The 56,121-nt window shown below is 61.9% G+C and carries 51 protein-coding genes and 1 pseudogene; 28 read left to right on the top strand and 24 right to left on the bottom strand.

Annotated features, from left to right (window positions below):
* Positions 1-206 precede the first annotated feature (206 nt).
* The 10 genes from J2X53_RS20755 (at position 207) to J2X53_RS20710 (ending at position 10,712) form a co-directional block, all read left to right on the top strand.
* Complete coding sequence (locus J2X53_RS20755) at positions 207-1,157, top strand: LysR family transcriptional regulator (RefSeq protein WP_349039410.1); 951 nt, start codon at positions 207-209, stop codon at positions 1,155-1,157.
* Between the two features lie 145 nt (positions 1,158-1,302).
* Positions 1,303-2,439 carry a thiolase family protein gene (locus tag J2X53_RS20750; RefSeq protein ID WP_349039409.1) on the top strand — a complete coding sequence of 379 codons (1,137 nt, stop codon included), beginning with the start codon at positions 1,303-1,305 and terminating at the stop codon, positions 2,437-2,439.
* On the top strand, positions 2,436-3,680 hold the full coding sequence (locus J2X53_RS20745; RefSeq protein WP_349039408.1) for an SDR family NAD(P)-dependent oxidoreductase: 1,245 nt from the start codon (positions 2,436-2,438) through the stop codon (positions 3,678-3,680). The genes J2X53_RS20750 and J2X53_RS20745 overlap by 4 nt, the downstream gene beginning before the upstream one ends.
* A 2-nt stretch (positions 3,681-3,682) precedes the next feature.
* Positions 3,683-4,468, top strand: coding sequence for a cyclase family protein (locus J2X53_RS20740; protein WP_349039407.1), 786 nt, complete (start codon positions 3,683-3,685; stop codon positions 4,466-4,468).
* A gap of 185 nt (positions 4,469-4,653) precedes the next feature.
* Entirely contained in the window at positions 4,654-5,622 is a 969-nt protein-coding gene (locus J2X53_RS20735) for an MBL fold metallo-hydrolase (RefSeq protein WP_349039406.1), read from the top strand.
* A 363-nt stretch (positions 5,623-5,985) separates the two neighbouring features.
* Positions 5,986-7,464 carry an APC family permease gene (locus J2X53_RS20730; RefSeq protein WP_349039405.1) on the top strand — a complete coding sequence of 493 codons (1,479 nt, stop codon included), beginning with the start codon at positions 5,986-5,988 and terminating at the stop codon, positions 7,462-7,464.
* Positions 7,465-7,668: 204 nt separating this feature from the next.
* Positions 7,669-8,358 carry an EthD family reductase gene (locus J2X53_RS20725; RefSeq protein ID WP_349039404.1) on the top strand — a complete coding sequence of 230 codons (690 nt, stop codon included), beginning with the start codon at positions 7,669-7,671 and terminating at the stop codon, positions 8,356-8,358.
* A gap of 13 nt (positions 8,359-8,371) precedes the next feature.
* On the top strand, positions 8,372-8,797 hold the full coding sequence (locus tag J2X53_RS20720) for an organic hydroperoxide resistance protein (protein ID WP_349039403.1): 426 nt from the start codon (positions 8,372-8,374) through the stop codon (positions 8,795-8,797).
* A 42-nt stretch (positions 8,798-8,839) separates the two neighbouring features.
* On the top strand, positions 8,840-9,091 hold the full coding sequence (locus J2X53_RS20715) for a hypothetical protein (protein ID WP_349039402.1): 252 nt from the start codon (positions 8,840-8,842) through the stop codon (positions 9,089-9,091).
* Between the two features lie 16 nt (positions 9,092-9,107).
* Entirely contained in the window at positions 9,108-10,712 is a 1,605-nt protein-coding gene (locus tag J2X53_RS20710) for an ATP-dependent acyl-CoA ligase (protein ID WP_349039401.1), read from the top strand.
* 380 nt (positions 10,713-11,092) lie between these two features.
* On the opposite strand, the gene J2X53_RS20705 is transcribed toward J2X53_RS20710, so the two are convergent.
* Positions 11,093-11,656: a TetR/AcrR family transcriptional regulator gene (locus tag J2X53_RS20705; protein ID WP_349039400.1), complete on the bottom strand. Its 564-nt coding sequence runs from the start codon at positions 11,654-11,656 to the stop codon at positions 11,093-11,095.
* A 50-nt stretch (positions 11,657-11,706) separates the two neighbouring features.
* Here J2X53_RS20705 and J2X53_RS20700 point away from each other — a divergent pair, with 50 nt between their 5' ends.
* From J2X53_RS20700 to J2X53_RS20685, 4 genes are all read left to right on the top strand, one after another.
* The gene (locus J2X53_RS20700) at positions 11,707-13,206 is read left to right on the top strand and encodes an MFS transporter (RefSeq protein WP_349039399.1); all 1,500 of its coding nucleotides are present in this window, start codon (positions 11,707-11,709) and stop codon (positions 13,204-13,206) included.
* 212 nt (positions 13,207-13,418) lie between these two features.
* On the top strand, positions 13,419-14,258 hold the full coding sequence (locus J2X53_RS20695; RefSeq protein WP_349039398.1) for a tryptophan 2,3-dioxygenase family protein: 840 nt from the start codon (positions 13,419-13,421) through the stop codon (positions 14,256-14,258).
* A 395-nt stretch (positions 14,259-14,653) separates the two neighbouring features.
* Complete coding sequence (locus J2X53_RS20690) at positions 14,654-15,391, top strand: hypothetical protein (RefSeq protein WP_349039397.1); 738 nt, start codon at positions 14,654-14,656, stop codon at positions 15,389-15,391.
* Positions 15,388-16,452: a hypothetical protein gene (locus tag J2X53_RS20685; RefSeq protein ID WP_349039396.1), complete on the top strand. Its 1,065-nt coding sequence runs from the start codon at positions 15,388-15,390 to the stop codon at positions 16,450-16,452. The genes J2X53_RS20690 and J2X53_RS20685 overlap by 4 nt, the downstream gene beginning before the upstream one ends.
* Here the strand turns inward: J2X53_RS20685 and J2X53_RS20680 are convergent.
* The 3 genes from J2X53_RS20680 to J2X53_RS20670 are packed head-to-tail and all read right to left on the bottom strand — an operon-like array spanning position 16,404 to position 18,891.
* Complete coding sequence (locus J2X53_RS20680; RefSeq protein WP_349039395.1) at positions 16,404-17,306, bottom strand: sulfotransferase; 903 nt, start codon at positions 17,304-17,306, stop codon at positions 16,404-16,406. The two genes, J2X53_RS20685 and J2X53_RS20680, sit on opposite strands and share 49 nt — an antisense overlap.
* 5 nt (positions 17,307-17,311) lie before the next feature.
* On the bottom strand, positions 17,312-18,199 hold the full coding sequence (locus J2X53_RS20675; protein ID WP_349039394.1) for a glycosyltransferase family A protein: 888 nt from the start codon (positions 18,197-18,199) through the stop codon (positions 17,312-17,314).
* Entirely contained in the window at positions 18,196-18,891 is a 696-nt protein-coding gene (locus J2X53_RS20670; protein WP_349039393.1) for a sulfotransferase, read from the bottom strand. The genes J2X53_RS20675 and J2X53_RS20670 overlap by 4 nt, the downstream gene beginning before the upstream one ends.
* Before the next feature lie 269 nt (positions 18,892-19,160).
* Between J2X53_RS20670 and J2X53_RS20665 the strand changes: the two genes are divergently transcribed.
* The 3 genes from J2X53_RS20665 to J2X53_RS20655 all read left to right on the top strand — a co-directional run bounded on the left by J2X53_RS20665 (position 19,161) and on the right by J2X53_RS20655 (position 21,159).
* Positions 19,161-19,781: a tail fiber protein gene (locus J2X53_RS20665; protein ID WP_349039392.1), complete on the top strand. Its 621-nt coding sequence runs from the start codon at positions 19,161-19,163 to the stop codon at positions 19,779-19,781.
* A gap of 85 nt (positions 19,782-19,866) precedes the next feature.
* Entirely contained in the window at positions 19,867-20,487 is a 621-nt protein-coding gene (locus J2X53_RS20660; protein WP_349039391.1) for a tail fiber protein, read from the top strand.
* Positions 20,488-20,547: 60 nt separating this feature from the next.
* On the top strand, positions 20,548-21,159 hold the full coding sequence (locus J2X53_RS20655; protein WP_349039390.1) for a tail fiber protein: 612 nt from the start codon (positions 20,548-20,550) through the stop codon (positions 21,157-21,159).
* A gap of 71 nt (positions 21,160-21,230) precedes the next feature.
* Here the strand turns inward: J2X53_RS20655 and J2X53_RS20650 are convergent, their stop codons facing one another.
* The 4 genes from J2X53_RS20650 to J2X53_RS20635 form a co-directional block, all read right to left on the bottom strand.
* Positions 21,231-21,551 (bottom strand): hypothetical protein, encoded by a 321-nt coding sequence (locus tag J2X53_RS20650; protein WP_349039389.1) that lies wholly within the window; start codon positions 21,549-21,551, stop codon positions 21,231-21,233.
* Positions 21,538-23,379, bottom strand: coding sequence for a carbamoyltransferase N-terminal domain-containing protein (locus J2X53_RS20645; RefSeq protein WP_349039388.1), 1,842 nt, complete (start codon positions 23,377-23,379; stop codon positions 21,538-21,540). Before J2X53_RS20645 ends, J2X53_RS20650 begins: the two co-directional genes overlap by 14 nt.
* Complete coding sequence (locus tag J2X53_RS20640) at positions 23,376-24,248, bottom strand: SGNH/GDSL hydrolase family protein (RefSeq protein ID WP_349039387.1); 873 nt, start codon at positions 24,246-24,248, stop codon at positions 23,376-23,378. Before J2X53_RS20640 ends, J2X53_RS20645 begins: the two co-directional genes overlap by 4 nt.
* Before the next feature lie 213 nt (positions 24,249-24,461).
* Positions 24,462-25,976 (bottom strand): hypothetical protein, encoded by a 1,515-nt coding sequence (locus J2X53_RS20635; RefSeq protein WP_349039386.1) that lies wholly within the window; start codon positions 25,974-25,976, stop codon positions 24,462-24,464.
* A 528-nt stretch (positions 25,977-26,504) separates the two neighbouring features.
* Between J2X53_RS20635 and J2X53_RS20630 the strand changes: the two genes are divergently transcribed.
* Complete coding sequence (locus tag J2X53_RS20630; RefSeq protein ID WP_349039385.1) at positions 26,505-27,392, top strand: sucrase ferredoxin; 888 nt, start codon at positions 26,505-26,507, stop codon at positions 27,390-27,392.
* Here the strand turns inward: J2X53_RS20630 and J2X53_RS20625 are convergent.
* Genes J2X53_RS20625 through J2X53_RS20610 form a run of 4 tightly spaced genes read right to left on the bottom strand, consistent with a single transcriptional unit; the run spans position 27,380 to position 31,068 of the window.
* On the bottom strand, positions 27,380-28,315 hold the full coding sequence (locus tag J2X53_RS20625) for an ABC transporter substrate-binding protein (protein WP_349039384.1): 936 nt from the start codon (positions 28,313-28,315) through the stop codon (positions 27,380-27,382). The genes J2X53_RS20630 and J2X53_RS20625 overlap by 13 nt on opposite strands.
* Positions 28,312-29,310 carry an iron ABC transporter permease gene (locus tag J2X53_RS20620; protein WP_349039383.1) on the bottom strand — a complete coding sequence of 333 codons (999 nt, stop codon included), beginning with the start codon at positions 29,308-29,310 and terminating at the stop codon, positions 28,312-28,314. Before J2X53_RS20620 ends, J2X53_RS20625 begins: the two co-directional genes overlap by 4 nt.
* Positions 29,307-30,290, bottom strand: coding sequence for an iron ABC transporter permease (locus tag J2X53_RS20615; RefSeq protein ID WP_349039382.1), 984 nt, complete (start codon positions 30,288-30,290; stop codon positions 29,307-29,309). Before J2X53_RS20615 ends, J2X53_RS20620 begins: the two co-directional genes overlap by 4 nt.
* Positions 30,283-31,068, bottom strand: a complete 786-nt coding sequence (locus tag J2X53_RS20610) for an ABC transporter ATP-binding protein (RefSeq protein WP_349039381.1) — start codon at positions 31,066-31,068, stop codon at positions 30,283-30,285. Before J2X53_RS20610 ends, J2X53_RS20615 begins: the two co-directional genes overlap by 8 nt.
* A gap of 224 nt (positions 31,069-31,292) precedes the next feature.
* On the opposite strand from J2X53_RS20610, the gene J2X53_RS20605 reads away from it, so the two are divergent.
* A complete protein-coding gene (locus J2X53_RS20605; RefSeq protein ID WP_349039380.1) occupies positions 31,293-33,467 on the top strand; it encodes a TonB-dependent siderophore receptor in 2,175 nt (724 codons plus the stop codon).
* Here the strand turns inward: J2X53_RS20605 and J2X53_RS20600 are convergent.
* The 6 genes from J2X53_RS20600 to J2X53_RS20575 all read right to left on the bottom strand — a co-directional run bounded on the left by J2X53_RS20600 (position 33,439) and on the right by J2X53_RS20575 (position 40,513).
* Positions 33,439-34,818 carry a PLP-dependent aminotransferase family protein gene (locus J2X53_RS20600; RefSeq protein ID WP_349039379.1) on the bottom strand — a complete coding sequence of 460 codons (1,380 nt, stop codon included), beginning with the start codon at positions 34,816-34,818 and terminating at the stop codon, positions 33,439-33,441. The two genes, J2X53_RS20605 and J2X53_RS20600, sit on opposite strands and share 29 nt — an antisense overlap.
* Positions 34,819-35,202: 384 nt before the next feature.
* The gene (locus tag J2X53_RS20595; protein WP_349039378.1) at positions 35,203-36,612 is read right to left on the bottom strand and encodes an amidase; all 1,410 of its coding nucleotides are present in this window, start codon (positions 36,610-36,612) and stop codon (positions 35,203-35,205) included.
* Positions 36,613-36,711: 99 nt separating this feature from the next.
* On the bottom strand, positions 36,712-37,740 hold the full coding sequence (locus J2X53_RS20590; protein ID WP_349039377.1) for an extracellular solute-binding protein: 1,029 nt from the start codon (positions 37,738-37,740) through the stop codon (positions 36,712-36,714).
* Positions 37,741-37,760: 20 nt separating this feature from the next.
* Positions 37,761-38,564 (bottom strand): ABC transporter permease, encoded by an 804-nt coding sequence (locus J2X53_RS20585; RefSeq protein ID WP_349039376.1) that lies wholly within the window; start codon positions 38,562-38,564, stop codon positions 37,761-37,763.
* On the bottom strand, positions 38,557-39,465 hold the full coding sequence (locus tag J2X53_RS20580) for an ABC transporter permease (protein ID WP_349039375.1): 909 nt from the start codon (positions 39,463-39,465) through the stop codon (positions 38,557-38,559). Before J2X53_RS20580 ends, J2X53_RS20585 begins: the two co-directional genes overlap by 8 nt.
* Position 39,466: 1 nt before the next feature.
* On the bottom strand, positions 39,467-40,513 hold the full coding sequence (locus tag J2X53_RS20575) for an ABC transporter ATP-binding protein (RefSeq protein WP_349039374.1): 1,047 nt from the start codon (positions 40,511-40,513) through the stop codon (positions 39,467-39,469).
* Between the two features lie 95 nt (positions 40,514-40,608).
* Between J2X53_RS20575 and J2X53_RS20570 the strand changes: the two genes are divergently transcribed.
* From J2X53_RS20570 to J2X53_RS20550, 5 genes are read left to right on the top strand one after another with little or no spacing between them, the layout of a single operon-like run.
* Positions 40,609-41,289 carry a helix-turn-helix domain-containing protein gene (locus J2X53_RS20570; protein ID WP_349039373.1) on the top strand — a complete coding sequence of 227 codons (681 nt, stop codon included), beginning with the start codon at positions 40,609-40,611 and terminating at the stop codon, positions 41,287-41,289.
* Positions 41,286-41,621 (top strand): hypothetical protein, encoded by a 336-nt coding sequence (locus tag J2X53_RS20565; RefSeq protein WP_349039372.1) that lies wholly within the window; start codon positions 41,286-41,288, stop codon positions 41,619-41,621. Before J2X53_RS20570 ends, J2X53_RS20565 begins: the two co-directional genes overlap by 4 nt.
* Positions 41,611-42,090, top strand: a complete 480-nt coding sequence (locus tag J2X53_RS20560; RefSeq protein ID WP_349039371.1) for a DUF3237 family protein — start codon at positions 41,611-41,613, stop codon at positions 42,088-42,090. Before J2X53_RS20565 ends, J2X53_RS20560 begins: the two co-directional genes overlap by 11 nt.
* 17 nt (positions 42,091-42,107) lie before the next feature.
* Positions 42,108-43,361, top strand: coding sequence for a flavin-dependent oxidoreductase (locus tag J2X53_RS20555; RefSeq protein WP_349039370.1), 1,254 nt, complete (start codon positions 42,108-42,110; stop codon positions 43,359-43,361).
* A complete protein-coding gene (locus J2X53_RS20550; protein ID WP_349039369.1) occupies positions 43,358-43,798 on the top strand; it encodes a DUF3237 domain-containing protein in 441 nt (146 codons plus the stop codon). Before J2X53_RS20555 ends, J2X53_RS20550 begins: the two co-directional genes overlap by 4 nt.
* A gap of 78 nt (positions 43,799-43,876) precedes the next feature.
* Here the strand turns inward: J2X53_RS20550 and speB are convergent, their stop codons facing one another.
* Both speB and J2X53_RS20540 read right to left on the bottom strand, forming a co-directional pair.
* Positions 43,877-44,827, bottom strand: a complete 951-nt coding sequence (speB, locus tag J2X53_RS20545; RefSeq protein WP_349039368.1) for an agmatinase — start codon at positions 44,825-44,827, stop codon at positions 43,877-43,879.
* 118 nt (positions 44,828-44,945) lie between these two features.
* Positions 44,946-46,142, bottom strand: a complete 1,197-nt coding sequence (locus J2X53_RS20540) for a LysR family transcriptional regulator (RefSeq protein ID WP_349039367.1) — start codon at positions 46,140-46,142, stop codon at positions 44,946-44,948.
* Positions 46,143-46,368: 226 nt separating this feature from the next.
* On the opposite strand from J2X53_RS20540, the gene J2X53_RS20535 reads away from it, so the two are divergent.
* On the top strand, positions 46,369-48,777 hold the full coding sequence (locus tag J2X53_RS20535) for an aminotransferase class III-fold pyridoxal phosphate-dependent enzyme (RefSeq protein WP_349039366.1): 2,409 nt from the start codon (positions 46,369-46,371) through the stop codon (positions 48,775-48,777).
* Positions 48,778-48,909: 132 nt separating this feature from the next.
* Here J2X53_RS20535 and J2X53_RS20530 read toward each other — a convergent pair whose 3' ends face one another.
* Genes J2X53_RS20530 through J2X53_RS20520 form a run of 3 tightly spaced genes read right to left on the bottom strand, consistent with a single transcriptional unit; the run spans position 48,910 to position 52,885 of the window.
* Positions 48,910-49,932, bottom strand: a complete 1,023-nt coding sequence (locus tag J2X53_RS20530) for a histone deacetylase family protein (RefSeq protein ID WP_349039365.1) — start codon at positions 49,930-49,932, stop codon at positions 48,910-48,912.
* Positions 49,929-51,941, bottom strand: coding sequence for an ABC transporter permease subunit (locus J2X53_RS20525; RefSeq protein WP_349039364.1), 2,013 nt, complete (start codon positions 51,939-51,941; stop codon positions 49,929-49,931). Before J2X53_RS20525 ends, J2X53_RS20530 begins: the two co-directional genes overlap by 4 nt.
* A complete protein-coding gene (locus J2X53_RS20520; RefSeq protein WP_349039363.1) occupies positions 51,929-52,885 on the bottom strand; it encodes an ABC transporter substrate-binding protein in 957 nt (318 codons plus the stop codon). Before J2X53_RS20520 ends, J2X53_RS20525 begins: the two co-directional genes overlap by 13 nt.
* Before the next feature lie 159 nt (positions 52,886-53,044).
* On the opposite strand from J2X53_RS20520, the gene J2X53_RS20515 reads away from it, so the two are divergent.
* Genes J2X53_RS20515 through J2X53_RS20505 form a run of 3 tightly spaced genes read left to right on the top strand, consistent with a single transcriptional unit; the run spans position 53,045 to position 55,612 of the window.
* On the top strand, positions 53,045-53,821 hold the full coding sequence (locus J2X53_RS20515) for an SDR family NAD(P)-dependent oxidoreductase (RefSeq protein WP_349039362.1): 777 nt from the start codon (positions 53,045-53,047) through the stop codon (positions 53,819-53,821).
* A 9-nt stretch (positions 53,822-53,830) separates the two neighbouring features.
* Positions 53,831-54,850 carry an ATP-binding cassette domain-containing protein gene (locus tag J2X53_RS20510; RefSeq protein WP_349039361.1) on the top strand — a complete coding sequence of 340 codons (1,020 nt, stop codon included), beginning with the start codon at positions 53,831-53,833 and terminating at the stop codon, positions 54,848-54,850.
* 3 nt (positions 54,851-54,853) lie between these two features.
* A complete protein-coding gene (locus J2X53_RS20505) occupies positions 54,854-55,612 on the top strand; it encodes a GntR family transcriptional regulator (RefSeq protein ID WP_349039360.1) in 759 nt (252 codons plus the stop codon).
* 229 nt (positions 55,613-55,841) lie between these two features.
* Here J2X53_RS20505 and J2X53_RS20500 read toward each other — a convergent pair.
* Positions 55,842-56,014: pseudogene (locus J2X53_RS20500) on the bottom strand (transposase); the annotation flags it as partial.
* Positions 56,015-56,121 lie beyond the last annotated feature (107 nt).

Genomic DNA, 56,121 nt, shown 5'->3' with positions numbered 1-56,121 from the left:
GGATGGTCTTGCCAGAGCTGGCCTTGACCCACGCACCATTCACATAAAGGTCGGTCCGGGGCAGTCGAAGGCCCTTGTCTGTCGCGTTCATTGTCTTTCCCTCCGGTCGGTCGTCTGATGCGCTGATCCCATAGCCAGTCATCAAACTGACAAGGATTTCTGTTACCCTTAAGGAGTCACCAGTTTCGGTTTGACTTCCAATACAATTGGAATCCGGTTATGATGCCGTAAGGGCATCGGAAATCATGGATTTACGCCAAATCAGGTATTTCGTGGCGGTCGCACAGGCCGAGAACTTCCGTCGCGCATCGGAGGTGCTCCATGTTGCGCAACCGGCCATCAGCCGACAGATTGCTGCGCTTGAAGAAGAACTCGGGGTCGAGCTTTTCATCCGCCTTCCGCGCGGGGTGCGGCTTTCCAATGCCGGTCAGGTCATGCTTCAGCGGTGCAAGTCCCTGCTGGGCAGTCTGGATGAGATTATAGAAGAAGTGCGGGGCGTCGGGCGGGGGTTGGCGGGCCATCTGAAGCTGGGCTTCATCGAGGTTGCCGCGCTGTCGGAGATCATGCCGACCTCGATGCGCACGTTCCGCGAAAAGGTGCCGGATGTGCAGCTGGAACTGCTCTCCATGGCCAGCATGACGCAGATCGAAGAGATCCGCAGGCGCCGCCTGGATGGTGGCTTTCTGTACAATCCTCCGATCGGGGACCCGGACGTCGAGGCCATTCTGCTGGAGCGGCACCCGGTCTTTCTTGCTGTTCCCAGCAGCTCCCCGCTTGCGTTGCTGCCGTCGGTCAAGCTGCATGGGCTTGAGCAGGAACGGTTCATCTGGTTCCACCGTGCGGCCAGTCCGCAGTATCATGACCAGTTGGCAGCAGCGATCCAGACGGCGGGCGTGCAGTACAACGTCATCCACCATTCGGAAAGCGAGGCTGTCATGCTGGCGCTGGTGCGCATGGGGCTGGGCATTGCCTTTGTTAACGCACGACAGGCGCGACGGCGGCCCGATGGCGTCACCTTGCTGCCGGTGGACGATCTGCCGGTGCTTATTGATCTGCATTTTGCCTGGCGTGCGGACGAAATTTCGCCCGCCTTGGGCCGCCTTATCACCCTTCTCAGCGAGCTGTCGGGGCTCGCGCCCGCCAAACAGGATGCTTAGCCTCGAACGGCAAAGTCATGACTGCACTGACGAGCTAGCCAGCATGCGTTGCACCATGATTTGGTTCACCTCTGAGTTTTGATCGTGGTGAAGTATGCATTCGACGCGGAGCGGAAACCGGCGGCCATACGCGGACATATACGCCGTGGCCCCGGTCAGCCTGACCTACCAGCGCTATTCGACCAAGCCTGCCCAATGGTGGATCGGCGCGGCCTTGCGTGGTCTGGTCGATGCATCAGGCATCCCTCATTCCGGGTTTGACGGGCTAAGCCTGGCAAGCTTTACGCTGGGACCGGACCCGGCCATCGCCATGACCCAGCATTTTGGTATGACCACACGCTGGGTCGACAGTCTGGCCATGGGCGGAGCGTCCGGTATCGCCGCCATACGCCGCGCCGCGCGGGCGCTTGAGGCGGGGGATGTCGATATCGTGGCCTGCATTGCTGCCGACACCAATTATACCGACACGTTCCGCCAGCTCCTTGCCGGGTTCACGCGCTTTTCGCAGGACGCGGTCTATCCGCATGGTGCGGGCGGTGCCAACGCCAGTTTCGCCCATCTGACCAATGCCTACATGGACCGCTACGGGGTCACCCGTGCGGACTTCGGTCGCGTCTGCGTGGCACAGCGTCAGAATGCGCTGCACAATCCCCGTGCGATCATGAAAAAACCGCTGGCGCTGGAGGAATATCTGTCCGCCCGCCCGATCGTTGATCCGCTCGGTCTGTTTGACTGTGTGATGCCGGTTGCAGGGGCCGAAGCGTTCCTGCTGATGCGGGGCGACACCATGAGAAAGCACGGCCTGAAGGGCGCACGGCTTTTGGCCAGCATCGAGCGGCACAATGCCTTTCCCGAGGACCCGGTGCAGTATCGTGGCGGCTGGGCGCTGGACGTGGACGAGCTGTACGGGATGGCCGGGGTCGCGCCGGGCGATATTGACGTGGTCCAAACCTATGATGACTATCCGGTGATCGTCATGATGCAGTTCGAAGACCTTGGCTTTTGTGCCAAGGGGGAGAGCGCGGCCTTTGTCGCCGACAACGACCTGACCATCGGCGGCAGCTTTCCGCACAACACCACTGGCGGCCAGCTTTCGGCCGGGCAGGCGGGCGCGGCTGGCGGGCATCTGGGCATTGTCGAAACGATCCGTCAGGTGACCGGAACGGCGGCATCGACGCAGGTCGAAGGGGCGCGCCTTGGTCTCGCCTCCGGCTTTGGAATGATCAATTATGACCGGGGTCTTGCCTCGGGCGCGGTCATCTTTGCGGGAGAAGACCTATGAGCATACAGCGTCCGCGCCCGCCCCGGAAAAACCCGCTTTCGCGCACGACGGCCCCGCTGCTGCCACCGCCCGGCCGCAGCCGTGCGGCCCATGGGCTGACCCAGGCGGCAGCGCTTGGCCAGTTCGCCCTGCACCAATGCCCGGAATGCCAGACGGTCAGCTATCCTGCGCGCGATGCCTGCCCGAAATGCCTGTGCGGCAATCTTGTCGTGACGCCCGTTCCCAACGGCGGCACGGTGCTATCGGTCACCACCATCCAGATCAGCGGCGAGCCGTATTTCCGGCGGCTGGCCCCCGCACGCCAGGCGTTGATCGCGCTGGATTGCGGACCCACAATTGTCGCCGAAGCGCGTCCTGACTGCCAGACCGGCATGCGGGCCAGCGCCTCGCTGCAACTGGACAAGGCAGGTCAGCCCGTGATTTATGCCCGACCCGAAAATGGCTCCCCCGACAGCGACAGCGATCCGCATTGGCGCGAACTGGTTGCCGATCCGCTGCACCGGCGTTGCCTGATCACCGATGGCCGCAATCCCATCACGCTGCCGCTGGCCAAGGCCCTGCTTGGGTCTGGGGCGGCAAAGGTGTTGATCGGTATTTCCGAACGCTGGAAGCCCTTTGCCGACGCAGCAAAGCTTGAGGCTTTGGGCGCGGTCGAGCTGGTTGACCTTGATCTGGCGGATGACCAATCCGTGTCGGCCGTTGCGGCCGATTATGGTGCCAGGACGGACATTCTGATCCATAACGCGTTGCACCTGCGGCCCGGCAGCATCCTTGCAGGGGGCGAGCTGCTGAAGGCGCGCGATGCGATGGATGTCAGCTATTTCGGCGCGCTCAGGCTGGCCCATCACTTTGGCCCGATCATGCGCGCGCGGGGGGCGGATCGTGACAACAGTGCCGCCGCCTGGGTCAACGTCCTGTCGATCTTTGCACATCTCAGCTGGCCGGGTTTTGCCGCCTATTCGGCGACGCAGGCCGCGTCCCTGTCGTTCTCGCAGGCCCTGCGTGCCGAAATGCGTGGCAGCGGGGTGCGGGTGCTGGATGTTTTCACCGGCCCGATGGAAATCGACTGGCTTGAACATTTGCCGCCGCCAAAGGTGCAGCCCTCTGCTGTGGCCCATGAGATCGTCGCGGCGCTCAAATCCGGCGAGGAAGAACGCTGGGTTGGCGATGTGGCCAAGGATTTCCGCGAGCGGTTCCGCGCCAATCCCAAGGAAATCGAACGCGACCTGTGGCGGCAATGATCATGACAGACCAGAATTCCCTGCTTGCACAAATGACGCTGGCCCTTGCGGGCGGCAAAATCCGCGTCATCGACCTGACCCAGACGCTGGAACCGGGCACGCCGACAATCGTGATGCCGCCGGAACTGGGCCAGTCGTGGCCGGTGCGGATCGAGACAATCTCGCGCTATGACGGCGGTGGTCCGGGCTGGTACTGGAACAATATCAGTTTCGGGGAACATACCGGCACGCACCTTGATGCGCCGATCCACTGGATCACCGGCCGCTATCTGCCGCATAACAGCGTGGACACCATGCCACCTGACCTGATGCTGGCACCGGCCTGCGTGATCGACTGCGTGGCCGAAAGCGCGCGTGACGCCGATTTTCTGGTGACGGTTGATTTCGTTCAGGCGTGGGAAGCCCGCCATGGCCGCATCCCCGCGCGAAGCTGGGTGTTGCTGCGCACCGACTGGTCGCTGAAGCGCGGCGCAGCCTATGCCAATCTGGACGAAACCGGCGCCCATACGCCCGGACCTGACGCCGAACTGATGCACTGGCTGGTAGAGGAGCGTGACGTGCTCGGTTTTGGCACCGAAACCATCGGCACCGATGCGGGGCAGGGTGGCCACCTTGATCCGCCCTATCCGGCCCACCATTATCTGCACGGCGCCGGCAAGTATGGCCTGCAATGCCTTGCCCGGCTGAACGAATTGCCGCCGACCGGCGCAATCCTGATTGCGGCACCGCTCAAGATCCGCGACGGCTCGGGCAGCCCCCTGCGCATCCTTGCGCTGGTCGAAGGTTGAGCGCGGCGAATGTGTTTGTGCCACCCGCGATGGCGGTGCCGATCCACGTGTTCCGGGGCTGAGCCCCCGGCTCTGGTGAACCCGTGCCTGTTTCAACCGCCCTTGAGCAGCAGGCCGCGCCAGCTTGGCGAGGTCTGGGGCTGGCCCGCAAGTCACGCCAGGGCGAGGGTGGGGCAAGCCACCTTATGCCGCTGACCATAGATCAACGTCTGGACGCGGCCCGGGTGCGCCGGATCGTCCTGCCGATGCGGTCGGACATGCCGGCTTTGCAGCATGTCAACGCCTGGAGGGTGGCCGGCACTGCGGTATTTGATACCGGCAAAGATGATGCGGAAACGCGGGCGGTGTGGGACGATCAACCTGACCTTGGCCGGATCACCGATGTGTTTTGCACCCATGGTCACCCGGACCACATGGGACTGGTCCACCATTTCGAAACAGCATTTGCCGCGCGCGTGCATCTTGCACCAGAGGAGATGGCCAGCGTGGTGGACGCCGCGCGGCAAGAGCAAGACCAGGCCACGCGGTGGCGCCAGACCTTTCTTCGCGACATGGGCGCTTTGCAGATCGGAGCGTCTGTGCCCATTCCTTTTTCTGGTGGCAGCACCATTCCCCCATTCGCGTATCGCCCGCTTGCCGAAGATCAGGTGCTGAGCCTTGACGGCTCGACCTGGCGGGTTGCGCTTGGCCGTGGGCACTCGCAGCGTCCGGCGCTTTTTCTTGAAGATCGTCTGGGCATTCTGATCACTGGCGACCAGATCCTGCCGGAAATGACGCCCTATGTCGGTGTGGCGTTCGACACCCCTGACGCGGACCCGCTTGGAGAGATGATGGCATTTCTTCTGAGCTGGGCTGACCTCGATCATACCATTGTCGCGCTTCCGGGTCACGGCGCGCCTTTCACCGATGTCGGGCGGCGTGTCCGGGCGCATCTGAATTCCTATCAACGCCGCCTTGCCCGCACCATCTGCGCAGTGGCAGCCCCCGTCACCTGTGCCGACCTGCTGCCATCGCTCTTTCACGTGTCGGCGGGCCAACCCGTTCTTGATTTCCACTACACGATGGCTGCTGCCCTGCTGAACCACCTTGTTGCGACCGGTGCGGCGCAGCGTTGGCGCGGCACGGATGGTGCGTTCCGCTATCAGGCCGGCTGAAGCTGTCGCAGACCGAAGGGGCCGCCGGCCTGTCGCGTCGATTGACAGCGGGTCGGTGCACGGTCCTGTTTAGATGCCGCCCCGGGCTCCCTTGGGTTATTTACCCCCGGTCGACGCAGCACCGAACGCGCGCTCGTGCGGACCAATAGACCCAAAATGCACTCGACCTTGCCGCTGCGGGATAGCCGAAGTCGCTTCTGATCCAGATGGTAAGGCATGGGCAGAGCGGGAACCTGAAATCGGTTGCCGCATCTGCGCTACGTCGTCGAAGTCGGGCTAACCGACAGAGTTCGGTATGCGTCGTGGCAAGGCCGCCGGGTGCGCGCTTTCCGTACATATCATAACAACGGAACGGGGATAAATATGTCGATAGCCATAAATGCAAAGGCGGGCAGCGTTTCCGCAGTCACCGATGCGAGTGACGAGCAGCTTGATCGGGGCGTGCTGAACACGTCATCTATTGTTTTCATGGTGCTGGCTGTCAGTGCGCCACTCGCTGTCGTGGTGGCGCTGATGCCGATCGCCCTCGCATTTGGCAATGGTGCCGGTGTGCCGGGTGCCTGGTTGCTTTGCGCCGTCGCGATGTTGCTATTCGCCGTAGGTTATGTACGCCAAATTCCTTATGTGAAGAATGCCGGGGCATTCTACGCTTACATTTCGGCAAGTATCGGACGCGTCATCGGCCTGCCGGCCGCCTATGTGGCGGCAGTTTCCTATATGGCGCTGTGCATCTCTACTCTGGCGGCCTTGGCCTTCTTCTGCGGTGACATGTTCGCCATGGCCACCGGAATTGACACGCCCTGGCAATTGTGGGCTTTCATCAACATCATCCTGGTTGTGTGGCTTGCCTACCATCGGATTACCATGGTGGCGACAGTCCTTGCATTTGCTTTGCTTGCTGAAATCGCCGCAATCATGGCGCTGAATGTCGCCATAATCATGCGCAGCGGGTTTCCGGCGTTCAACCTGGGCGATTTCGCCCCGTCCTCCGTTTTTGCGCCCGGCCTCGGCATCGCGCTTATCTATGCTTTCAACAGCATGATCGGTTTTGAAGGCACCGCCATCTATCAGGAAGAAGCACGCAACCGCAAAACCACCGTGCCGCGTGCGACGTTCATCGCAGTGATCATCGCGGGCCTGCTGTATGCCATAACCGCATGGTGTCTCTCGACGGCGGTGGGTAGTCTGAATGTGTCCAGTATCGCTGCCGCTGATCCTGGGCATTTCGTGACGGCCCGCGCAAATGATTTCCTCGGAAGTTGGAGCGTCACCCTGTTCGGCCTGCTGGTCGTGACCAGCGCCTTTGCCGCCGTGTTGGGCCTGTTCAACAATTCGGCCCGCTATATCTATGCACTGGCTCGTGACGGCGTGCTTCCTGCCCGCCTTGCAAAGACCCATCCGGTCTATAAGTCGCCCCATGTATCTGCGATTTTTCTCGGTGCTGTTCTGGTGGTCAGTACGGCCATCGCCGCCTCGGCGGGGCTGGACCCACTGCTGAATATATCACCGATGTTTGTGGGCGTCGGCTCGATCGGGCTTATGGTGCTCCTGATGCTCACGGCTCTGGGGATTCCTGTATTCTTCGCCAAACGGGGCGTCTTCGGCTGGACCACCACGGTAGCGCCGGGCATTGGCGGCCTGGCAATTGCAGGTGCCACCTACCTGGCAGCCACCAACTATTCCGCCCTCACAGGCGTGGATTCCCCTCTGGTCAACGGCCTTCCACTGATCCTTGTCGCCGCTTCGGTTATCGGTTTCGCGCAGGCACTCTGGCTCAGGTCCAATCGCAAAGAGGCCTACGAAATGATTGGCGCATCTCGCATCGAAGACACGACCAACTGATTGTAGCTGAAACAACAGGCACTGCGGATGCATGCGTCGCAGTGCCTGCTCTCGGGGGAGAACCAGGGTGATCATTGCAGAAATTGGCGACGCGCGGGCCAACGCCGCCGGTGGTCGCATCGCGAAAAAGCCACGAGCCAGACGGGTGATATTTCGCCCGAAAATGGTGCGGTGTGCGCTGCTTTTGCCGACGTTGGTTTAGCCATGAACATCTCGCTTCAAATCTTCTGGACCCGCGCCGAGCGGGTTGAAACCGGGCCAGAGTGCGACCTGTCGTCACTTTACCGCCTGCTGCAGCGCTTGCCCGGCCTGACGCGCGCGCTGGTTCACCAGCCGCTGCCCGAAACCGCAGGCATCCCGCAGGATGGCAACACGCCAGTCTTTGGGATGCAGATTGATTTCGACACGATCGAAGCCTTGGAGGCCGCAAGCGCCAAGGATGGGGCGCTGCAAGGTCTCAGGGCAGCCCTTCCCGCCGGTGTTGCGGATGCCCGCGCCACACAGCAGGCGTTTTTACTCCGGTCATATCTGCCGCCCTTCCGGGGGGCAGAGGGGTGTTCCTATGTCGTGCATTATCCCGGTCCCGCCCAGGATACCGGTGCCTGGCTCGCGCATTACCGCTCTGGACACATCCCGCTGATGTGCCGCCTGCCCGGCATCCGCGAGGTCGAGATGCTGACCCGGATCGACTGGATTTCGGCACTTGATTTCCCTCGCGCCGCGCACATGCAACGCAACCGTGTGCTGTTTGACAGCCCGGATGCACTGCGCAACGCCCTTGCCTCGCCCATCCGCAACGAGATGCGCAAAGATACCGCTGACTATCCCCCTTATGAGGGGGGGATGTTTCACTATCCCATGAAAACCAATGTAATCCGGGCCGCAAAGGCCTGACAGGAGAGACGAGATGACACCGGAAAAGATCCTCTACACCGCAGAAATGACCACCACCGCGGGCCGTGACGGCAAGTCGAACCGGCCGGATGGCAGCTTTCCCCTGACCCTGACCGTGCCCAAGGGACTTGGCGGGCCGGGCGGCGATGGCACCAACCCCGAGGAGCTGTTTGCGGCGGGCTATTCGGCCTGCTTCATCGGGGCGCTGAAGGTTGTGGGCCGTCAGGCCAAGGTCAAGATCCCCGATGACGTTCAGGTCACCGCCAGAATCGGCGTCGGTCAGATCGAAGGCGGCTATGCCTTGACCGCAGAGCTGGTCGTGGCCCTTCCTGATCTGGATCGTGACACCGCCATCAAGCTTGTCGAAGAGGCGCATGCGGTATGCCCTTACTCCAATGCCACGCGCGGCAATATCGACGTCAAGCTGACGGTCGCCTAGGGCGACGGGATGATTGCGACCTTGCAAGACATCGCAAGGCCGATGGTGGCGGCGGGCTGCGATGTGATTGTACCGGCGGGCGTTCTGCCCGGCCTGCTGATCAGCGGCGAACGGGGCCTTTGCATCGACAAGGCTCCGATCGTCAATTGGGTCGCTGTGGCGCTGCTGCAGGCCCAACTGCAGATCAGCCTGTTCCAGTTGAACGACCTTTCGCCAAATCGTGGCGCCTTCTGCGCCCGCGCCGGAACGCAGGCCATCGCAGACTTCCGCGGTCTCCTTGCGCGGCATCAATAGGGATAAGCAGACAAAAATGAACGTTGCTCTTGAGCTTAAAGCCGAATTCAACCCATCAGAACGGGTTCTGCCGACGATTTTGATGCGCCGCGCAGACCAGTACCCCGACGCGCCGCTCTTCTCTTGCGGCAGTGCCGGTTTCACCTACCGCCAGATGCGCCAGAAGACCGCCCGACAAGCCGATGCCTTGGCAAGGGCAGGGGTCAGCAAGGGTGACCGCGTTGCGATCATTTGTGGCAACCGGGCGGAACTGTTGCAGGTGTTTCTGGGCTGCGGCTGGCTGGGCGCGGTTTCGGTTCCCATCAACACTGCCTCACGCGGGTTCCAGTTGCAGCACATTCTGTCCAATTGCAGTGCCCGACTGCTGGTCATCGACGCGGCGCTGCTGGACGTGCTTGATGGTCTGGATCTCGACAAGCTGGCGGTGAAACGGATCTGGGTCATCGGATCGGACACGGCGCTGCCGGACCTGCCCGGCATTGACATCAGCGCCCTGGATGAGGGCGGGTTCGAGGCTGAACCGGCGCACATCAGCCCGGCTGATCCGTTGACGATCCTTTATACTTCGGGGACGACGGGGCTTTCCAAGGGCGTGATCTGCCCGCATGCGCAATTCTACTGGTGGGGCGTCTATACCGGCGGGATGCTTGGCCTTCGCCCCGGCGACGTGCTGCATACGCCGCTGCCTCTGTTTCATACGAATGCGCTCAACTGCTTTTTCCAGGCGATGCTGTTCGGCGGTCATCAGGTTGTCGAACAACGGTTTTCCGTGTCTGGCTTCTGGGCGGCGATGGCGCAATCCGGGGCGACGGTGACCTATGTCTTGGGCGCCATGGTTCCGATGCTGCTGTCACGCCCCGAGGCCGAAGACGAACGCGGCCACAAGGTCCGCGTGGCCCTTGCACCGGGCGTCCCGGCCGCGGCCGCCGAAGCGTTCACCCGCAGGACCGGCGTCGTGCTGCTGGACGCCTATGGCGCGACCGAAAGCAATGCCGTGATCGGCACGACAGAGCAGACCCTGAAGCCTGGCTATGTCGGCAAGCTGTTCGACGGGTTCGAGGCGTTGATCGTTGATGATGCCGACAATCCCGTGCCGGACGGGGAAGCGGGCGAGCTGGTGCTCCGCGCGACCGAGCCGTTTTCCATGTCGCTGGGGTACTTCGGCATGCCCGAGAAGACCGTGGAAAGCTGGCGGAACCTCTGGTTGCACACGGGCGACCGGATGGTCCGTTCCGAAGACGGATACTACCGCTTTATAGACCGGATGAAGGACGCAATCCGGCGTCGGGGCGAAAACATCTCGTCCTACGAAGTCGAACAGGTTCTGGCGCTGCACCCTGACATTGCCGAGGTTGTCGTCTACCCCGTCGCCTCTGACCTGGCCGAGGACGAAGTGATGGCGGCGATTGTCCTGCATGACAAAGCGCATCCGGACCACGAAGCCATCATTCGTCATTGCGAAGGCAAGATGTCCTATTTCGCGATTCCCCGGTACCTTGAGTTCCGGCAGGATTTGCCCAAGACCTCGAATGGCAAGGTGCAGAAGTTCAAGCTGCGGGAAGAGGGCATTTCGGCCCACACTTGGGACCGTGAGGCAGCTGGCGTGCAAGTCCGACGCTAAGGCGGGAGGTTCCCCGGCCAATCGAGCCGCCAGCGCTTATCCCGTTTTGCAATCGGCAAGACACGCCAGATCCCTGCATCGAGTGAGAGGGTGACAGAGCCACGTGTTTCTGCATTTTGCGAAACTGGCCCGGGCCGACGGCGGGGTGGTGCGCGACATCTGACCTTTGTGGCCTGGCCACGTTTCCTGGAATGTCGGCACCGCGTCTCTTCAACGCCTCGAACAGGGTTTGCGGCCCATCGCCGCCGGTCGGGTTGATCACTGCCGCACATACTGGTCCTGGCGGTCTGCAAAGCGGGCAAGCTGACCGTCGCAGGACCCCGTCTTGGTGCATTTTGCGACCAGATCAGCGGTTGTGAAACAGATGCCTCGAAGGCCCATCAGTTATCCTCAGGCGCCTGACGCTCCGTGGTGAAGTTCGATCGAATGTCTCGAAAGATCGCTGTCCATTCCTCATCTGTCATGTCCAGAAACCCGAAATAGCGCAGGAAGAATGCCCCTTCGGTGGCCAGAAATGCCAGCCGCGCCCGCCGATCCTCCGGCGCGGAGGGATCGAGGGCATGCATCCGCCGCCGATACCAGTTCTGCGTGGCACTGATAAACTCGGGCGACTGGAGCATTCCCGTCATCATGCTCGCGGCCTTTGCTTGCGCGTGGCTGTTGTCGGTGAAGGTCGCTCCGACATGGGCATGAATCACATCCACCGGCGAGGGGTCGGGCGCTATCAACTTGGCAAACAACGTCTCGTAGCTTTCCATCCAGCGGGAGCAGAGTGCTTCGATCATCGCCACCTTGCTTGGGAACGTGTACTGGACCCCCCCCTTGGTGATGCCCGCCGCTTTGGCCAGAGAGTCTATGGTCAGTGCAGCGGCGCCCTGAGTGCGAACGATTTCCTCGGCAAGGTCGAGAAGGTTGTTGCGATCGACAGTCTTGTGTCTCCCCATTCGGCACCTTTTCATTACATACGTATGGAATTATATCGATATCGAATCGGATGCAAGTCGAAGTGGAGATAGAAGTGAATTCGGGCAACCGCTGGCTTGTGCTGGCAGTGGTATCAAGCGCGCTGCTCTTGATCGTCATCGACATGACAGTCCTCTATACCGCCTTGCCGCGACTGACCGCCGAACTTGGCGCCACGCCGTCCGAAAAGCTTTGGATCGTCAACGCCTACGCGCTGACGGTTGCGGGTCTGCTGCCCGCCTCGGGCGCGCTTGGTGACAGGTTCGGCCCGCGGATGATGTTTCTTGGCGGTCTGCTGGTCTTTGGTGCTGCATCGCTGCTGGCGGCCTTTGCCCCGACGCCGGAGGTGCTGATCGCAGGCCGCGTCGCGCTTGCCGTTGGCGCGGCGATGATGATGCCCGCAACCTTGGCCATCATCCGCTATGCGTTCGAGGATGAAGGAGAGCGCAACTTTGCCATCGGAGTCTGGGCCGCCGTTGCATCCGGGGGAACAGCCTTCGGTCCTATCCTTGGCGGCATTCTGCTTGAATTCTTCTGGTGGGGGTCGGTGTTCCTGATCAATGTCCCGATCGTTCTGATCGCATTCATCGGGGGCCTGCTCATTGTGGGAAAGCAGGTCTCGCAAGGGGGCCATCCATTCAGCCTGTCAGCCTCTGTGCAGATCATGGTGGGATTGGTCGCGACAACGTTGGCAATCAAGGAATTCGGCAAGCCCGTTCCGTCCTTCGTCGTGGCCATCATCGCATCGGTAGTCGGTATTGCGTTCATAGCGCTGTTCATTCGGGTGCAGCAGCGGGCGACGCATCCGATGCTGGATCTGCGCGTCTTCGCAAATCCGGCGTTCAGCAGCGCTGTCATCGCCGCCCTGTTCGCGGCCGCCTGCCTGACGGGCCTGTCGCTGGCGATGACGCAGCGCTTTCAACTGGTCATGGGCCTGTCGCCGTTGGAGGCTGGCATCCAGCTTCTGCCCTTGCCGCTCGCATCCTTTGTCGCCGGCCCCTTGACAGGCCGATTGATAAAGAAGGTCGGAGACCGCACCCTGCTGCCCGCAGGCATGAGCGCAATCGCCTTGGGCTTGTGTCTGTATCTGTTCTCGATCGATTCACTGCCGATCCAGATCATCGCGCTTGCCCTCGTCGGGGCCGGCGTGGGGATAACGATGACGACCGCGTCGGCGTCCATCATTCATAACACGCCCAAGGAAAGCACAAGCACTGCGGCTTCGGTGGAGGAGGTCTCCTACGAGTTGGGCGGCGCCATCGGTGTCACTGTGTTCGGCAGCATTCTTGCAGCAGTCTATGCCCGCTCTTACGAAGCACCCCCCTTGTTGGCGGATGTCGGGCCGTCCGCTCTCGGCATCGACCAGGCGCTGCAGCATGCCGGGGCCGCTGGTGCCGGTGTGTCGGGCCAACTTCTTAACGCAGCCAACGCCGGGTTCGAAACGTCTTTTATCGCTGTGCTCGCCGTCGCACTGGGCATGTTGGCCGTCGGCATTGCCTTGGTCGTCCGGATGAACAGGCGGCCTGCGTAATTTCCTTGCCACGCTCCAACCCGTCCGTTGATAACTGCGCCGCGGCCAACCGGCCGCGACTGCGGTGCCGTGGCCCGAACTGGTCAAGGGGTTGCAGGAACACTCAAAGCGGTGATTGCACCCTATAAATACCCGCGCTCGGTGGTATGTGCCTCCGCATTGCCCAAGACCGAATCGGGCAGGATTCAGCGCTTCAGACTGAAGGATAACCAATGACCAAGTCAGCCTATGATCCCGGCTCTGAAGGGGCACGGATGAACTATGCCGGGGCGATGTCCTACGGTGACTACCTGCGCCTTGACGGCATCCTGTCGCTGCAGGCACCGCAAAGCGACAAGCATGACGAAATGCTGTTCATCATCCAGCATCAGACCAGCGAGTTGTGGATGAAGCTGGCCCTGTTCGAACTCAGTGCAGCGCGCGAGTCGCTGATCCGCCGGGACACGCCCGCCATGTTCAAGCAACTGGCCCGTGTTGCGCGGATTTTTGAGCAGCTCAACAGCGCCTGGGATGTCCTGCGCACCATGACGCCCGCAGAGTATACCCAGTTTCGCGATGCCCTCGGCCCGTCTTCGGGCTTTCAGTCGCATCAGTACCGGCTGATTGAATTTGTCCTGGGAAACCGCAACCCCAACATGCTCAAGCCGCATGAACACCGCCCGGACCTGCGCCAGTTGCTGGTCGATGAATTGAACCGGCCCAGCTTTTATGATGAGGCGGTCCGGTTTCTGTTTCAGACGCTCGACGGGGATATCCGGGCGATGCCAGCCCCACAACTGGACAGCCCGCACAAGGCAGTTCCCGAGATTCAGGCGCAGTGGAAGCGGGTCTATCAGGATGTTTCGGCGCATTGGACGCTGTATGATCTGGCTGAAAAGCTGGTCGATATCGAAGACTACTTCCGGCGTTGGCGCTTTAACCACGTGACGACCGTCGAGCGGGTTATCGGCTTCAAGCGGGGCACCGGCGGCACAGGGGGCGTCTCGTATCTGCGGCGCATGCTGGAGGTTGAACTGTTTCCCGAGCTCTGGAATCTGAGGGGAGAACTGTAAGGACATGGGGATGACTCTGCCCAGAAAACATCGAGGACGCTTGCCAGACAAAGGCTGAAGGTGGGGCAGCGTGGCGACCAATATGGTCGGCCCCGGGGTTTTCACGATGACCTGACGAAGCGGCGCGGTTACACTGCGGCTTGCACAGGTGGAGTCGAGGCGTCTGCCTCTTCTGCCGGCCAGTTTCTCCCCTGCTTTGGGTGCCGCCGCCGGTCACACCCCGCGATCTGATCGACTCGCTGATGTTTATCGTGCCGATCGTGGCTATTCTCTGCGCCCTCCTGACTGGACGGTCACCGGCCTACTCGCGACCGTACTTGCGGTTGCCCCTTGTAGGCACGTCAGAAGACGCGCAAGGTTCAGATACAACTCTGTTGGCAATGATGTTCGCATAAATGACATTCTCTACCGTCGTCGTCCTTGGAATGCACCGCAGTGGCACAAGCTGCCTCACAGGCAGCCTCGAAGAGGCGGGCCTCGCCTTGGGAAATGTGGACCGCAAGCGCCACACCAATCCAAAGGGAAACCGCGAGAGTCTCAGCATCATGGATTTGAACAACGCGGTTCTGGCCGCCAACGGGGCCGCCTGGGACAGACCGCCTGAAGGCGTTTGCCACTGGTCGGCAGACCAGCTGGACTGGCGGGACCGGCTGATTGCCGAGTATTCCGACCACGCCCTTTGGGGATTCAAGGACCCCCGGACGCTGCTGGTTCTGGAGGGATGGCTGCAGGGACTGCCTGCGCCAAAGCTTGTCGGCACGTTCCGGCATCCGCTTGCGGTCGCGCAGTCATTGCGCGACCGCAACGGTTTTGAGATCGAGAAAGGTGTCGAACTCTGGACCATTTACAACCAGCGGCTTTTTCAGGCCATGGAGAGCCATCAGGTGCCGCTGCTGTGTTTTGACTGGTCGGCAGAGTGCTACAACGCGGTCTTGCGGCGACTGGCTGTGCGGCTTGGCCTGACACCACCCGAGACTCCGTTGTCGTTTTTTGAAACGCATCTGCGACGGAACTCCAGCCAGCCAGACGCGGCTTTGCCCGCAGCGGCGCAAGACATCTATCGGCACCTCTTGCAGCGCAGCCGGGACCTTATGGCCGATCTCGGGGTGGACCCTGAATTGTCTGGCGGATGACCGCTCCGGAAACCCCGCCAATATTCCAGTCTCTGCGCCTGTTCCCCAAGCTGCAGGGCGCGAACGCCTATGCCATCACTGGCATCGCGGCGCAATGTGACTGGGTGCTGCTCAGTGACGCGCGCCCCCCGTTCACGCATCTTCATCGCGCCCGGCCAACGGATGCGCCACGCCACATCTTCCTGTCGCTTCGCAACCCTTTTTCTGCGCTGGCCCATTTTGCGACCGAGGTACTGCCAAACCTGCACATGCCATTTGTGCTTGTCTCAGGGTCCGAAGATTGCACATTGCCGCAGCAGTGCGACCGGCGGTGGCGGGCATATACAGCCGCTGAACAACAGATGATTGCAACGATCCTTGACCATCCGCTGCTGCTGCGCTGGTTTGCCGAAAACCTCGAGGATGACAGCGATCCGCGGTTCTCGCCCTTGCCCACCGGGATGGTTTATCCGGGTGGCGTGCCAGAGACCCTCGCTGCCGTCAGCTGCCCGCCCTTGCACAGCCGCCCGTTGAAGGTGCTGTGCGGTCACCGGGTACGGAACGGCGCACAATGGGAGCTGCGCCGCGCGGTGACGGAGCGGGCCGCCAACGACTGGGCCGATTTCTGCACCGTTCCGGACGGCGAACTGCCCGAGCCCGAGTTTCTGGCCCTTATGCGGTCCCACGCCTTTGTTCTTTGCGCCGAGGGTGGCGGACTTGATCCCTCTCCCAAGGCGTGGCAGGCGATCCTGTCTGGCGCGATCCCGATTGTCCGCAAGACCGGCACCTACAAGGCCTATGCTCAACTGCCGGTGGCCTTTGTCGACGATTGGCATAGTGAAAGCCTGTCGCCTGCAAAGCTTTCGGCCTGGCGTGAAAGCTTTGCACCGTATCAGGACCCGCTTGTACTGCGCGGGCAGACGTTGGAACGGCTTGGGCTGGCATATTGGTGGGACCAGATCAAAGCTGCGGCGCGACCGCAACAAAAGTTTCCGGCTGAACCATGCAGGCGCCCGGGCGCAACAGACGTTGGTCAACAGGATACGTTGCCTTCGCTCTCGACCAGGTTCTGGACGCCTTGAGCGTCCGCCAGATCCAGCTGTGAAAAGACCGACAGATCGCGCGCGCTGCTTCGACCGATCGTAGTTGGCCGCACCAAGCCCGAAGGCAAAGGCTCTTCACCGGACAGTCCAAGAAATTTCTGAATTCGCACCCATTGCGCCTGGGGCCGGTCACAAAAATCCTCATAATGAACGGTCAGAAACCGTCCCTGCATATGTGTAGCGCCATAGGCGATTACTTTCTTGTTGGCCGCACTCCAATACCGCAATTGTTGCTGCGGCAAGGGTAGTTCAGGCCGATAGGGCATGTCATACAACTGGCCCCAATGGCGTACTTGCCAGGAGCTTCCACTGAACGCCATATCCAACCCATTCCGCACAATGTGAATATAACGCAGAGCCGGAAAATGGCGGTTAAGGTGTGGCAGGAAGACATGGGTATTGGGCTCTTTCCAACCCCATACCCGAAGGGCGCCGTCGGTTGGGGGCAGACTGGTTATAAGGCTGCCTGCGTGATCAGCGCACGCCCCGCTTTGCCAGTTTCCCTGAGGCGGCAGGCAGGATTTCAGCTTTTGCAACAGCTGCTGATCCGGCGCGTTGGTCCAGTCCGCCAGGCCGGAGACCATCGCGCGATGAAACAGGCGAACCGCAGTTGCAACATCCTCTGAGGCTGGGAACTGGGCTGCGGGAAGCCTTGTCCATTCTGGCCGCTTGAACAGAACCGTGAACCACAGATTATCGAGGGCCTGATTAAGGCATTGGCCAATATCGACCCCTGCCGACTGCATAAGTGCCGCAAAGACCCGTGTGCCACTTCCTCCCAACCCTCCGATGGCCACAAGCGGCGTACAGGCAGCCATGGTTCGATCTGACATTTGCATCAAGCTTTCCGCGGCAGAATGAAACGGCGGGCCGAGGCGTGCATCGTGCCAAGATAAAGTGTTCCGGCCGGCTGAAAGTGAGCCAGTTTCTCACCCTTGATCCGTTGATGCTCTGCATAAAAAAGAGCGTGTGGTTGATTGTCAGGACGCGCATTTGTCGCGACCCCCCCATGAACCTGATGGAATACGCCCTCACCCAGCAGCGCGATTGGAACCACGCCCGGCAGATGCAGGGCGCGATTTCGAAAGTCATGGTTGCATTGCCCGCCGCCGGGCGTTTGAAAGGCAGGGTTGAACCCGCCCATGGACAGAAAGGTACTGCGAGATATGCAGAACCAGCTGCATTCGGTTGGAAATCCATTCAGGAAACCCATACCAGATGACGGAGCCAGTGTGGAAACATCAAACAGTCGGTAGCCGTTGTCTTGCCAATGGATATCAGCAAGCATGGCATCCTCTTGGCTCTGGTTGTAACCGTTCTGAATGGTGATCGGCTGAATGTCGGGGCCCAAGTGCCATGAAAGGGCGCAGACAAAGGCACCCGGGTACAGATGCAACGCGTCTAATGAACGACACAGAAGGCCGGGCGACGCCATACGCGCGCCGTCAACAATCACCGCGATCGCATCGCCTGTGGCCATTTGGGCACCAAGATTCACGGCCTCCACAGGTGAGACAGATGAGGTTTCGTGGAAGTGATATCTTATATTTGGCGTCAGGGACGACAGGGATTTGGTATCAACAGGCTGGGACGAGCCGTTGTCGATGGCAATGATCTCATAATCGTCCTCCGCGACGTTCTGCTGATAGGCGCGACTGAGACTGAAAAGGGTACGTGCCGCCTCGCGCTGCATATTGTGCATGATCACGATGACAGACAATTTCATGGTGCCACCCGTTCACAGAGTGCGGCATAAAGTGTGGCAACATCGCGGGGAAGTTCAATGTCACTGTCGGCTGCCTGATGACGCAGGCTTTCGTCAAAAAAGACCTGATTGGTCGAGGGAAAAGCGAGACCAAGACTTTCAATCAGTCTGACAGTCGCGGCAATGTAATGCGGTGCCGGAACATCAAAGGACAGGATCGGACATTCTTCGCGTTGTGCGATCCGGAGCAGTCGGGCGTTGTAACGGGTCCAAAGCGCAAACCCCATTTCAACCGGCATTCTGCTGCGTGCGTTTAGCGAACGGGCAACCGCAAGAGGATGCCGGATGGTGCCTACAAACCGCGCATCCGGTAGTGCGTCGCGCCAGGCATCAAGAGTAAACAGGGTGCGGGGGTCTTTGAACCCCCAGACCCGGTCTGACGGATAAGCAGCCAGAATGCGGTCGCGCTCGGCCAGTCGGGCGGTGGCCCAGTGTACAGGCCCATCGGGCGGCTGGTTCCATCTGCTGCCATTGTCAACGAGAACCGCTTCATTCAGCGCCATGATTTCAGGATTCTCGCGGTTGCCTTTGGCGTTATGCACAGAACTGCGGTGCACTTCGCCCAGCCAGACACCGGCTTCTTCCAACTGTCCCGTAAGACAGCTGGTGCCGCTGCGGTGCATACCAAGGATCAGCAGTGGTCTGGGTTTCATAAACGCGTGTCTCATTTGTCTGGACGTGTAAGTCAAGGCGCAAGGTCAGAAAGCGGCCCTGGGCGGGATTGGCGCAATTCAGATGCAGAGGCAGGATATTCTGCTTTTGTGTCGGCTTCCCGCTTAAATTAGAGAACAACCCAGACGTGTGCTTTTTTTCCCACTCCGGAAGACTTTAAGAAAGTGTCAATGATACCTTTTGCATTCGGTGTTTTTTCATCAGATAGTTCGATCACAGATTATTGAACACAACCGTCAGGAGAATTGCAATGGCTGCCTTTTGCCGTAAACTGGCTATGCGAACTTTCAGAACTGCCGTCTTGTTGTCGTTGGTCTCTGCTGCGGTTCCCGCCTTTGCGGATACACCTTATGTCGGCGAAATCCGTGTGTTCGGGTTTAGCTTCTGCCCGAATGGGTGGCTTCCAACCCAGGGTCAGGTTCTTTCGATCCAGCAAAACGTCGCGTTGTTTTCGCTGATGGGTACAACCTATGGTGGCAACGGGGTGCAAACTTTCCAGCTCATCGACACGCAAGGCCGGAGCATGATGAACCAAGGGACAGGTTCTGGCCTGAGCCCGAGACAGATGGGCGATATTGGCGGGCAGCTGGCCGTTTCGCTGACAACAAACAATCTGCCGCCGCACACCCATCTGGTGAACGCGAACAACCTGGATGGCGACAAGCCGGGTCCTGGTGGCAAGCTGCTGGCGGCTGCGCCACCGAGTGGAACCGGGTCGGAGACAATCTACTCTGACCAGCCTGCAAGTGTCGCGATGTCTGCGGCCATGATCAGCCCTGCAGGGGCTGGCCAGCCGATCAGTGTGACTGATCCATCTCTGGCCATCACCACCTGCATCGCGACCCAAGGGATTTTCCCCTCCCGACCCTGAAGATGCTTTTGCCTCAGCCCTTGTGAACAGCCCGACGCCCCATGGCACGGCCAGACACATGCAATATCAATTTACGGAGACAGTCATGAGATTTGCTAACGCAATGGGAAAGGCCGGCCTGTGTGCCCTGACCCTGATCGGTACGGCGGTCGCGCCGCAATCGGCACGGGCTGCGGATGAGCCCTTTATCGGTGAGGTCATGTTGGTGGCCTTTGACTTTTGTCCGCGCAACTTCCTGCGTGCGGATGGCAGCCTGCTCAGCATCGCGCAGAACCAGGCGCTGTTCTCGCTGTACGGCACAACATATGGTGGCAATGGCATATCGAACTTTGCAATCCCGGACATGCGGGGACGGGTTCTGATTGGCCCCGGAACCGGGCCGGGTCTGCCGACGGTTGCGCTGGGTCAGGTTTCGGGATCTGCGACGCAGACGATGACCGTGAATACCATGCCGACGCACAGCCATGCGGTGAACGCCAACAACCTGGATGGCGACAAACCCGGACCCGGAGGCAAGCTTCTTGCTGCCGCACCCACCGGCGGCACCGGCAATGAAACGATCTATTCCACGGCAGCGGCAACAGTGACGATGAACCCCAGCATGATTGCGCCGTCGGGCAGCAATGCCCCCTTCAACACGCAGGACCCGACGCTTGGGTTGACGCATTGCATTGCGCAGTTCGGTATCTTTCCCTCCCGGCCATGAGTGCCTGCGCCTGCGACCTGGCCTTTGCGCCTAAACCCCGTTTGGATGTCGGAGAATTTGATGACACACACCCCCAAGGTCACCGTGCTTGCCCTGCCCGCGATTGCCCTTTCCCTGGCTCTTTCGGCGGTCCCGGAGCGAGCCGCAGCTGGAGACCTGCCCTTTATCGGCGAGATCCTGCGCGTGCCCTACAACTTCTGCCCGGAGGGCACGTTTGATACAAATGGCCAGTTGGTCTCGATCGCGCAGTACACCGCTCTGTTTGCCCTGATCGGCACCACCTATGGTGGCGACGGGCAGGTGACATTTGCCCTTCCCAATCTGCAAGGCCGTGCGCCCATCGGAGCGGATGGCACAAATGTCTTTCTGGGGCAGTCAAGCGGCCAGGAGACCGTCGCACTGAACGCGACCCAGATGGCTGCGCACAGCCATACAGTCAATGCCACCAACGCAGACGGAAACCTGCCCGGCCCCGGGAACAAGTTGCTGGCTGCGGCACCTGCTGGGGGGGTCGGTCAGGAGACCATTTACTCCGACCAGCCGGCAAACATCACAATGTCGCCTTCGATGATCAGCCCGACCGGGAACGGTCAGGCGTTTCCGGTTCTGGACCCCTATGTCGTGATGCGACATTGCATCGCTTACGAAGGGCTCTTTCCGTCACGACCCTGAGTCAGCCGCATAAATCCACGGCGCGACAGATGTTGCGCCGTGGCCTGATCCTCCGGGAGGGTGAGATCCTGTCAGACGACGGGATAAACATAGCCCAGCAACCGCTGGGCCGGCTTGTCCGATGCAGCCAGATCAAGCGTGCCGTCTGACAAAGCGATTTCCAGCGCCACCAGCAGATTTACCATGCCGATATCGCCGTTGGCCCGCACTGCATTTGCCAGGCTGATCAGCAACCTTTGGTCATCGCCATACACTTCCGCAAAGGTACGGCAGGATTGGCCCTGCGCTGTGGCGGGCGGGACGGTAGTCCCCCCGCTCTCCGGATCAGCTTTGGCCGCAACGAGCAGGGTAAACAGGCGCTCCAGAAATCGTGCGTGATCAATCGGTTGCAAATCGCATCCTTCCCACTTTGCGGCTGACCCACTCGGCCTGGTCGGATTTTCTGACAATGAAACTTCCGATCGCCAGCAGATCGAGATGGGTGTTCAGGAAACAGTCGATGGCATTTTGCGGGCTGCAGATGATCGGCTCGCCCCGGACGTTGAAAGAGGTGTTCAGCAACATCGGGCAGCCGGTTTTCTGATGGAAGGCGGACAGGATCTGGCCAGACCTCTCGCCGTTTTCGGGGTCAATCGTCTGCAGGCGCGCACTGAAATCGACATGGATAACGGCCGCGAACTGACTGGTGACGGTGCCTTGCAACTGCATCGGCGCGTGCTGACCGGCGGCGCGGGCATCAGCAATGGTTTGCGGGCCGCGATACTCTGGCTTCAGATCGGCAACCAGCAACATATAGGGGCTTTTGCTGGGCTCTTCGAAATAGGTCGCGGCCATATTGGCAAGGACGATGGGCGCAAACGGGCGCCAGTCCTCGCGAAACTTGATCGACTGGTTGACCCGGCTCAGGGTCGCCTTGCCGCGCGGATCGGCCAGAATGGACCTGTTGCCCAAGGCGCGCGGCCCGAACTCCATGCGGCCGTGAAAGTGGCCAACGATCTGACCGTCGCTCAGGCTGTCGGCGACGAGGCTGGCATAGGTCGCCGGATCTTCGATCTGTTCAAAGCGCAGGTCCGCCTTGACCAGGGCCTCCCGGATCGCATCATCCGGAAAATCAGGGCCCAGAAAGCTGCCGCGCATCTGATCGTTTTTACCGGTGCGCGCAGATGGCTGTGCATTGGCCCGCGCCACCTGCAAGGCGGCGCCCAGTGCCCCGCCCGCGTCCCCCGCGCTGGGTTGAATCCAAAGACCGGTCAGCCCGGACAGGTCGCGGTGCAGCCTGCTGTTTGCCACACAATTGAGCGCGACGCCGCCTGCCAGACACAGGTTGCCGGAACTGCTTTTGTTCAACGCCGTGCGGGCGAGGGCGAGGACAGCCTCTTCCAGCACCGCCTGAGCGGAGGCGGCGACATTCATATGGAACGGCGTCATTGGCGCATCGTCGCGTCGGCAGGGTTGGCCAAACAGCATCTCGAACAGGGGGGAGACGGTGCTCAGCCCCTTGTCGAACTCAAAATACGCCATGTTGAGCGTAAACGACCCGTCGGGTTGCAGGCTGATCAGTTCTTTTAAAATCAGATCCCGATACTGCGGCACCCCAAAGGGGGCCAGCCCCATCAGCTTGTACTCGCCGGAATTGACCTTGAAGCCGCAGTATTGCGTAAAGGCGCTGTAAAACAGCCCAAGCGAATGCGGAAAGCGGATCTGATCCAGCAGGGTCAGCCCATTGGCCGAGCCGGACCACAGCGTTGTGGTGGCATCCTCGCCCACCCCGTCCAGAACCAGAACCGCGGCGTCCGAAAACGGGGAGGGGTAAAAGGCCGAGGCCGCGTGCGACAAATGATGCGGCACAAAGGTGATCTTTGCCGGATCGCCTGCGATGCGGAGCAAGCGGTGGGGCAGATCAGTCGTCAAGGTCCGCAGCGTCTCGACCATCTGCGGCCAGAGCCGCGCGCCGGATGGGGCCTTGGTGCGTGCATTTTCCAGAATGCGCAGCGTTTTCAGGCCGGGATCTTCGTAAAAGGCCACCTGATCCAGAGTGGCGCCAGCGGGAAGCTGAGACAGGCAATACTGGATCGCCTGATCCGGAAAGCGCCAGTCTGCCTTGATCCGGGTAAACCGCTCTTCTTGTGCTGCGGCCAGAATCGTGTCGCCGGATACCAGCGCTGCGGCGGAATCGTGAAAATAGGCCGAAATGCCCAGAACATAGGGGTGGCCGGTCATTGCACGGGCCGGGTCAAAGCGGCATCGCACAGGCCATCCACAATCGGCAAAAGGCGTTCGGCAAACAGCTCATTGGCCCGGACGTTGGGATGGATGTCGCGTGGCATAAAGGTATGGTCCGTGTCGTAGGGTGTCGAGATGTCGGTGGTTTGAGGAAATCTCTCCATCACACCTGCGTTGAAAGGGCGGTCAAGTTCATCCAGCAGCACAAAGGTAACCGGGATGCCTGCCGCCTTTGCCACGCTGACGATCAGGTCGAAGACAGCGAAACTGGCGGCGTTGAGCATAAAGTCATCCGGCAGAAACGCCTGAAACTCCGCGTCGCGGATCACGGGTTGCCAGATCGGCAGATAGACGACGCGCACCTTGCCCGATGCGTCCAGCCGCGCGACTGGCACGTGCTCGACCCCCAGTTTGTACCATTCGGGGGCCAGATATTGCCGCATCCGCTGGGGATGCGCGATGTTGCGAAAACGGTGGTCGCTGATGATGCCGAATACGGCGGCGTCCACTGCGCGCGCGGAGAGATCGCGGCGAAATTGCAGGAAGTTTTGCACTGACCCGTGCCCGCCAATGCCGCGGTTCAGAACCCTGACCGATGGCCTGCTGCGCTGCACAAGGCTGGTGTAGGTTTCGTCATCGTTCAGGCCAGTGCCATAGGTGAAGGAGCATCCGTAAAACGCAATGCGCGGGCCGTCGCCGGTTTCGGGGGCCGCGACGGTGCGCCAGCCCTGCGGATTGATGTGCTGCAGAACATTCTGGCGGAACCCGACCCGCACCGCATGGCCCGGCGACAAGGACCAGCCGAGGACCGGGTCGGGGCGGAACAACAGTCTGGGCTTGCTGACGATTGTTGGAGAAGGCGACATCAGGCGATTACCTAAGCTGTTGACCTGCAATACGTTCGTTGGGACGGGGCACCCCGCAGACCGGCGTAGGTCCGGTCTGCGGCTCGCGGTCATCCCTGATGAGCGTGGCCTTGGGGCCAAGCTAAACCATCGTCGTCTGCTTGGCGATAGCCTTGATACGCGGTGGCCCGGCCCTTTGCCTGCGCAGGATCACCACAGGTTTTAAGACCGTGTTCAGCGGGGGATGATGGTCGGCGCGTCCGGATAGCTGGCGCAGTCCCCATTGGCCCCTGCCGCCACGCATTGGGCGTTCAGGATGCCCCAGACGAAATCAATCTGGGTAGCCGACACTGATGGGCCGCCGTTCTGATAGAACCACGACATCAGCGGGGTGCCCATGACCACTTCGGCATAGCCAAGCACACTGGGCCGCCAGGACGCCCCCACGCCCTGCATACCCGATGCGCCATTGGCATCGACCGAGGCCTGAGAATGGCAGGTGATGCAGGAGGCCGTGTTGACAAAGCCGCCTTCGGTGACCGTCGCACCGGTCCCTGTCGGCACCCCGCCCGCCGTGTTGAAGGTGGTTTGCGTGCCCTTGAGCCGGTAATTCAGCCAGGCAGGATCATCCCCCGAGATCACCCGGGGATCGCTGTCCACCGGGGCCGTGGCAATGCCAAGGACAGAGAACATGTCCGCCAGAGACTGCGTGATCTGCTCGCCCGTGCTGGCCGGATCGTAGACCTGCCCGGTCACGAACAGAGGGTCATCCCCCGAGGTCTTGTCATTGTTCAGCTCCATCATCGGGGGAATGTAGCTTGGCCCGAAATCGGCACCAGCCTGCGCCGTGCCATTGGCCTGATAGCCGTAACTGTCATTGCAGCCGATGTAATCGCAGCGCCCCCGGTTCGCCACATGCTCCATCGCGTACCAGTGCCAGACCGGCAGATCCTTTGAGGCATTGGTCATGGCGACCATGTAATAATACCCCGGCACGCTGCCGGTGCTGCCATCGCCCTCGATCCAGACAGTCAGATAGGGATAGGCGGGGTTATTGGGTGGGTCGATTGCGGTGCCATCGGGCGCTGTGGCCGAAATCAGTTCTTGGTCCAGCATGATGTCCTGATGCAGGAAATCCGCTTTCACCATGACCGCATCGACCGGGAACCGGACCTCCAGCGCGTGCGCCCCTGCGATGTTGCCAGCATTGAGCGCGGCATTCTGGGCGCGGTTACGCGCGCCAAAGCCTTCGCGGGTATACAGATCGTTCCGGTAGATATAGTCGATCATCGGCTTGTTGCGGAACACCAGTTCCAGTTCCAGATCGCGCAACAGGCGGCCGGGGTCGATCTGGTCGTCCAGCAGCATGCCCCGGTGGTTGATCGCAGATCCGCCGGGCATCCCATTGGGAATCGCGGGCAAGGGGCTGGGCACGGTATAATCCGCGCGATACACGGGACAATTGGCACTGGGTGCGGCAGCAGGATCAATCGGGGCATTGGGATCACAGCACCCGGTTGTCACAGTCGCCGTGCAAAGCGGCAAGGGGGCATTGGGCCATATGGTCTGGTCAATCCCCCAGTTCCACCATTCCTGGCTGATGGCTTCGCCAAACTGGATCCAGGCAAAGGCATCCGGGCATGTTGCCGCCGCCGATCCTGCATTTGCGCCAAGGATCGCGGCCTGACCGTCAGTGACGCCAACCTCACAGGCGGAATCATCCTGCACAAAGCTGCGAAACAGCATCATTTTCTGCAATCCGTTCGGAGTGGCAGGCGCAGTCTGCGCGAGGGCACCGATTGGAGAAACTAAAGTCGCGACAAGAAATAAAAGGCAGAACTTTTCGCGTGAAATTTTCATCTATGGTCCCTCATGAACAGCGCAAAACGATACAAAGCAAGACAGGGGCAGATAAACCTTGACGATAGCGCGCTGATATCACACACCCATGGCGAGAGTCACGTAATCGTTATCGCAAGCCCACCTAATGCGGACCAGAACGACGGTGCAAACATTCATCGCGCGGCTTCCAGAGCCCCGTTGCCTTTGATCGAAAGGCCCGGGACGTGAGCCAAACGTTCTCCATAAAAACCGGGCAAGTCCAAGTGTAAGCCCGTTTTGACCGAGCGTTTCACCATTCTTCGCGAGAAGCGTTTTGCAGTTCGGGACATGTTCAGCGCTCTGCTCCGATCTTATCCGATCTTACAGGCCCGGGGGGCACAGCACCATGCAACCTCTTGATCATCTGGGACCTTCTGGCATAGGGTCTGTCCCGATATGGCTGCTTACACCTTCTGCCGGGATCTTTGCATTGCACGCGGTGAGCCGTTGGTGGGCACGGGTGCCGTCATGGCGCGCTATGCGCTGCTGCACTGGCCGCGCGCCGACTGGCGGGTACCACGGATCAACGCGCGCCACATGCCCCCTGACCTGTCCTCTGCGATCATTGCCGCTGGCGAAGCGGGCATTCATGTGGCGCTGGTCGATGGCGACAATATCGCGCTCAGCTGCGGCACTGAAACTCTGCCAGAAGCGACACCAGAGGCGGCTGCGACCGCACTTTTGCGGCTCAGCCGGGGCGAGCCGCTGGCGGACCCCGGCCTGACCGCCATTGATGACCGCCTGACCATTATGTGCTGCACCGACGGCAAGATGGACCCTTGCTGCGCGCTGTACGGCTTTGCAACCTGGAAAGCGTTGCGGGCGGTGGCCGACCCACAAGTGTTCCGCGTGCTGCAATCGACGCATATCGGCGGCTGCCGTTTTGCCGCTTCGCTTCTGGTCTTGCCTGATCGCGCGCGCTATGGCCGCCTGACCCCCGACCAGGTGCCGGATTTTCTGACGGCGCTGCAATCGCACCAGCCCTATCTGCCCGCTTGGCGCGGCGATCCGCTGCTGGATTCGGCGGCGCAGGTGGCGGACCATGCCGCCCGGTCCTATGCTGGCAAATCCGCAAGCGTGACGCTGGAGCAGGTCTCGCCCGACATGGCGGACAGCGTGGAGTTCATCGCGACAATTGCAGCCCTGCGCCTGCACATCCGGCTGCAGCTGGAAAGCTTTGCCGTCAACACCCGCTGCCGCACCATCAGCGCAGACGTCGCAGCGGAACAAACCCCGCGCTGGTGCCTTGCCTCCATAAAGCCGCTGGCCAGTCAGTCCGCCTGACGCAGCACTTCGCGTTCGCCGATGTGGGAAAACAGCAGCGTGGCCGATCCGATCAGCCCCCCCAGCGTCTCGCCATAGCGGCTGCGGTTCAGGTACAGGAACTGACGGTTGCGCACGGCAAACAGGGACTGCCATTGTCGGGTCGTGCGAAAGACGCGGGTCTCGGCCTCTTCATCCAGCGAGGCCTCATAGGTATCTATGATGAAATCACTGTCAAAATCCGAAAGCCGTTCAAGACTATAGGGAATATCCTGTGAACTTCCCTCGACCGCCGGAACATGGCCAAGACCAAAATCGGCGATCACCTGTTCAATCCCGCCCCGCCCGATGATGCGAAAACTGTCGCGGTAAATTTCCATCGGCGTGATGGTGATTTTCGCCGCATCAGGCACTCTGCGCCGGAACCCCTCGACCAGAGTGTCATACTCGTTCGCCAGCTCTTCAAACCGGGCGCGGCGGTTGGTCAGATCCGCCAGCTCTGCCGCATAGCTGCGAATGTCCTTTTCGCGCACGGGCAACAGCACGACCGGCGCGACCAGCGACAGCTTGTCCCGCAGCGGCTCGTGATAGGACAGGCCAAGGATCAGATCAGGCTTCAGCGCCGCAATCGTCTCGATATCGGGGGCCTGATGGGTGCCGATATAGCGGATGGCAGAGGTATCATAGCGCCCGGAACTGCCACGATACAGGGTATCGGCCCAAAGCCGCTTGCGCCCGGCAGAGCCGCAAGGCGTGACGCCCAGTTCCAGCAACTGGCTGGTCACGCTGAAATCATGGAGCGAGACCACGCAGCGCGGGTTGACCGGCACCTCCAGCGTGCCGAAATTATTGGTAAACATGCGGGTCGGCGCGTCTTCGGCCAGTGCCGCGTGGCAAAGCCCGAATGTCGCGAACAGAAAGATCAGCCCCGCCCGGATTGTCATGTCGTACCCCCTTTGCGGGACAAAAGAAACAGAACGTAGGGCGCGCCGATGATCGCGACGACCATTCCGGCCGGGATCTGCAACGGGGCAACAGCCGTGCGCCCCACGGTATCGCCCAACAGGACGATCCCCGCGCCGATCATCGCCGCGAGCGGTAGCAAAACGCCTTGCCGCTCCCCCACCAGCAACCGCGCGGCATGGGGGGCAAGCAGGCCGACAAAACTCATGGTGCCGACATTGGCCACGGCAGATGCGGTCAGCATCACGCTGAAAAACAGCGCGACGATCTGGAAACGCCATGTGTCCAGCCCCCGGCTGCCCGCCACGGCTTCGCCCAGCTGGAACAGGTTGAACTGGCGGTACAGCAGCAGAACCGGCACGCCCGCCGCCAGCAGCCACAGCGCCTGTGACCGGACCTGCGACCAGTCGGCCCGGTGCAGGCTGCCCGACAGCCACAGCAGGGCAGACTCCACCCGTTCGATCCGGCCATAGGTGATCAGCAGGTCGGAAAACGCCGCCAGAATCGCGGTCATTCCCACACCCACCAGCAAAAGCCGCAGCGCCGAAATGCCCTGTCGCCACGCCAGCCCGGCGATGACCAGCGCCACCGCCACCCCGCCCAACAGCGCGGCCAGCGGATAAAACACAACCGGCAGCCCGGTGGGCCACAGGATCATCGCCACCAGCACGGTCAGCCCCGCCCCGGCCTCGACCCCGACAAGGCCGGGCGCGGCCAGCGGATTGCGGGTCAGGGTCTGCAGCACCACACCCGACAGCGCCATTGCCATACCACACAGCACGGCCAGCAGAATGCGCGGCAGCCTGATGTCGGCCAGAATGCTTGCGGCCATCGTGTCCCCGCCATCATCAGCGGCCAGCAGGGCAAGATCCGCCATGCGCAGCGGATAGCTGCCCAGCGTCAGTGCAAACACCGCAAGGCCGGTCAGGGCCAGTGCTGAAAACCCCAGGAGAAGCCGGTTGTACCGCCCGCTCATTTCACCCTCTGCAACACAAGAAAGATGAAGACGGGCGCGCCGATGATGGCGGTGACGATGCCGGTGTTCAGTTCCAGCGGGCGTACCACGACACGCGCAACGATATCACCCAGCACCAGCAGAACCGCGCCGATCAGCGGCGATGCGGGCACCAGCAGCCGGAAATCCGGGCCAAACACCAACCGCGCCAGATGCGGTGCCACCAGCCCGACAAAGCCGATCGGCCCGGCGATGGCCACCGAAGACCCCGCCAGAAGCACCACTGCCAGCAGGCTGGTCAGCCGGAACCGCCTGACATTCAGCCCCATCAGACCGGCGCTCTGCTCACCCAGACGGTACAGGTTCAGGCCTGGGATGTTCAGAATCGCAATCCCCGCCGCAAGCGCCAGAAACGGCAGCACCATGCGGCGCATTCCGGACGTCTCAAACGCCAGCGATCCGACCAGCCAGCGCCGCAGCGTCTCCAGCCCTTGCTGATCCAGCAACAGGATGCTGGTGGTCAGCGCGCTGAACAGCGCGCCCACCATGACGCCGGACAGGATCAGCCGCGCAGGCGCGGCGGTGCTGCCGCTGTTCAGGATCACCACGGCGGCCGCCGTTATCGCGCCTGCAAAGGCCAGCCATGGCACCATGGCAAGCGTGCCGCCCGGCAGCACCAACAGCCCCGCCACCACGAAAAACGCAGCCCCGCTGTTCACGCCCAGCAGTCCGGGATCGGCCAGCGGGTTGCCGGTGACACCCTGCATCAGCGCCCCCGCCAGCCCAAGCGCCGCGCCCACCGCCATGGCGCTGTAAAGCCGCGGCAGCCGCATCTCAGTCACGATGTTATGCGCGGCATCATCGGGGGACCACGCGGTCAGTGCCTGCCAGACCACATGCCAGCCCAGCGGGCTGGCCCCAAACCGCAGGTGCAGCAGCGCCGCCAGAATCAGCACCCCGGCGATCAGCACAAACCCCGACAGCCGCAGCGGATCAGGCATCCACATCCCCCGCCGATGATGCCACACAGATCTGCTCCCCCGTCGCAGGCGATGTGACCATATGGGCGCGGATCGAAAACACCTGCTCCAGATTGGCGGTGGTGAAAATCGTACCGGACGGTCCCTGCGCCACCACCCGCCCGTCGCGCATCATCACCAGATCATCGGCATAGCGCGCCGCCTGATTCAGATCATGCAGGATGGCCACAATCGTGCGCCCGTCATCGCGCAGCTGCGACAGCAGATCCAGCAGACTCAGCTGGCTGGCCACATCCAGAAACGTCGTGGGCTCATCCAGCAGAATCACCGGCGTATCTTGCGCCAGCGTCATCGCGATCCATGCGCGTTGCAGCTGGCCCCCGGACAGGCTGGCCAGCGGGCGGTCCATCAACGCACCAACCCGGCTGAGGCTGACCGCCTTTTCAACCGCCGCTTCATCGCGCGGCGACCATGCGCTCAGCCAGCCACGCCAGGGAAAGCGGCCCTGAACCACCAGTTCGCGCAGGGTCAGGCCGGCAGGCGCGTTCAGGTGTTGCGGCAGAAACGACAGCGCTTGTGCCATGCCGCGCCGGGACAGCGCGGCAAGCGGTTTGCCGTCCAGCAGCAGACGGCCACTGTCAACCGGCAGCATGCCCGCCATCGCCGCCATCAGCGTGGATTTTCCCGAACCGTTCGGTCCTATCAGGGCGGTGAACCTGCCCGGCGCGATGGTCAGATCCACATCGCGCAACACTTGCACCCCGCCGCGAGAGGCTGTCAGGCCCTGAATTGCCAGCATTATCGTCCTGCTCCGCTCTTCACAGGGTTATCTTTTCCCTGCGCATAGCAGGTCAGTGCCCACAAGACACCTCGGCCCGGCGTCTAATAGTGTCTCGAGACACTTTAAAAGTTTTACTGAAGCGTTTCGCATGTTAGCGCCGTAAATAATTGTTGATGCTATTTGTCAAGATTGAACCGGCATCGTCAAGCACTCACCGCACGGCCAGAAAGAAAGGTTTCGTCATGTATCCTTGCGCCCATCGTCCGCCACGCCGGAAAACCGGCTCCGTTGTGTTGCAGGGGCTGATGCTGTCCTGTGCCGTGCTGACCGTGTCAGCCGGACAGACCCGCGCGCAGGATGACGCGCTGATGCTGGACCTGATCAACATTCAGGCCAACACCGCCGCCACCGCGCCGGTTGACGGCTATCTGGCCGCGACCAGCGCGGGCAGCACCAAAACCGATACGCCGCTGGTGCTGACCCCCCAGTCAACTTCGGTTGTCACCGCGGATGAGATCCGCGACCGCACCGCGCTGACCCTGGCGGATGCCCTGGCCTATACCCCCGGCTTCACCGCAAATGAGCGCAATTTTTCCCGCGTGGCCGACCGCTTCCGCATCCGTGGCTTTGATGTCGAACCCGGCACCGGCGGGTTGATGCGTGACGGCATGCGGTTGCAGGTCAATTCTTATGACGGCACCCAGGAACCCTTCGGGCTGGAGCGCGTCGATGTGGTGCGTGGCGCGGCCTCGGTGCTGTACGGGCAGCTTTCGCCGGGCGGGCTGGTGAACGGCGTCTCCAAACGTCCGACCGACACGCCGCTGTATGAGCTGGGAGTGGAGGCGGGATCACATGGCCGCAAGCAGCTGAACGGCGATTTCAGCGACAAGCTGTCCGATACGTTGTCTTACCGGCTGACGGTTCTGGCGCGCGACAGTGACACCGCCACCGATTTCATCGGGGATGACCGGGTTTACATCGCCCCGGCGCTGACATGGCGCCCAAGCGACGACACCTCCCTCACGGTTCTGGGGTTCTACCAGAACAGCCAGACCCGCTTTCCTGCCCCATTGCCCTACGGGATCATCGACGGGATCGGCGAAGGTGCTTTCTCACTGCCGCGTGACAGATTCATCGGGGAACCGGGCTATGACCACATGGAAAGCGACATGTGGGCGCTTGGCTATGAATTCAGCCACCGCTTTGCGAATGATGTCCGGCTGTCAGCCCGGTCCCGCTATTATGAATCGGATCTGGACTGGCGCTATCTGATGGCGCAGACCAGCACCGCCGCCGTGTCTCAGGTCATCAACACCGGCATCCTTGCCCGCCAGTACAGCGACCGCCACGACCGCGCGCGCGGCCTGACGCATGACATGAACCTGGGGTTCGGCTTTGTGACCGGTGCTGCGACGCATGACGTTCTGTTCGGCTATGACTTTCAGGACGTGACCTTTGGCTCTGACAATTTCCGCGCTGCAGCGCCATCGATTGATCTGAACGATCCGGTCTACGGCATCGACATTCCGGTAAACCGCGCTTCGGCCCGCAACCGGGGCAGCACCACTGATACCACCCAGCACGGGTTGTACCTTCAGGATCAGATCCGCGTTGGCAACAGCTGGAATGTGTTGCTGGGCCTGCGCCACGACTGGGCCGATCAGACCTTCAGCTACAAGGCTCTCAACCAGAGCGTTGAACGCAAGGCAGAACGGACGACATGGCGGACCGGGGTGGTCTATGAGGCGGAAAACGGTCTTGCCCCCTATGCCAGCTATTCGCAGTCATTCTTTCCGATTGCGGTTGCGGAATATGTCGAGGACATCACCTTCGATCCGATGCTGGGTGAGCAGTTTGAGCTGGGCCTGCGCTATCAGCCGCCGGGCAGCAACATGATGCTCAGCGCCAGCATTTACCAGCTGACCCAGGACAATGTGGTGGCGCGCAATCTTGCCGGTGATCTGACCCAGATCGGCCAGCAGCGCGCCCGTGGCTTTGAACTGGAAGCCAAGGGCGATCTGACCGACAGCCTGTCGGTTGCTGCAGCCTATGCCTATACCGATGCGCGGATCACCCGCAGCGAAACTGCCGCTGAAATCGGTCAACGCAGCGAGAACACGCCCTATCATCAGGCATCGCTGTGGCTGAACTGGGATCTGGCGCAGGTGGGCCTGCCGGGCCTGACGATCGGCAGCGGCATCCGCTACAACGGCACCACCGCGGCATCGGGGATCGACAAGCCCATTCCGGGCAATACCCTGGTGGATGCGCTGGTCCGGTACGAGGTGAAGGACGGTCTGGATATTTCGCTGAATGCGACCAATCTGTTCGACAAGAAGTACGCGTCCTGCGACTTCGGCACCTGCCGCTATGGCGACAGGCGCGAGGTTACTCTGACCGCCCGCCACCGCTGGTAAGCCTCTGGCCGGGCTGCACCCCGGCCAACAGGGACAGGCCCCTTGTCACATCTTCCGTCGGGGGGCCGCCCAGACACAACCGGATACCGCTTTCGCTGTCGTCCGGGTCGGCCCGCACCGTTTCCGGCGGCGTCACGGCAACGCCAAGCGCCAGTGCCGCCGCCGCAAATGCCAGCGCTTCGGCATGGGGCATCGGCAGCCACAGGTGAAACGCCGCGTCATGGCTGACAAGCGCACGGCCCTTCAGCAGGCCCTGCGCCAGCGCCGTGCGCCGCCCGGCCTCGGCCCGCAGCGCGCTGCGCAGATCCTGTGCCACACCGTTTGAGAACCATTCTTCCAGCAGCGCATAATCGACCGGAGAGGCGGTCATCGGCAACGCCTGCAAAGCCTCGGCCGCCTTTGCCACGCCGCTTTCGGGCGCCACCAGCACGCCAAGCCGCAGACCGGGGCTAAGGCTTTTGGACAGGCTGGAGACATGGAACACCCCATCCGGCGCGAACGCGACCAATGGCGGCAAAGCCGGATCAGCGCCAAGGCTGTAAACACCGTCCTCGACAATCGGCACCTGATGCTGGCGACAGACCCGGACAATCGCCTCGCGCCGGGCCCGTCCCATGGTGCGCGTTGTCGGGTTCTGCGTATCGGGCGTGACATAAACCAGCCTGCGCCGCGGGCTGTCCCTTTGCTCTTGCAGCACCCGGTCCAGATCTTCGGGGCACATGCCCTGATCATCCATTGCCACGGCGGCCAGCGGGTGGCCGCGATAGCGCGCCAGCGCGATGGCCCCGGCATAGCTGAACCGTTCGGTGATGATCAGCCCACGCCCGCCGCACAGAATGTCAAACGCCAGCCACAGCGCCTGCTGACCGCCGCCGGTCAGAATGATACGGTCGGGCGCTGCCGGAACGCCCAGCTGTTCCAGCCAGCGACCCAGCAACCGTCGGTGTTCGTCATGGCCCGCAGGCGGCGGGCGCAGATTGACATGATCGCTGTCAATCTTGCGCGAAATCGCCGACAGGCTGCGCGCCAGAAGGCGGTTGCCCAGCACCAGCGGCAGCACATTGGCCGACAGATCGACCAGCGCCCCCTTGCGCGACCGGGTCGCCGAGACAAAGGTTCCCCGGCCCTTGACGCTGCGCAACAGCCCGCGACGCTCCAGTGCCGCGTAGGCCTTGGTCACGGTCCCCACGCCGATATCCAGCTTCCAGGCCAGATCACGGTGGGCCGGAAGCCTGTCACCACCTTGCAGATGTCCCGACAGGATATCTTCGGAAATGGCATTGGTCAGCCGGTCCGAAGCGTGCCCCTCTCCGTCCGTCATCCGGGGCAGCCAGGGGGATTTAAGACGCATCTGCGAGGTCTTTCAGAGGTTAGGGAGAGAATTCCCACCAAAGGAGGCCGAAAGCTAAAGTCGCAAGAGAAAAAGCACAAGGATTGGCCGGCATCGTCGCGGCAATGTGTCTGTTCTGTCTCCACTGGTTCATACATCTTCTGCGTGAACGTGTTGATCCGCGCGACTTGAATTGACGGCGGTTTCAGGACGGCAGAATGAACTTCGGGTCAGCTGGCAGCCGGGAGCAAGCGACTGTCGATGCCAGTGCCCGGTCCGAGGCCGCGCGGGGGCGGGTTGCAGGGCTGGCGATCCCGGCTCTGGCCAGATCATGGGCCGCGCCATGGCGGCTTTGGCCCAATGGATGCAGCGGCCCGGGCGAACCCGGGCCGGAGGTGCCAGAGCCTACCGGGGGTCGACCGGCAGAAGCGGGCCGATCTGTCGTTCCATGACTTCGGCGGCGGTCAGGCAGCGTTCGTCGTCGAACCAGCGCCCGATGATCTGGACGCCTACCGGAAGGCCGCCGACCTTGCCCGCAGGAACGGTCAGGCCCGGCACGCCAAGGCCTGCCACCAGTGGCAGGGGGCGATAGGCACGGATGATCTTGTCCATGGTTTCTCTGTCGATCGTGTCGTGATCAATGGGAAGTGGGGGCACGCAGGCAGTGGGCGTCAGCACCAGCGGGTAAGTCTGGAAAAACACCGCCCAGGCGCGACGGATCGCCATCCGGCGGACCCAGCCCTCGGTGTGGCCCAACTGGTCCATCGCGGGCAGGAGGTCTGAGGTGAACTGGAACGAACGGCGAAACGCCTCATCGCCCAGTTCCATAAACACGTCGCGGGTTGGCCCAGAGGCATCGGCATAAAGCAGCGCCATCCACAGTTCGGCCATCTCGGACAGGTGCGGCGGGGCTGCTTCTTCGACAACATATCCCGCCTGTTCCAGCCAGCCCGCAGCTTGCCTCACCACGGCGGCAACGTCGGGATCGACCGGCGTGTCGGCATCGCCCAGCCAAAGTGCCACCCGGCACGGCAGACGCTGCGCCGGGGTCACCGCAGGCGCCGGCACCTGATCGGGGTCGCGCGGATCAGGTTGCGCCAGCACCGACATCCCTAACCGCAGATCGCGGACCGACCTGGTCATTACGCCTTCGGATGCGCCAATCTGCAGGCCGATGGTGGCCTCTCCGCTTTGCGAGGGGTTGAAGGTCGGCAACAGCCCCATCGTCCCCTTCATCGCATAGACGCCGTTGACCGATCCCGGCAGGCGCAAGGATCCAGCCACGTCATTGCCCTGCGCCAGGGTGCCGATCCCTGCCGCGACTGCGGCGGCTGCCCCTCCCGACGACCCTCCGGGCGAGCGGGTCAGGTCATGGGGGTTGCGCGTGATGCCGTGCAGATCGTTCGAGGCGAACCAGCGATAGCAGAATGCGGGCACATTCGTCTGCCCGACGATCACCGCGCCCGCTTTCTTCAGATTGGCGGTCGGGATGCCGTCCTCGGCCACCACCACATCCTTCATCGCCACAAGTCCCGTGGTCGTGGCATGGCCCGCAAGGTCCGTGTCGATCTTGGAGGTCACAGGAACTCCGTGCAGCGGGCCCAGAGGGCCGCCTGCCTGCACCGCACGGTCGGCGGCATCGGCGGCGGCCAGCGCCTCGGCGTCAAAGCGGTGGACGACAGCGTTGATGGCAGGGTTGACCGCATCCATCCGCGCGAGCGCCGCTTCGGTCGCTTGCCGGCTGGTGATGCGGGCAGAACGGATGGCGGCGGCGGTGGCACTGGCATCCAGCTTGTAAAGGTCGTCGATGGCCATCTTGGTCCTCGTCGTGGGCAAAGGAAATTTGGCTGCCCGCCAGACCGGCGGGCAGGGGGGGACAACCGCGTTCCGGAGCCTGTCCCGGGCGCGGTCAGGTCACTTGGTCACATCGGTCCAGATGCGGCTGTACAGTTCTTGCGCCTCTGGCGGGCAGGTGACCTGCAGGAAACTCTTGGCCTCGTTTTCGGGCGGCAATTGAAGTTCCGGTGCCGTCACCATTTCGGGATCGACGAAGGGCGCAGACCCGAGGATCGCATTGCCGTAGCGCGTATAGTTCGAAATCATCGCGGCGTTTTCCGGGTCCATGAGGAAGTTCAAGAACAGCTTTGCGTTCTCGACGTTCTTCGCATCGGCCAGAATGCCCACGTTGTCCTGCCACTTCAGATAGCCTTCTTTGGGGAAGGCGAAGGTGAAGCCCGAGTTTTCGGAGCGGATTCGCATCGCGGCACCGTTCCAGAAGATCGAGCCCTGAAGGTCCTCGTTGATGAACTTCTCGAAGCTGGGATAGTCGATCGAGGCCCAAGAAGGCTTGGCGGCGACCAGCAGATCGCGGACCTCTTTCAGTTTTACCTTGTCGGTGGTGCAGGGCTCACTGCCGACGTAGAACAGCGCCATGTCGATCACGTCGTTCATATAGGGCGGCACGTTGATCTTGCCGTTCAGCTCTTCCGGCGGTTCGAAGAACAGCTTCAATGTGTTGATTTCGCCCTTGTAATAGTCCTTGTTGACCATGACTCCGGTCGCACCCCAGGCATAAGGCACGGTGTAATGGCGGCCGGAATCCCAGTACACGTCGATCCATTCCGGAGCCACGTTCTTGAAGTTCTCCATCTGGTTCGGCTCGGACTTCATGAGAAGCCCTTTTTCGATGAATATCGGCACGACCGAGGCCGAGGGCACCACGATGTCAAATCCCGCGCCGCCGGCCTCGATCTTGGCAATGGCGGTCTCGTTGCTGTCGTATTCGGTCAGCGTGACCTTGACATCATAGGTCTTTTCGAACTTCTCGATCAGGTCGGGGGGCGTATAAAGCCCAAAGTTGTAGATGTTCAGCACGCCCTCGGCAAAGGCGGGAAGAGCCGTGACGGCAAGGATGGCCGTTGTCAGGACAAGTCTGGTCTTCATGGCAATCTCCTCTGTTGATTTCAGGTCTTTTTTCTGGTCAGCGCCCACGACCCGGCCACGATCAGCACACTGATCAGCAGCAAGAGCGAGGAAATCGCGTAGATCTCCGAGGTCAGGTTCCGTTTCAGCTGGCCCAGCAGATAAGTGGGCAACGTGTCCTGACCGGGAGATTTCAGGAATTCCGACATGACGACATCATCCAGCGAGACCACGAAGGCCAGCATGAAGCCGGCCAGCACAGCGGGGGCCAGAAGCGGAAGCGTCACCTTGCGGAACGTGTAGAAGCGGCTGGCGTAAAGGTCGGCAGCGGCGGTTTCCAGTGTCAGGTCCATGCCCTGAAGCCGTGCCCGGATCGGCATGTAGGCAAACGGGATGCAAAAGGCACTGTGGGCGATGATCAGCCAGCCAAGCCCGTTGTAGCCGGTGATCTGCTTGACCTGCGCGAGGATGATCAGAAGGGCGATGGCAAGCACGATTTCCGGCACCATCAGTGGCTGGTTGAGCACAAGGTTGATCGTGCCCTCACCACGGAAGCTCTTTGTCCGGGTGGTGGCAAGCGCTGCCATGGTCGCCGTCACCGTGGCGACCAGCGCCGCCGTGCTGGCAAGGATCAACGAGGTGGTAGCAGCGTTCAGAAACCCCTCGTTTTGCAAGGCGGTGCCGTACCAGCGCAGCGAAATGCCTTCCCAGACGCTGATCGACTTGCCCGCATTGAGCGAGTTCACGATCAGGATGACCATCGGAATGTAGAGAATGACAAAGCAGGTGATTGCCAGCGCCGTCGCCCCGGGCAAATGGCGGATGTTGAAGGCGCGCTTATCCATGGCGGCGCTCTCCGGTCGTGAGGCGGGTGTACCAGACAAGCGCAACCAGAACCAGGGCGGTCAGGGCCAGCGACAATGCGGCACCCAGCGGCCAGTTGCGGCCTTGGCCGAACTGCATTTCGATCAGGTTGCCCAGCATCATCGATTTGCCACCTCCCATGATGCGCGGCGTCACATAGGCTCCCAGCGAGGGGACAAAGACCAGGATCGAGCCCGCGATGATCCCTGCCTTGACCTGCGGCAGCACCACCTTGCGCAGGCAGTAAAGCCTTGACGCGTAAAGGTCATAACCCGCCTCAGCCAGCCGGAAGTCGAACCGCTCGATGGCGGCATAGACCGGCAGCACCATCAGCGGCAGAAAGACATAGGCCATGCCCACAAGGATGGCAAAATTGGTGTACATCATCTGAATCGGCGCATCGATCGCGCCCAGCCAGAGAAGCAGCCGGTTGATGAGGCCCTCTGAGCGGATCATTTCCTGCACCGCGATGGTGCGGACCAGAAGGTTGGTCCAGAAGGGAATGGTGATCAGGAACAACCAGAAGGCGCGCTGCCGGGCCGGACGGGTTGCGATGAACCATGCAGTGGGCACGCCGAGAAAAAGCGTGATCAGCGTGGTGATCAGCGACAAGGTGACCGACCGGCCAAGGATGGTCAGATGGGCATCCGACAGGGTCACGGTGTCATCGAAGATGTCGCGCTGGAACAAAACCTGAAACCAGCCTTCGGTCGACCAGATCCATTTGACATTGCCATAATCGCCCGGCGTCAGGAATGAATAGACCACAACGACCAGCAGGGGCAGGATCGAGAACAGCGTGATGATCGTGACCGCCGGCATGGCCAGTGTCCAGCGGCGGCGGGCATCGGCCCGAAGGGCGCGTGTTTCAGCGATATCCATGTTACGCGTCCTTCGGCAAAAGCCGCAGCGCATCGGCGGGCAGCGACACTGTCAACGTATCGCCTTCGGCGCACGGAGCACCGCCGCGCAGGGCGTTCTGCACCCGCGCCACGAGCCTGGCACCATCGGGCAGGGTCAGATGCACATGGGTATCTGTGCCGAAATAGACGAGCGTTTCGACCTTGGCACGCAGTGTCAGACCCTGCGCCGTGCCAAGGACCACATGCTCGGGCCGCACCATCAGCGTGATGGGGCCGTCGGCGTGGTCAACCTCCAACTCCGCGCCTTGCGCGAACAGCTTGCCCCCGGCGCACCGGGCATCAAGGAAATTGCTTTCCCCGATGAAGCCCGCAACAAAGCTGTTGCTGGGGTGGTCGTACAGGTCCCGCGGGCTTGCGATCTGCTGGATGCGACCACCGCTCATCACCGCGATGCGGTCCGACATGGTCAGGGCTTCTTCCTGATCATGGGTCACGAAAATGAACGTCAGCCCGGTTTCCTGTTGCAACCGCTTCAGTTCGACCTGCATCTCCTTGCGCAGCTTCATGTCCAAGGCTGACAAAGGCTCATCCAACAGCAGAATCCGCGGCTTGGGTGCCAGCGCCCGGGCCAGCGCCACGCGTTGCTGCTGGCCGCCCGACAGCTCGGCGCTTTTGCGATGCGCAAGGTGGTCAAGCTGCACCAGTGCCAGCATGCGCTCGACTGTTTCGGCAATCTCGCTCCGGGGGCGGCCTTGTGCCCCAAGGGCGAAACCAACGTTTTCGGCCACCGTCATATGTGGAAACAGCGCATAATTCTGAAAGACGGTGTTCACGGGCCGCTTGTTCGGCGGCAGATGCGCCACATCGCGCCCGTCCAGGACCAGCGCGCCGCCAGTGGGCGGCTCGAACCCGGCGATAAGGCGAAGAAGCGTCGTCTTGCCGCAGCCCGAGGGGCCCAGCAGCGTAAAGAATTCACCCTCGGCAATCGAAAAGGCCACCTCGTGCAGAGCCGTCACCGCAGTGGCCCCGGCGCCAAAACTCTTCGTAAGGTTTCGAATCTCAAGCATCCGTCTTTTCTCCTTCGATACCCAAGACGTATTGACATTGAACTTTTAGTCAACCAAAAATTATAGTGAGGCAAATATTTTGATTGGGGGAAATGATGGGCGATCTGGCAGAAGCTCCCAAACCAGGCCTGCGCGATCGCAAGAAAGCGCGGCGGCGCGATGAGATCATCGCGGCGGCAAAGGAACTGTTCACCACCCAGGGCATCGACGCGACGACAATCGGCGAGATTGCAGCGGCCAGCGGCATCTCGGCGCCGACGGTTTTCAACTATTTCGGCTCCAAGGATGGCATCCTGATCGCCATGATCTCGGAAGGGACGCGCGAGGCCCGCGAACGCGACCGGGGCGTGCATTGGCGCGCTGGGGTGGACCTGACCACGCTGATCGTCGAGCTGTTCCTGCGGGTCTCGACCCGGACGCTGGATGTCGCGGGCAAGCGGGTCTGGCGCTACGCCGAGGCGGCTGCGATCCGTCACCCCGATGCGGTCTTGTCTCTGGAGTACCGCAACGTTTCCATAGCGTTGCACGAAGTTATCGTCGAATTCCTGACGCCCGTTGATTTGCAGACCCGGCAGGGCGGGCCCTGCACGCCGGACTATCTTGCCGGGTTGCTGATCGCGCAGTGGATGCCGTGTTTTATCGGGCTGATCACCTCCGCGTCCCAGACTCTCGCCGAGCATGAGGCGATCCTGCACTCCCGCTTCATGCCGCTGATCGGGTTGATCTTCACCGAGGATTGCGCCACCCGTCCGCGCCTGAAAACGAGCCAACCATGATCGCCGATCCGGGTATCCTGAACGCCCGCCTCCGGCCCATGGACGCGGCCGCGCCCGGTGCAAGTGGCGTTGCGGTCTGTGGGCAAACGCGGGAAAGGGGCGAGCTCAAATCCGAGGTGCGGCCCTTGTCCGGCCCCACCACAGCCGTGTGGGTCTGTGCCACCAACGGCATCACCCCGCTCCACAACATGAATGGCAACCGCCTAATTCTTGAGCTGCGGGCCTGTGTCACCCAAGCGGGCGCGGATATCGGGGCAACGCCGCCCGGACAGATCGGCGCGATAGAAACAAGCCTGACCCTTTGCAATGGAAGGATCATCCATGAAGCCTGAAACCCTGACCATTACCGACCTCGGGGCCCGCACGGGGCTTGAAGCCCCCGCCCTGCGCCGCGCCATCGTCATCCGCGCCGACCTTGGCCCCGCGCTCGAGTTCGCGACAACCCACGGCACCACGCGCTCGATGTTCCCCATCGTCGGAGGTGAGGCGCGAGGGGAGGGGTGGACAGCCCGCATCCTGCCCGGCGGCGCCGACTTTGCCCTTGGGCTTCCCGACGGATCCTGGGCCATCGAGGCGCGCTATTGCATCGAACTGGACGATGGGACGCCGGTAATGATCACCAATGCCGGACGCATGGTACCGCAACCCGACGGCAGTTACCTCGGCCGCACCCGCGCAGCACTTGAAGTGCCCGAAGGCCCGCACAGCGCCCTTGGGGCGGCGGTCTATTTCGGTACGGCCCTGGCCGAGCCGGGCGACGATTTTCACGTTTACATCGAACTCTGGGAGGCGCCCGTGTAAGCGGGCGGAACACGCGCATGATCCTGATCGCCGGAGCCGGTATCGCCGGTCTGTCCCTTGGCCTGACCCTGCACCAGCTTGGTCTGCCTTTCCGCATCTTCGAACGTGTGGCCGAGCCGAAACCGCTTGGCGTGGGTATCAATCTGCAACCCAACGCGGTGCGCGAACTGTTCGACCTTGGGCTGGAAGCCCAGCTGGACGGCATCGGCATCCGCACCCGGCAATATGGGTTCTACACCAAGACCGGCTTGCCGATCTGGGTAGAACCACGCGGTGCCGCGGCAGGCTATGCCTGGCCGCAGCTGTCCCTGCATCGGGGCAAATTGCAGATGCTGCTCTTGGAAGAACTGCGCCGTCGCGCTGGGGCTGATGTGGTTGTCACCGGCGCAGGCGTCGTCGGATTTGAAACTTCTGACCACAGTGCGACCGTGATCCTTGAGGATGGCCGCCGGGTCGAGGGCCGGGTGGCTATCGCTGCCGACGGCATCCATTCGGCCATCCGCCGCCAGATGGTTCCCGACGAGGGCGAACCCATCTGGAACGGCGCAATCATGTGGCGCGGCACGTCGCCGGGGCGGCATTTCCTTGGCGGCAATGCGATGTTCCTGGCCGGTCACGACAGCCAGCGCTTCGTGGCCTATCCGCTGACGCCCGAAGACCCCGCCACCGGCCTTGCCACGATCAACTGGATTGCCGAACTGCGTGTAGATCCTGCGCGGGCCATGGCCAAGGGTGACTGGAACCGCCCCGCCGACAAGGCCGATTTCCTGCCCGCCTTTGAAGGGTGGGATTTCGGCTGGGTCGATTGCCCAGGCCTGATCCGCGACTCGGGGCTGGTTTATGAATACCCGATGGTCGACCGCGAGCCGCTGCCCGCCTGGACCACGGGTTCTGTCACCCTGATGGGAGACGCGGCCCATGCGACCTTCCCGGTCGGCTCGAACGGCGCAACTCTGGCCATCATCGACGCCCGCAAACTGGGCGCAGCCTTCCGCGACCATGGCGTTACCCGAGAGGCACTTCTGGCCTACGAGGCCGAGATGCGGCCGCGTGCCGAGGGCATCCTGCGCGCGAATCGCGGCAAAGGACCGGACGCTGTCATGCAAATGGTCGAGGACCTTTGCGGCGGCACTTTTGACGATCTGGAGCCGATCCTGCCGCGCGCGACGCTGGCCGCCCATGCCGAGCATTACAAGCGTCTCTCCGGCTTTTCGGTCGACGTCCTGAACGCCCAACCGCCAATCATCGGATCCATGGAACCCGCAGCATGACCTGTTTCACTGAATTCCGCGTGCAGGTCGGTGCCCCTGTGATCCTTGGCAACGATGGCTTCGGCGAGGCGCGGATTGTGCCGATCCTCGGCGGTTCGGTCGATGGCCCGGGCCTTTCGGGCACCATCCTGTCCGGTGGTGCCGACGAACAGCGCATCCGTGCCGATGGCCTGACCCGCATCCATGCGCGCTATGTCATCCGGGCCAATGATGGTGGCCTGATCCGCGTTGACAGCCAGGGCCTGCGCCATGCCAGTCCCGAGGTCATGGCCGCCCAGATGCGTGGCGAAATGGTTGACCCGGCGCAGGTCTATTTTCGCACGGTCATCCGCTTTGAGACCGCAGCTCCCGCGCATGACGACCTGAACCGCTTTTTGTTCCTCTCCGAGGGTCGGCGCGAGCCTGACGCAGTCGTCCTGCGTCTGACCCGGCTTTGACGGATCAGACGCAATACAACTTGGTCAACCGTGGCGATTTCAAAGACGCAGTGCAGCACGTCTGTGAAAGCATGTCGCCTAGCGGTACTGGACGCCGGGAAGAACGCAAAGCATCTCGAACAGAAGGTTGGCGGCGGTGAGCGCCGTGGTTCCGGTCGTGTCGAAGGGGGGCGAGACCTCGACCAGATCCGCGCCAACAAGGTTCAGCCCCCTGCACCCTCGGATCAATTCGATGACCTGCGGCGAGGTCAGCCCGCCTATTTCCGGTGTGCCGGTACCAGGAGCATAAGCGGGATCGAGACTGTCGATATCAAAGCTCAGGTACGTTTTCACGCCGCCGATGCGGGTCCGGATATCGGCGATCATCGGGGCGAGGGAGCGGTGCCAGCAATCCTCGGCCGGGATGACGGTAAAGCCTTTGTCGCGCGACCAGTCAAAGTCTTCGGCGGTATAGCCGGTGCCACGCAGACCGATCTGGAAGACAAGGTCAGGGCGCAGGCAGCCATACTCGTAGGCGCGGCGGAACGGGGTGCCATGGGCGATCTTTTCACCAAACATCGTGTCGTTGATGTCAGAATGGGCGTCGATGTGGATCAGAGCCACGGGTCCGTGCTTTTCGGCAATGGCCTGCAGGATGGGGTAGGTGATGGTGTGATCGCCGCCAAGCGTGAGCGGGATGCAGTCATGCGCCAGAATCCCCGCAATGCCGTCGCGGATGATCTGGACGCAGGCGGGAAGGTTGAAGGTATTGATCGCGATGTCGCCCACGTCGGCAACCTGAAGGCTGTCGAAGGGCGCGGCGCGCGTGGCCATGTTATAGGGACGGATCATCACCGATTCCGCCCGTATCTGGCGCGGGCCATAGCGGGTGCCCGAGCGGTTCGAGGCGCCGATGTCCATCGGGATGCCGACGAAGCAGGCATCGAGGCCTTCGGCTGACTCGGCTGCAGGCAGCCGCATCATGGTGCCGGGGCCCCCGAAGCGGGGCATCTCGTTGCCGCCAAGCGGCTGATTGAAGCGGTTATTCATCTGCGCGGGTCCATCGGTTGTTTTGCAAAGCCTACGACCCTTTCAGCAGGGAGACATTCAGAAACAAGTGTAGGTCACTTCGGGCTTGACCGAAGCGTGGCGCGGAAACCACCGGTGTTTACCGAGGGGACCGCTTTGGCTTTTCCTGAGTTATGCCGTGTACATCGGCCAGGATGTTCAGGAAGAACGGTGCTGGACCCATGCGCGACGGGCTGCGATTGTAAGCGACCTGAAAGTTGGCCTTGTAGCGAAAAAGGTCAGGACGCAGACTGCGCACCTGGCCGTCCCTGACAAAGCGGTCGGCGAAATGGTCGGGAAGATAACCAAGGAACCGGCCAGAGAGTATCAGTCGCGCCTCGGCCTCCATGTCGCTGACGATGGCTTTGGGGTTGGCGATGGCAAACACCTTCAGATCGCGCGAGTTCCAGTAGTAACGCCCGATAAGATTGAACTCGCGGACGACTCCCACGTCGATCTCGGCATCGGGGCGGCTAAAAAGCGGATGCTCGCGGCCACAATAAAAGCTTTGCGTTTCGGTGTAGAGATCGAGGTACTCCAGCCCGAGAGCAATCCTTGGAAAACTGGCGATAGCAAGCTGAAGCTGACCGCTGATGACTTCGCGTAAAAGCTCGTGCGGGGGGCGGGTGACGATGGTGAGGGCGACATCAGGGGCAGCGTCAGCGAACCGCGCGATTGCCTCGGTCAATCGTGAGGTGGGGTCGGTCAGAGTATTGTCGGTCATGCCGATGGACAAAGTGCCCGTCATCCGATGCTTGAGACCCCGCATGCGGCTGTCAAACTGCTCGATCCGACCGAACAGCGCCTTGACCTCATCGTAGACGACGCGGCCTTCATCGGTCAGTCTGAACCCGGCGCGACCCCGGCGGCAAAGGGTCAGCTTGAGTCGGGCTTCAAGGGCCGCAACATGGCTGGAGATCGTGGAAAGCGAAAGGTTCAACTCGCTTTGCGCGGCGGCAAAGCCCCCCGCCTCGACGATCGTTACGAAGATGCGGAGAAGCCGAATGTCATAGGTGTCAAACTGCAAAGCACCCCCGGTCACTTTTCTCATTATCGTAGTGATGGGGAATAAGACATGGTTTCTTCCATGCAAGCAATACCGCTTTGCCTTCCAGGCTCCCGCAGTTTGCCCATCCGGGTGCGGGTCCGCTTTGCCAATGAGGATCTCCCCGGACTTCGGGATGACCTGAGCGTCGGCCATCACCTCGTCTGCGGGGCCGAGGCCCACGACATCCTGGCCGATGACAGCAAGCAAAGAGGTGCTTTTGATCCTGCGGCCCGGCAGAACAAGGGCCACAAATCACCGGTCAACGGATTTCCCTGTGGCCTTTTCCAAACCAAACCCACCTTGCTCTGTCCAACATTCAAGTCAGACACATGCGGCAACAAGGGCGGCGCAGTGTGACCGTTGTCGAAGTAAACTCTCGCGGAAAACCATTGCACGCGACGCCCGGAACGCGAGAAAATACGGCAGGTCGGTCGCGGTTGCGCGTGGGCTTTGCAAACAAGGAAGATTGTTGAAAATGGCACTCCAGACGCAGATACCGGCCGAGACCCGGCTGGAAGATAGCCAGGCCCCTGACCTGTCCCAATCAATTGTCGCGGCGTGCGTAGCGCAGGCATACGGGCTGACCGGGGAGTGGAAGCGGCTGGGCGGAGAGCGCGAACAGAACTTCCGGCTTGTCACGGCCGACGGCGCGGCTTTCGTCGTGAAGATCGCCGCCCGGGCCGAAACGCTGGATGGCCTGATGTTTCAGATGCGCGCGCTGGACCACATCGCGCGGGTAGACCCCGATCTGCCGGTTCCACGGGTGCGTCGGACAGTTGACGGCGCGCCCACCACCACCATCCGGGACGAAACCGGGGCCGAGCATGTGTTGCGCCTGCTGACCTTTCTGCCGGGGACTGTACTGTTCGATCAACTGGGCGCTTCCGCGCGACCGCTGTCAGCCGAGGATCTGCTGACGCTGGGCGCGGGCTGCGGCCGGATCGCCCGGGCGCTGCGCGGCTATGCAGGGCAAGGTGCGCCCGACGCCATGCCATGGGACTTGCAGACCGGCGTCTTGTTCAGCGCCGAGATCGAGGGCGCGTTGCCCGCCGATGTCGTGCCGCTTTACCAAACTTTGCGCCCACAACTGGAGACGATGATAGAGACGGTCCTGCCGGGCCTGCGCGCGCAGGTGATCTACAACGATTTCCACGAATCCAACGTTCTGGTGACGCGGGACAAAGATCTGCGGGTTGAGGGTGTCATCGACTTTGGCGACATGATCCACGGGCCCCTTGTGCAGGATATTGCGGTTGCCGTGGCCTCGCTTATGCACTGGGCAACGGACCCGGTCTTTGCCGCGCAGTGTCTGGTGCGGGGCTATCAGCGCCACATGGCCCTGGAAGCCGAAGACCTGGCGGTGCTGCGGCAGGTCGTTCTGGCACGGTTGCTGCTACAGGTGGGGATGGTCGCCTATCGCAATACGGTGGACGGCTGGAGCGACCCGCATCTCGATGGGTTGCAGGCCAGGTACATCAAGGCCATCAAGGCTTTGCACGCCATTGATGACGCCAGTTTCAGCGCCGGGATGATGCCATCGGTGGTGCCCGGCGCGCCGGCCAATACGGTGTCAGCTGCGATGGCGACGCCCGGTCTGCTGTCTCGCCGCGAAGGGGTTCTTGGCAAGACCTACACGTTCTACAACGAACCGCTCGAAGTGGTTCGTGGCCACGGCTGCTATCTTTATGATGCGGCGGGCAAGGAATACCTCGACTGCTACAACAACGTCGCCAACCTGGGCCACTGTCATCCATATGTGGTTGATGCGCTCGCCCGGCAGGCGGGCACCCTGAACACCAATTCGCGCTATCTTCATCACGAGATTGTCCGGCTGGGCGAACGCCTGTCGGGCACCCTGCCGCCCGAGTTGGACACCTGGGTCTTCGTCTGCACCGGATCCGAAGCGAACGACCTGGCGGTGCGGCTGGCGCGCGCGGTCAGCGGCAAAGACGGGATCGTCGTGACCGAGAACAGCTATCACGGCAATACCTCGGTCATGGCTCCGTTGTCGCTGATCGACTACGACCGCGCCAGACGCCCAGACTGGGTTGAAACGGTGCCGCCGCCGAACCTTTACCGCGGACCCTACCGCGAGGGGGCGAACGACGCCGGGCAGCGCTATGCGGCGCATGTCACAGGGGCAGCCGAAGTGCTGGCGATGCGGGGACCGGGCATGGCGGGGCTGATGATCGATTCGATCTTCGATGCGAATGGCGCGCTGGTGCCGCCGCCCGATTACATGCCGCGCGCCTATGCGGCGGCCCGAAAGGCGGGCGCGCTGGTGATCGCGGACGAGGTGCAGATGGGCTTTGCGCGGTCAGGCAGCCACATGTGGGGGTTCCAGGCCTTTGACGTGGTGCCCGACATCGTCACGATGGGCAAACCGATGGGGAATGGGCATCCGATCGCGGCACTGGTCACCCGGCGCGACATTGCCGCGCGGGTGCAGGCGCAGACCGGGTATTTCAACACCTTTGGTGGCAACACCGTTTCAGCTGCTGTGGGAAATGCTTGCCTTGATGTGTTGCAGGGCGAGGATCTGCAGGGCAATGCGGCACGCAGCGGGGCACGGCTGCTGGCTGACCTGCGTCAGCTTGCGGACCGCCACCCGCTGATCGGTCATATTCAGGGGCGCGGCCTCTTTCTGGGGGTCGAGCTGGTGACCGACCGTGACAGTCGCGCGCCCGCCAAACTGGCCGCGCGCTGGGTGCGCGAACGGATGAAAGACCTTGGCGTGCTGGTGTCTTCGACCGGGCCATTCGGCAATATCATCAAGATTCGCCCGCCGCTGGTCTTCAGCCTTGCTGATGCCGCACGTTGCGTGGACGCGCTGGATCGTGCCCTGACCGATCTGCCCGCTGAAATGCGGCAGACCGGGCAGTAACCAAAGTCCACCGCTTGCCGGAGTGATGCCGTGCCGTTCAGCCCCCGCTGTCGCAGAGGGTGGAGGTGTGTCGTCTGGCAACCGTGCCGCGCCGGGGCGGGCACAAAGGCGCGCCGGCCCGAAGTGTCGGGCCTATACGCTCGGCTCCAGCACCCGGACCACGCAATCGCCCAGCGTGGGGTGATGGTAGCCCCCCTCGAAGACAAACATCCGGGGCAGGCCGGTCGCGGCAATCGCCTGCCCGGTGCGCGAATAATCTCCGGCTTTCAATGCGAGCTTTCCGGACGGATCCTCGACATAGCTGTCGACGCCCAGAGCCACGACCAGATAATCCGGCGCGAAGTCGGTGATCCGCTGCAAAGCCGCTTGAAGTGCGGGGGAATAGCCCTGCCAGTCCGTGCCCGGCGGGAGGGGGATGTTCAGGTTGAAGCCTTCGCCCCGGCCACCGCCCGTCTCGTCGGCGTAGCCCGAGAAATAGGGGTAGTCCTGCGCGGGATCGGTGTGGATCGACACCGTCAGGATGTCCGGATCCTGCCAGAAGATGTCCTGCGTACCGTTGCCATGATGGGCGTCGATGTCCAGGATCGCAACCCGCGCGCCGCCCTTGGCCAGCGTCCGTGCGGCAAAAGCGGTGTTGTTGAGATAGCTCGTCCCGCCGCCCATGTCGTGGCACGCATGATGCCCGGTCGGGCGAACCAGCGCGAAGGTGGAAGTGCCCGTCGCCGCCAGATGTTGTGCCGCCGTCCGTGCCGCGCCGGCTGCGCCCAAAGCGGCTGGCCAGACAGCCGGGGTGATCGAACTTACTGCGTCGAAAAAGTAGTAGCCGAGCTTGCCTTCGAACGCGGCAGGAATACGCGGCGGGCGGTTGCGGTGCGGCCAGACGAAGCCGATGCCATCAAGCTTCGGATCGTTGGTCGCCGACCATTCCGCCCAGGCGGTTTCCAGAAAGGCAAGGTAGCCGGGATCGTGGATCGCAAGCAGATCATCGCGCGTGGCCAGGCCGCATTCAACCAGCGACCCAAGGCCGCGGGCGGTAACCGTCTCCAGCACCCGGTCGATTCGGTCCGCCGTCTCGATGGTGGGGACCAGCTGACCGGGGATCAGCTCCAGCTTGGCCTCGTGCAGGCGATGGGCGGAATGGCCGAAGATCTTCATGATGATACCTTTTGTGGGTGTCCGGGAAAGCCGCGTGTGGCGGCAGCGTTGAGGAACCGGTCGATCAGGATTGCCAACGCGCTGATCGTCAGGCCCGCCACCAGGCTGCGCCCGGCTTCGACCTTGGCGATTGCCTCGATGGTTTCCAGCTCGAGCCCGCGGGAGCCAATGAGAACGGTGATCACCACCATACCAACCGCCATCATCAGCGTTTGATTCAGCGCCAGGACCAGACCGGGCCAGGCCAGGGGCATGCGGACCTTGCAGAAGGTCTGCCAGGGGCTGGCTCCGAAGATGTCGGCTGCCTCAAGGATCGCGCCGTCCACTTCCTTCAGCGCATGCGAGACATAGCGAATGGTCGTGGCCATCGCATAGATCGCAATAGCCAGCATGCCCGATACGTCCCCCGGACCAAGCAGCATCACGATGGGGATCAGGTAGACGAATGACGGCAGCGTCTGCAGCATGGTGACAATGGCGCTGGTCACCGCATGGACGCGGGGCGAGGAGGCGGCCAGGATGCCGACCGGAACGCCGATCAAAAGAGACAGCAGCGTCCCGGCGATGACCAGATGCAGGGTGATCATCGACAGATTCCAGTAGCCGATTGCCGCGACGGACAAGACGGTCAGCGTCGACAGGATCGCCAGCCTTGGCCGGCCAACCGCAAAAGCCAGCAGGATCAGCGCCAAAGCCATCGGAAACCAGCCGATACCTTGCAGGAAGGCAAGAAGCGGGCGCAGAACCCAGAGGGTGGTGAAGGTATGAAAGGCCTCGAACACCCAACCGAGGTTGCCGTTCAGCCAGGCGACGCCCTGAGCCATCACGTCGGAGGAAGACAGGGTCCATGCTTCCGGAAATTGCCGGAAGGCGGGGTGAAGAAGTGCCACCACAACGCATACGGTCACGAAAGCCCCCGCCACAAACAGGCGCCTGCGGTTCTCGGGTCCCGCCGCATGGTTTGGCCGCCGCGTCGCTACCGCGTGGCCGACACTGTACAGGTTGATTGCCATCAGCGTGATCGCAAAGCCCGCCTCCAGACCGCGGCCAAAGCGCAGCGTCTGCAGGGCCTTCAAGACCTCACCGCCCAGGCCGCCCGCGCCGATCATCGACGCGAGGATCACCATCGCCAGAGACATCATGACCAGCTGATTCAGTCCCAGCAAAAGGTCGGTCCGGGCGCTGGACAGCAGGATCTTGCGCTGAAGTTGCATGAAGTTGGCCCCCGTCATCTCGGAAAGTTCCAGGATCGAGGCGGGGACGCGCCGCAGCGCATAGGCGGTTGCCCTGGCCATCGGTGGCAGGGCGAAGATCAGCGTGGCGACCAGGGCAGAGACCGGGCCGAAGCCGAACAGAATGAGCACGGGCACCAGATAGCTGAACGGCGGGATCGTCTGCATCACGTCGAAGATCGGGGTCAGCACCGCTTCAAGCCGCGGCCAGCGCCATAGCGCGATTCCTGCGACAAGCCCGATCACAACACCAAGGGCGATGCAGACTGTCACCGACGCGAGGGTCAGCATCGCCTCATTCCACAGGCCGATAAGACCGAAGTAGACAAAGGTCGCCAGAGTGAACAGAGCCAGCCGGACACCCGAAACCAGCCAGGACACCGCCGCACAGACTGCGGCGATCACCAGCCAGGGCAAAGGCGGCACGGTCGCGCGATTGCCGCTTGCGTCCGAATAGTTCCAGCCGTTGGCAAGCAGGTTCTGAATAAAGCGCATGGGTATTCCCAGCACCTCGCCAAAGTCGCGCGTCCAGGCACGCAGGGGCCGGTCGAAGATCTGGGTGTGGCGCAAAAGCTGGTCGAGCCAGCTGTTCGCCTTGGCCTGCAGGGGCACGCGCAAGCTGTCCGGCCAGACATACAGCGCCTCAGGCAGCAGTCCGCGCGCGGCATAGCCCATGAGGATCAGCGCAATGGCCGCAAGAACAAGTGTCCTGGCCCGGACGGCAGTCCGGGCCAGAGAGACGTTCTTTGCCCGACCGGCTTCGGTCAGGGCAACCATTTTGACCAGACTTCGGTGTTGGCATCCAGCCATTCCTGCGCGGCCCGTTCGGGGGTCAGCCCGTCAAGGTCCTGCCGGGCAATGCCCTTGGCCATGTCATCCGTCGTCAACTTGAACTTGTCCAGGATCGCCACCACGTCGGGTGCACTCTCGGCGAACTCGACATTGTAAAGCTTGACGATCTCGCCCACCGACAGGGCGCAATCCCAGATCTTGTCGGGGTTTACGCCCCATGACGGATCGGTATGGCAAAGGTCGTCATACAGCGGGAACTCGACGAACTGGCCTTCGCCAGATCCATACAACCAATGCGGCGACAGTCCCCAACCGATGATCGGCTCTTTCTTCTGCATCGCGCCCTGCATGGTGGCGACCATGGTGCCGACGGTTCCGGGCAGGGTGATGTGGGCTTCAAGGCCAAGCGCCTCGATCCGTTCAACATCATAGGCGGCAAAATCGGGCGGAGTGCCCAGATAGTTGATCTTGCCATCGGATGTCGGCGTTGACAGCGCCTTGATGCAGTCCGGGGTCTTCAGCGCCGTCCAGTCGGGCAGACCGGGACAAAGCTCTGCCACGTAGTTGGGATACCACCAGCTCTCGCGGGTCATCACACCAAGCGAACCTGCATTCACCACAGCGCCGGATGCAACGGTCTTGTCAATCAGTTCCTTGGTGGTGCCCCAAACCGCCGGAGACAGGTCGACATCGCCAAATTCCAGCGCGGTGAAATGTGCGGTGTAGTCGATCTTCAGATACTCGACCGAGTAGCCTGCCTTGGTCAGGAGGCCGCCGAAAACATAGTCGATGAAGTCCGAATCCGGGACGTTGTAGACCGGGATGCGCACCGTTTCCTGATAGGTCGGCCCTTCGGCCAAGGCTGCGCTGCCGGCTGTGGCGAAAAGCAGCGCAGTTGTCAGCATCAGACCGCGTGGATGATTCTTCATGTTTACCCCCTGTTGCCAGGCTTCAGGTGAGTGCAGTTGTGATTACCAGTCAATCACAAATCTATCGCAACAGGCAAAAACAGACTAAATGCATTGACGACTTCGCCTGTTTTGTGATCGTTCTGGTTCCAGATGCGGCGTTGAACAAGGAGTGAGCATATGATTGAACGCGGGGATGCGCCTGTCGCACTTGTCACCGGCGCGTCGCGCGGGATAGGGCGGGCTACGGCCGAAGCGCTGCTGCGGGAAGGGTACGACCTGCACGCGACCTACCGCACGGCTGCGCAGCCCGCAGAGGGGCTGGTTGCGCTTGGACAAGAGCTTGGCCGTCGCGTCGTGCTGCACCATTTTGATGCCGCGATTCCTGGCAGCCTCGATCAGCTGGTGCGCGATTTTTCCGGTGTGCGCCTGCAGACGCTGGTCCTGAACGCGGGGGCAATCGAATTTGAGGATTTCCCGAATTATGACGAGCAGATTTGGGATCGCACGATGGAAACCAACCTCAGCGCCAATTTGCGGCTGTCCGTCCGCCTGCAGGCCGCGCTGACGGACGGCGGGTCAATCGTGATGGTGGCCTCCACCGACGGCCTCATCGGAGCTTATGCCAGTATGGCCTATGCGGCGTCCAAAGCCGCGCTGATGAACCTGACCCGCAGCCTTGCCTGCAACCTTGGCGGTCGCAACATCCGGGTCAACGCGGTGGCCCCTGGCTGGATCACGACCGACATGACGTCTGAAGGTTCGTCCGCTTCGGCCTCGGTCACGCCGCTTGGCCGTGATGGCACGCCGGACGAGGTGGCCGATGCGATATGCTTCCTTGCCTCGCGCAAGGCCAGCTTCATCTCGGGTGCGACATTGGTGGTCGATGGCGGCTACACTTCGTCGGACCAGATCATGCTGAACGAGGCCCGACATGTTAATACGGACAACAGTTAGGGGAAGCAGATGAGCATCGAATGCCGCAATCTTTGGAAGATCTATGGCACAGCGCGGCTGGACTTTGCCTCCCGCCCCGTCGATGAGACGATCCGGCAGGCCGCGCAGGCCGGGGCGCATGTGGCCCTGGCCGACATCTCGCTGTCCGTTCGGCCGGGTGAGACACTGGTGGTGATGGGCCTGTCGGGATCGGGCAAGTCAACGCTGCTGCGCTGCCTGACGCGCCTGATCGAACCCAGCCACGGCGAGGTCCTGTTCGATGGGGTTCCGGTGACCGGCATGCCCCGCGCCGCCCTTCTGGATCTGCGCAAGCGGCACATGAGCATGGTGTTCCAGAACTTCGCGCTTTTGCCGCACCGTACGGTGCTTGGGAATGTGGAGCTTCCGCTGGAAATTCAGAAGCAGGACGCCAGGACCCGGCGCCAGAAGGCCCTGGAAATGATCGAGTTGGTAGGACTGAAGGCAAAGGAAGATCACTATCCGCACGAACTGTCCGGCGGCCAGCAGCAGCGCGTCGGCATCGCCCGCAGCCTTTGCACCAACCCCTCGCTGTGGCTGCTGGATGAACCCTTCTCGGCTCTGGACCCCTTGATCCGCCGCGAAATGCAGGACGAGATCCTGCGCCTGCAGGCATCGCTGGCCAAGGCCGTCGTTTTCGTCACCCATGACTTCGAAGAGGCCGCCCGTGTCGGCGACCGGATCGCAATTCTCCGGAACGGCCAGATGGTCCAGTGCGGCGCGGCAGAAGAGCTGGTCTATGCCCCGGCCGACGACTACGTCCGCGCCTTTACCGCCGAGGTGGACCGCAGCATCATCCTGAAAGCCGACCGCTTCATGGAACGTGGCGAAATCGAGGGCGCGGAAGTGGTTTTACCGATGCGCGCCAGCCTGCGCGAGGTGTCGCGGGTCTTTGCGAGCGGGACACAGATCATTGGCTTCCACGACCACCGGCAGCAACACGTGGGGTACATGAAGCGCGAAAATCTGGGTAACGCTCTGGCGGCTGCCGACCTGGCCAGGCTACACTGATTCATGCGCCAGGAGGGGTCGGAACAGGTGTCTACGCGTGCGACGAATAAGGGGTCCAGGTCAGAGGCCGACGCCCGCCTTGGCGAGAAGCAGACGATCACCGACAAGGTGTACGAGGCCATCCGCCGGGACCTGATGGAATGTCGTTGGCCCGCAGGCCAAACCCTGAAGATCCGCAGCCTGGCTGCCGAATTCGGTGTCAGCCCGATGCCGGTGCGCATGGCGCTGAAACGGCTGGGGGAGGAAGGGGCGCTGTTGGTCGAGGAACAGCGCTCGGCGCGGGTACCCACCCTCTCTGCCGAGCGCTATTCCGAGTTTCACGAAATTGCGGTCATGCTTGAAGCACGCGCCCTCACGCGGGCCTGTGCGCGGATCAGCCAGAAACAGATCGATGCACTGATTGCCAGGGCGGATCAGTATCAGGCGGATCTCAATGCCGGTCACGTCACCGGGTACGCTCAACGGTTCAATTCCATCCTGATGGAAATCTACCGTCTGGGCGGGTCCACGGCGCTTGTGCAGATGATCGAGCATGTCTGGGTCAATGTCGCTCCGCCTGCGAATGCCATTTTCGAGATTCCACTTTTTGCGACCCGCATCCACGCGCACCTGAAGGAGGTTCTCCAGGCCGTGAAAAAGGGCGACAAGAAGGCCGCCGAATCAGCTCTCGTGGCAGCCTTGCGCTATTCGGAAAGAGCAATGAGTCTGTTGATGGATATCGACGAACTCGCTGAACCTGCCCGGATGAATGGATCAGAATGATGGGGTTACCGCGATGCGGTCTGTTGGCCTTAACTGAATACCAGCGATGATTTTCATATTTTCGCGTCATGACATGAGAGGTGTAAGATGAAACGGTTCGCTGCCTTCTTTTTGACCATTCTTTCGGCCAAGGCGAAAGGAATGGGAGTCAAATTCCAATAAGTCGTGTTTTGTGCGCAGTGTCGTCAGTGGTCCGCGCCACGACCTGTCAGACTTGAACAACAGTATGCCGCCAGTCCTTGAGAGGGCCGAACATAATCTCGATCCTGTTTCGCAGTGTGTCGCGTCGCTTGTCCTGACCGGCTTGCCGCGCGACGTCCGACCCGGGATGCATGGCTTTATCCCATGGTCTTTCAACACATCTCTGAACCAGTCGGCGTCATAGCCCCGGTCTGCCAGCAGCGGTTACAGCCGTGTGGGTTCGACTTCAGCTGCGACGGCGACTGTCTGAGATTAGTGTGAAACCCTTCCATGGTCCAAGAGCTGATCGCGGAACGCTTCTGCTGGCG

It is taken from the genome of Pseudotabrizicola sp. 4114, assembly GCF_031457365.1.
Lineage (GTDB): Bacteria > Pseudomonadota > Alphaproteobacteria > Rhodobacterales > Rhodobacteraceae > Pseudotabrizicola.
The sequence above is the reverse complement of the archived record's forward strand: the minus strand, read 5'-3'. Positions and strand labels throughout refer to the sequence as shown.

Coding starts and splice junctions, on each gene's coding strand:
- J2X53_RS20745 (WP_349039408.1), top strand. CDS start 2,436: ATGAGCATACAGCGTCCGCGCCCGCCCCGGAAAAACCCGCTTTCGCGC.
- J2X53_RS20740 (WP_349039407.1), top strand. CDS start 3,683: ATGACAGACCAGAATTCCCTGCTTGCACAAATGACGCTGGCCCTTGCG.
- J2X53_RS20735 (WP_349039406.1), top strand. CDS start 4,654: ATGCCGCTGACCATAGATCAACGTCTGGACGCGGCCCGGGTGCGCCGG.
- J2X53_RS20730 (WP_349039405.1), top strand. CDS start 5,986: ATGTCGATAGCCATAAATGCAAAGGCGGGCAGCGTTTCCGCAGTCACC.
- J2X53_RS20725 (WP_349039404.1), top strand. CDS start 7,669: ATGAACATCTCGCTTCAAATCTTCTGGACCCGCGCCGAGCGGGTTGAA.
- J2X53_RS20720 (WP_349039403.1), top strand. CDS start 8,372: ATGACACCGGAAAAGATCCTCTACACCGCAGAAATGACCACCACCGCG.
- J2X53_RS20715 (WP_349039402.1), top strand. CDS start 8,840: ATGGTGGCGGCGGGCTGCGATGTGATTGTACCGGCGGGCGTTCTGCCC.
- J2X53_RS20710 (WP_349039401.1), top strand. CDS start 9,108: ATGAACGTTGCTCTTGAGCTTAAAGCCGAATTCAACCCATCAGAACGG.
- J2X53_RS20705 (WP_349039400.1), bottom strand. CDS start 11,656: ATGGGGAGACACAAGACTGTCGATCGCAACAACCTTCTCGACCTTGCC.
- J2X53_RS20700 (WP_349039399.1), top strand. CDS start 11,707: ATGCAAGTCGAAGTGGAGATAGAAGTGAATTCGGGCAACCGCTGGCTT.
- J2X53_RS20695 (WP_349039398.1), top strand. CDS start 13,419: ATGACCAAGTCAGCCTATGATCCCGGCTCTGAAGGGGCACGGATGAAC.
- J2X53_RS20690 (WP_349039397.1), top strand. CDS start 14,654: ATGACATTCTCTACCGTCGTCGTCCTTGGAATGCACCGCAGTGGCACA.
- J2X53_RS20685 (WP_349039396.1), top strand. CDS start 15,388: ATGACCGCTCCGGAAACCCCGCCAATATTCCAGTCTCTGCGCCTGTTC.
- J2X53_RS20680 (WP_349039395.1), bottom strand. CDS start 17,306: ATGTCAGATCGAACCATGGCTGCCTGTACGCCGCTTGTGGCCATCGGA.
- J2X53_RS20675 (WP_349039394.1), bottom strand. CDS start 18,199: ATGAAATTGTCTGTCATCGTGATCATGCACAATATGCAGCGCGAGGCG.
- J2X53_RS20670 (WP_349039393.1), bottom strand. CDS start 18,891: ATGAAACCCAGACCACTGCTGATCCTTGGTATGCACCGCAGCGGCACC.
- J2X53_RS20665 (WP_349039392.1), top strand. CDS start 19,161: ATGGCTGCCTTTTGCCGTAAACTGGCTATGCGAACTTTCAGAACTGCC.
- J2X53_RS20660 (WP_349039391.1), top strand. CDS start 19,867: ATGAGATTTGCTAACGCAATGGGAAAGGCCGGCCTGTGTGCCCTGACC.
- J2X53_RS20655 (WP_349039390.1), top strand. CDS start 20,548: ATGACACACACCCCCAAGGTCACCGTGCTTGCCCTGCCCGCGATTGCC.
- J2X53_RS20645 (WP_349039388.1), bottom strand. CDS start 23,379: ATGACCGGCCACCCCTATGTTCTGGGCATTTCGGCCTATTTTCACGAT.
- J2X53_RS20640 (WP_349039387.1), bottom strand. CDS start 24,248: ATGTCGCCTTCTCCAACAATCGTCAGCAAGCCCAGACTGTTGTTCCGC.
- J2X53_RS20635 (WP_349039386.1), bottom strand. CDS start 25,976: ATGATGCTGTTTCGCAGCTTTGTGCAGGATGATTCCGCCTGTGAGGTT.
- J2X53_RS20630 (WP_349039385.1), top strand. CDS start 26,505: ATGGCTGCTTACACCTTCTGCCGGGATCTTTGCATTGCACGCGGTGAG.
- J2X53_RS20625 (WP_349039384.1), bottom strand. CDS start 28,315: ATGACAATCCGGGCGGGGCTGATCTTTCTGTTCGCGACATTCGGGCTT.
- J2X53_RS20620 (WP_349039383.1), bottom strand. CDS start 29,310: ATGAGCGGGCGGTACAACCGGCTTCTCCTGGGGTTTTCAGCACTGGCC.
- J2X53_RS20615 (WP_349039382.1), bottom strand. CDS start 30,290: ATGCCTGATCCGCTGCGGCTGTCGGGGTTTGTGCTGATCGCCGGGGTG.
- J2X53_RS20610 (WP_349039381.1), bottom strand. CDS start 31,068: ATGCTGGCAATTCAGGGCCTGACAGCCTCTCGCGGCGGGGTGCAAGTG.
- J2X53_RS20605 (WP_349039380.1), top strand. CDS start 31,293: ATGTATCCTTGCGCCCATCGTCCGCCACGCCGGAAAACCGGCTCCGTT.
- J2X53_RS20600 (WP_349039379.1), bottom strand. CDS start 34,818: ATGCGTCTTAAATCCCCCTGGCTGCCCCGGATGACGGACGGAGAGGGG.
- J2X53_RS20595 (WP_349039378.1), bottom strand. CDS start 36,612: ATGGCCATCGACGACCTTTACAAGCTGGATGCCAGTGCCACCGCCGCC.
- J2X53_RS20590 (WP_349039377.1), bottom strand. CDS start 37,740: ATGAAGACCAGACTTGTCCTGACAACGGCCATCCTTGCCGTCACGGCT.
- J2X53_RS20585 (WP_349039376.1), bottom strand. CDS start 38,564: ATGGATAAGCGCGCCTTCAACATCCGCCATTTGCCCGGGGCGACGGCG.
- J2X53_RS20580 (WP_349039375.1), bottom strand. CDS start 39,465: ATGGATATCGCTGAAACACGCGCCCTTCGGGCCGATGCCCGCCGCCGC.
- J2X53_RS20575 (WP_349039374.1), bottom strand. CDS start 40,513: ATGCTTGAGATTCGAAACCTTACGAAGAGTTTTGGCGCCGGGGCCACT.
- J2X53_RS20570 (WP_349039373.1), top strand. CDS start 40,609: ATGGGCGATCTGGCAGAAGCTCCCAAACCAGGCCTGCGCGATCGCAAG.
- J2X53_RS20565 (WP_349039372.1), top strand. CDS start 41,286: ATGATCGCCGATCCGGGTATCCTGAACGCCCGCCTCCGGCCCATGGAC.
- J2X53_RS20560 (WP_349039371.1), top strand. CDS start 41,611: ATGAAGCCTGAAACCCTGACCATTACCGACCTCGGGGCCCGCACGGGG.
- J2X53_RS20555 (WP_349039370.1), top strand. CDS start 42,108: ATGATCCTGATCGCCGGAGCCGGTATCGCCGGTCTGTCCCTTGGCCTG.
- J2X53_RS20550 (WP_349039369.1), top strand. CDS start 43,358: ATGACCTGTTTCACTGAATTCCGCGTGCAGGTCGGTGCCCCTGTGATC.
- speB (WP_349039368.1), bottom strand. CDS start 44,827: ATGAATAACCGCTTCAATCAGCCGCTTGGCGGCAACGAGATGCCCCGC.
- J2X53_RS20535 (WP_349039366.1), top strand. CDS start 46,369: ATGGCACTCCAGACGCAGATACCGGCCGAGACCCGGCTGGAAGATAGC.
- J2X53_RS20530 (WP_349039365.1), bottom strand. CDS start 49,932: ATGAAGATCTTCGGCCATTCCGCCCATCGCCTGCACGAGGCCAAGCTG.
- J2X53_RS20525 (WP_349039364.1), bottom strand. CDS start 51,941: ATGGTTGCCCTGACCGAAGCCGGTCGGGCAAAGAACGTCTCTCTGGCC.
- J2X53_RS20520 (WP_349039363.1), bottom strand. CDS start 52,885: ATGAAGAATCATCCACGCGGTCTGATGCTGACAACTGCGCTGCTTTTC.
- J2X53_RS20515 (WP_349039362.1), top strand. CDS start 53,045: ATGATTGAACGCGGGGATGCGCCTGTCGCACTTGTCACCGGCGCGTCG.
- J2X53_RS20510 (WP_349039361.1), top strand. CDS start 53,831: ATGAGCATCGAATGCCGCAATCTTTGGAAGATCTATGGCACAGCGCGG.
- J2X53_RS20505 (WP_349039360.1), top strand. CDS start 54,854: ATGCGCCAGGAGGGGTCGGAACAGGTGTCTACGCGTGCGACGAATAAG.